60 protein-coding genes and 1 tRNA gene (2 of these 61 cut by a window edge) are annotated in these 57,077 nt (G+C 34.7%); 30 read left to right on the top strand and 31 right to left on the bottom strand.

The window, feature by feature from the left end; all coding sequences use genetic code 11:
- Positions 1-225, bottom strand: the beginning of a protein-coding gene (locus QZ136_RS07250) for a DUF4468 domain-containing protein (protein WP_291401932.1). Its footprint begins 315 nt before the window's first position; 225 of the gene's 540 nt are visible here — the first part of the coding sequence; the start codon lies at positions 223-225; the stop codon falls past the left edge of the window.
- A gap of 424 nt (positions 226-649) precedes the next feature.
- Here QZ136_RS07250 and QZ136_RS07245 point away from each other — a divergent pair, with 424 nt between their 5' ends.
- Positions 650-1,432 carry an SDR family NAD(P)-dependent oxidoreductase gene (locus QZ136_RS07245; RefSeq protein ID WP_291401930.1) on the top strand — a complete coding sequence of 261 codons (783 nt, stop codon included), beginning with the start codon at positions 650-652 and terminating at the stop codon, positions 1,430-1,432.
- A gap of 224 nt (positions 1,433-1,656) precedes the next feature.
- Here QZ136_RS07245 and QZ136_RS07240 read toward each other — a convergent pair whose 3' ends face one another.
- The 6 genes from QZ136_RS07240 to QZ136_RS13445 form a co-directional block, all read right to left on the bottom strand.
- Complete coding sequence (locus QZ136_RS07240; RefSeq protein ID WP_291401928.1) at positions 1,657-2,427, bottom strand: Abi-alpha family protein; 771 nt, start codon at positions 2,425-2,427, stop codon at positions 1,657-1,659.
- A 40-nt stretch (positions 2,428-2,467) separates the two neighbouring features.
- Entirely contained in the window at positions 2,468-3,256 is a 789-nt protein-coding gene (locus QZ136_RS07235) for a hypothetical protein (protein ID WP_291401926.1), read from the bottom strand.
- 545 nt (positions 3,257-3,801) lie between these two features.
- A complete protein-coding gene (locus QZ136_RS07230; RefSeq protein WP_291401924.1) occupies positions 3,802-4,257 on the bottom strand; it encodes a DUF3368 domain-containing protein in 456 nt (151 codons plus the stop codon).
- Entirely contained in the window at positions 4,250-4,477 is a 228-nt protein-coding gene (locus QZ136_RS07225) for a UPF0175 family protein (protein WP_291401922.1), read from the bottom strand. The genes QZ136_RS07230 and QZ136_RS07225 overlap by 8 nt, the downstream gene beginning before the upstream one ends.
- Positions 4,478-4,654: 177 nt before the next feature.
- Positions 4,655-4,903 carry a hypothetical protein gene (locus QZ136_RS07220; RefSeq protein WP_291401920.1) on the bottom strand — a complete coding sequence of 83 codons (249 nt, stop codon included), beginning with the start codon at positions 4,901-4,903 and terminating at the stop codon, positions 4,655-4,657.
- Between the two features lie 25 nt (positions 4,904-4,928).
- Complete coding sequence (locus QZ136_RS13445; protein ID WP_363244987.1) at positions 4,929-5,342, bottom strand: HNH endonuclease; 414 nt, start codon at positions 5,340-5,342, stop codon at positions 4,929-4,931.
- Positions 5,343-5,502: 160 nt separating this feature from the next.
- Here QZ136_RS13445 and QZ136_RS07210 point away from each other — a divergent pair, with 160 nt between their 5' ends.
- From QZ136_RS07210 to QZ136_RS07200, 3 genes are all read left to right on the top strand, one after another.
- On the top strand, positions 5,503-5,961 hold the full coding sequence (locus tag QZ136_RS07210) for a mobile mystery protein A (RefSeq protein WP_291401915.1): 459 nt from the start codon (positions 5,503-5,505) through the stop codon (positions 5,959-5,961).
- Between the two features lie 184 nt (positions 5,962-6,145).
- Complete coding sequence (locus QZ136_RS07205; RefSeq protein ID WP_291401913.1) at positions 6,146-7,495, top strand: amidohydrolase/deacetylase family metallohydrolase; 1,350 nt, start codon at positions 6,146-6,148, stop codon at positions 7,493-7,495.
- Between the two features lie 84 nt (positions 7,496-7,579).
- Complete coding sequence (locus QZ136_RS07200) at positions 7,580-8,422, top strand: endonuclease/exonuclease/phosphatase family protein (protein WP_291401912.1); 843 nt, start codon at positions 7,580-7,582, stop codon at positions 8,420-8,422.
- Positions 8,423-8,457: 35 nt separating this feature from the next.
- On the opposite strand, the gene tatA is transcribed toward QZ136_RS07200, so the two are convergent.
- The gene (gene tatA / locus QZ136_RS07195; RefSeq protein ID WP_291401911.1) at positions 8,458-8,640 is read right to left on the bottom strand and encodes a twin-arginine translocase TatA/TatE family subunit; all 183 of its coding nucleotides are present in this window, start codon (positions 8,638-8,640) and stop codon (positions 8,458-8,460) included.
- Between the two features lie 203 nt (positions 8,641-8,843).
- Between tatA and QZ136_RS07190 the strand changes: the two genes are divergently transcribed.
- The 3 genes from QZ136_RS07190 to glk are packed head-to-tail and all read left to right on the top strand — an operon-like array spanning position 8,844 to position 10,884.
- A complete protein-coding gene (locus QZ136_RS07190) occupies positions 8,844-9,206 on the top strand; it encodes a hypothetical protein (protein ID WP_291401910.1) in 363 nt (120 codons plus the stop codon).
- A 20-nt stretch (positions 9,207-9,226) separates the two neighbouring features.
- On the top strand, positions 9,227-9,820 hold the full coding sequence (locus tag QZ136_RS07185; RefSeq protein ID WP_291401909.1) for a hypothetical protein: 594 nt from the start codon (positions 9,227-9,229) through the stop codon (positions 9,818-9,820).
- A gap of 41 nt (positions 9,821-9,861) precedes the next feature.
- Entirely contained in the window at positions 9,862-10,884 is a 1,023-nt protein-coding gene (gene glk, locus QZ136_RS07180; protein ID WP_291401907.1) for a glucokinase, read from the top strand.
- A gap of 29 nt (positions 10,885-10,913) precedes the next feature.
- On the opposite strand, the gene QZ136_RS07175 is transcribed toward glk, so the two are convergent.
- The 4 genes from QZ136_RS07175 to QZ136_RS07160 all read right to left on the bottom strand — a co-directional run bounded on the left by QZ136_RS07175 (position 10,914) and on the right by QZ136_RS07160 (position 14,166).
- Positions 10,914-11,381, bottom strand: coding sequence for a pyridoxamine 5'-phosphate oxidase family protein (locus tag QZ136_RS07175; protein ID WP_291401905.1), 468 nt, complete (start codon positions 11,379-11,381; stop codon positions 10,914-10,916).
- 65 nt (positions 11,382-11,446) lie between these two features.
- Positions 11,447-11,878, bottom strand: a complete 432-nt coding sequence (locus QZ136_RS07170; protein ID WP_291401903.1) for a hypothetical protein — start codon at positions 11,876-11,878, stop codon at positions 11,447-11,449.
- Positions 11,879-12,030: 152 nt separating this feature from the next.
- Positions 12,031-13,323, bottom strand: a complete 1,293-nt coding sequence (locus tag QZ136_RS07165; protein WP_291401901.1) for a M20/M25/M40 family metallo-hydrolase — start codon at positions 13,321-13,323, stop codon at positions 12,031-12,033.
- A gap of 72 nt (positions 13,324-13,395) precedes the next feature.
- The gene (locus tag QZ136_RS07160; protein ID WP_291401899.1) at positions 13,396-14,166 is read right to left on the bottom strand and encodes a CDP-alcohol phosphatidyltransferase family protein; all 771 of its coding nucleotides are present in this window, start codon (positions 14,164-14,166) and stop codon (positions 13,396-13,398) included.
- Positions 14,167-14,428: 262 nt separating this feature from the next.
- On the opposite strand from QZ136_RS07160, the gene folE reads away from it, so the two are divergent.
- From folE to QZ136_RS07140, 4 genes are read left to right on the top strand one after another with little or no spacing between them, the layout of a single operon-like run.
- A complete protein-coding gene (gene folE, locus QZ136_RS07155) occupies positions 14,429-15,115 on the top strand; it encodes a GTP cyclohydrolase I FolE (RefSeq protein WP_291401897.1) in 687 nt (228 codons plus the stop codon).
- A complete protein-coding gene (locus QZ136_RS07150) occupies positions 15,115-15,831 on the top strand; it encodes an SDR family oxidoreductase (RefSeq protein ID WP_291401894.1) in 717 nt (238 codons plus the stop codon). Before folE ends, QZ136_RS07150 begins: the two co-directional genes overlap by 1 nt.
- 3 nt (positions 15,832-15,834) lie before the next feature.
- Positions 15,835-16,449 (top strand): flavin reductase, encoded by a 615-nt coding sequence (locus tag QZ136_RS07145; RefSeq protein ID WP_291401892.1) that lies wholly within the window; start codon positions 15,835-15,837, stop codon positions 16,447-16,449.
- A gap of 19 nt (positions 16,450-16,468) precedes the next feature.
- On the top strand, positions 16,469-17,716 hold the full coding sequence (locus QZ136_RS07140) for an FAD-dependent oxidoreductase (RefSeq protein ID WP_291401890.1): 1,248 nt from the start codon (positions 16,469-16,471) through the stop codon (positions 17,714-17,716).
- 83 nt (positions 17,717-17,799) lie between these two features.
- Here the strand turns inward: QZ136_RS07140 and QZ136_RS07135 are convergent, their stop codons facing one another.
- Positions 17,800-19,392, bottom strand: a complete 1,593-nt coding sequence (locus tag QZ136_RS07135; RefSeq protein WP_291401888.1) for a DUF1501 domain-containing protein — start codon at positions 19,390-19,392, stop codon at positions 17,800-17,802.
- Entirely contained in the window at positions 19,389-21,014 is a 1,626-nt protein-coding gene (locus QZ136_RS07130; protein ID WP_291401886.1) for a DUF1800 domain-containing protein, read from the bottom strand. The genes QZ136_RS07135 and QZ136_RS07130 overlap by 4 nt, the downstream gene beginning before the upstream one ends.
- Positions 21,015-21,239: 225 nt before the next feature.
- On the opposite strand from QZ136_RS07130, the gene QZ136_RS07125 reads away from it, so the two are divergent.
- Both QZ136_RS07125 and QZ136_RS07120 read left to right on the top strand, forming a co-directional pair.
- Positions 21,240-22,742, top strand: coding sequence for a PQQ-dependent sugar dehydrogenase (locus tag QZ136_RS07125; RefSeq protein ID WP_291401883.1), 1,503 nt, complete (start codon positions 21,240-21,242; stop codon positions 22,740-22,742).
- 148 nt (positions 22,743-22,890) lie between these two features.
- The gene (locus QZ136_RS07120) at positions 22,891-24,078 is read left to right on the top strand and encodes a thioredoxin family protein (protein ID WP_291401882.1); all 1,188 of its coding nucleotides are present in this window, start codon (positions 22,891-22,893) and stop codon (positions 24,076-24,078) included.
- A gap of 123 nt (positions 24,079-24,201) precedes the next feature.
- Here QZ136_RS07120 and QZ136_RS07115 read toward each other — a convergent pair whose 3' ends face one another.
- On the bottom strand, positions 24,202-24,999 hold the full coding sequence (locus QZ136_RS07115; RefSeq protein ID WP_291401880.1) for an endonuclease/exonuclease/phosphatase family protein: 798 nt from the start codon (positions 24,997-24,999) through the stop codon (positions 24,202-24,204).
- A gap of 77 nt (positions 25,000-25,076) precedes the next feature.
- On the opposite strand from QZ136_RS07115, the gene QZ136_RS07110 reads away from it, so the two are divergent.
- Entirely contained in the window at positions 25,077-26,426 is a 1,350-nt protein-coding gene (locus QZ136_RS07110) for a DUF1080 domain-containing protein (protein ID WP_291401878.1), read from the top strand.
- Positions 26,427-26,661: 235 nt separating this feature from the next.
- Positions 26,662-29,229, top strand: a complete 2,568-nt coding sequence (locus QZ136_RS07105) for a phosphoenolpyruvate carboxylase (RefSeq protein WP_291401876.1) — start codon at positions 26,662-26,664, stop codon at positions 29,227-29,229.
- 54 nt (positions 29,230-29,283) lie between these two features.
- Here the strand turns inward: QZ136_RS07105 and QZ136_RS07100 are convergent.
- From QZ136_RS07100 to QZ136_RS07085, 4 genes are all read right to left on the bottom strand, one after another.
- Positions 29,284-29,355 (bottom strand) — tRNA-Arg (locus QZ136_RS07100).
- A 40-nt stretch (positions 29,356-29,395) separates the two neighbouring features.
- On the bottom strand, positions 29,396-30,496 hold the full coding sequence (gene ychF, locus QZ136_RS07095; protein WP_291401873.1) for a redox-regulated ATPase YchF: 1,101 nt from the start codon (positions 30,494-30,496) through the stop codon (positions 29,396-29,398).
- Positions 30,497-30,749: 253 nt separating this feature from the next.
- Positions 30,750-31,079 carry a DUF3276 family protein gene (locus QZ136_RS07090; RefSeq protein ID WP_291401871.1) on the bottom strand — a complete coding sequence of 110 codons (330 nt, stop codon included), beginning with the start codon at positions 31,077-31,079 and terminating at the stop codon, positions 30,750-30,752.
- A 152-nt stretch (positions 31,080-31,231) separates the two neighbouring features.
- Positions 31,232-33,016: an ABC transporter ATP-binding protein gene (locus tag QZ136_RS07085; protein ID WP_291401869.1), complete on the bottom strand. Its 1,785-nt coding sequence runs from the start codon at positions 33,014-33,016 to the stop codon at positions 31,232-31,234.
- A 301-nt stretch (positions 33,017-33,317) separates the two neighbouring features.
- Here QZ136_RS07085 and QZ136_RS07080 point away from each other — a divergent pair, with 301 nt between their 5' ends.
- The 9 genes from QZ136_RS07080 to QZ136_RS07040 all read left to right on the top strand — a co-directional run bounded on the left by QZ136_RS07080 (position 33,318) and on the right by QZ136_RS07040 (position 39,405).
- The gene (locus QZ136_RS07080) at positions 33,318-34,406 is read left to right on the top strand and encodes a Glu/Leu/Phe/Val dehydrogenase (protein WP_291401867.1); all 1,089 of its coding nucleotides are present in this window, start codon (positions 33,318-33,320) and stop codon (positions 34,404-34,406) included.
- A 39-nt stretch (positions 34,407-34,445) separates the two neighbouring features.
- Complete coding sequence (gene nusB / locus QZ136_RS07075; protein WP_291401866.1) at positions 34,446-35,390, top strand: transcription antitermination factor NusB; 945 nt, start codon at positions 34,446-34,448, stop codon at positions 35,388-35,390.
- 12 nt (positions 35,391-35,402) lie between these two features.
- The gene (locus QZ136_RS07070) at positions 35,403-35,849 is read left to right on the top strand and encodes a DUF1573 domain-containing protein (RefSeq protein WP_291401863.1); all 447 of its coding nucleotides are present in this window, start codon (positions 35,403-35,405) and stop codon (positions 35,847-35,849) included.
- A gap of 21 nt (positions 35,850-35,870) precedes the next feature.
- Positions 35,871-36,161, top strand: coding sequence for a preprotein translocase subunit YajC (yajC, locus tag QZ136_RS07065; RefSeq protein WP_291401861.1), 291 nt, complete (start codon positions 35,871-35,873; stop codon positions 36,159-36,161).
- 80 nt (positions 36,162-36,241) lie between these two features.
- On the top strand, positions 36,242-37,195 hold the full coding sequence (locus QZ136_RS07060) for a YbbR-like domain-containing protein (RefSeq protein ID WP_291401859.1): 954 nt from the start codon (positions 36,242-36,244) through the stop codon (positions 37,193-37,195).
- The gene (coaE, locus tag QZ136_RS07055) at positions 37,188-37,793 is read left to right on the top strand and encodes a dephospho-CoA kinase (RefSeq protein ID WP_291401857.1); all 606 of its coding nucleotides are present in this window, start codon (positions 37,188-37,190) and stop codon (positions 37,791-37,793) included. The genes QZ136_RS07060 and coaE overlap by 8 nt, the downstream gene beginning before the upstream one ends.
- Positions 37,783-38,733, top strand: a complete 951-nt coding sequence (locus QZ136_RS07050; RefSeq protein WP_291401855.1) for an MBL fold metallo-hydrolase — start codon at positions 37,783-37,785, stop codon at positions 38,731-38,733. Before coaE ends, QZ136_RS07050 begins: the two co-directional genes overlap by 11 nt.
- Positions 38,723-38,881 (top strand): DUF5522 domain-containing protein, encoded by a 159-nt coding sequence (locus tag QZ136_RS07045; RefSeq protein ID WP_291401853.1) that lies wholly within the window; start codon positions 38,723-38,725, stop codon positions 38,879-38,881. Before QZ136_RS07050 ends, QZ136_RS07045 begins: the two co-directional genes overlap by 11 nt.
- A gap of 74 nt (positions 38,882-38,955) precedes the next feature.
- Entirely contained in the window at positions 38,956-39,405 is a 450-nt protein-coding gene (locus QZ136_RS07040; RefSeq protein WP_291401851.1) for a MarR family transcriptional regulator, read from the top strand.
- 32 nt (positions 39,406-39,437) lie between these two features.
- Here the strand turns inward: QZ136_RS07040 and QZ136_RS07035 are convergent, their stop codons facing one another.
- Genes QZ136_RS07035 through QZ136_RS07025 form a run of 3 tightly spaced genes read right to left on the bottom strand, consistent with a single transcriptional unit; the run spans position 39,438 to position 41,444 of the window.
- The gene (locus tag QZ136_RS07035; protein WP_291401849.1) at positions 39,438-40,151 is read right to left on the bottom strand and encodes a ZIP family metal transporter; all 714 of its coding nucleotides are present in this window, start codon (positions 40,149-40,151) and stop codon (positions 39,438-39,440) included.
- A complete protein-coding gene (locus QZ136_RS07030) occupies positions 40,133-40,714 on the bottom strand; it encodes a phosphatase PAP2 family protein (protein WP_291401847.1) in 582 nt (193 codons plus the stop codon). The genes QZ136_RS07035 and QZ136_RS07030 overlap by 19 nt, the downstream gene beginning before the upstream one ends.
- Entirely contained in the window at positions 40,707-41,444 is a 738-nt protein-coding gene (locus QZ136_RS07025) for a class I SAM-dependent methyltransferase (RefSeq protein WP_291401845.1), read from the bottom strand. The genes QZ136_RS07030 and QZ136_RS07025 overlap by 8 nt, the downstream gene beginning before the upstream one ends.
- A gap of 97 nt (positions 41,445-41,541) precedes the next feature.
- Between QZ136_RS07025 and glmM the strand changes: the two genes are divergently transcribed.
- The 3 genes from glmM (at position 41,542) to QZ136_RS07010 (ending at position 45,403) form a co-directional block, all read left to right on the top strand.
- Positions 41,542-42,933 carry a phosphoglucosamine mutase gene (gene glmM / locus QZ136_RS07020; RefSeq protein ID WP_291401843.1) on the top strand — a complete coding sequence of 464 codons (1,392 nt, stop codon included), beginning with the start codon at positions 41,542-41,544 and terminating at the stop codon, positions 42,931-42,933.
- Between the two features lie 103 nt (positions 42,934-43,036).
- Positions 43,037-44,170: a cysteine desulfurase family protein gene (locus QZ136_RS07015; RefSeq protein WP_291401841.1), complete on the top strand. Its 1,134-nt coding sequence runs from the start codon at positions 43,037-43,039 to the stop codon at positions 44,168-44,170.
- Positions 44,171-44,506: 336 nt separating this feature from the next.
- Entirely contained in the window at positions 44,507-45,403 is an 897-nt protein-coding gene (locus tag QZ136_RS07010; RefSeq protein ID WP_291401838.1) for an MBL fold metallo-hydrolase, read from the top strand.
- A 53-nt stretch (positions 45,404-45,456) separates the two neighbouring features.
- Here QZ136_RS07010 and accD read toward each other — a convergent pair whose 3' ends face one another.
- Complete coding sequence (accD, locus tag QZ136_RS07005; RefSeq protein ID WP_291401836.1) at positions 45,457-46,299, bottom strand: acetyl-CoA carboxylase, carboxyltransferase subunit beta; 843 nt, start codon at positions 46,297-46,299, stop codon at positions 45,457-45,459.
- A gap of 166 nt (positions 46,300-46,465) precedes the next feature.
- Between accD and fbaA the strand changes: the two genes are divergently transcribed.
- Both fbaA and QZ136_RS06995 read left to right on the top strand, forming a co-directional pair.
- Positions 46,466-47,545 carry a class II fructose-bisphosphate aldolase gene (gene fbaA / locus QZ136_RS07000; protein WP_291401834.1) on the top strand — a complete coding sequence of 360 codons (1,080 nt, stop codon included), beginning with the start codon at positions 46,466-46,468 and terminating at the stop codon, positions 47,543-47,545.
- A 91-nt stretch (positions 47,546-47,636) separates the two neighbouring features.
- On the top strand, positions 47,637-48,065 hold the full coding sequence (locus QZ136_RS06995; RefSeq protein ID WP_291401832.1) for a GNAT family N-acetyltransferase: 429 nt from the start codon (positions 47,637-47,639) through the stop codon (positions 48,063-48,065).
- Between the two features lie 65 nt (positions 48,066-48,130).
- Here QZ136_RS06995 and QZ136_RS06990 read toward each other — a convergent pair whose 3' ends face one another.
- The 8 genes from QZ136_RS06990 to QZ136_RS06955 all read right to left on the bottom strand — a co-directional run bounded on the left by QZ136_RS06990 (position 48,131) and on the right by QZ136_RS06955 (position 56,627).
- Complete coding sequence (locus tag QZ136_RS06990) at positions 48,131-48,979, bottom strand: hydroxymethylglutaryl-CoA lyase (RefSeq protein ID WP_291401830.1); 849 nt, start codon at positions 48,977-48,979, stop codon at positions 48,131-48,133.
- 72 nt (positions 48,980-49,051) lie between these two features.
- On the bottom strand, positions 49,052-50,353 hold the full coding sequence (locus QZ136_RS06985) for an NAD(P)/FAD-dependent oxidoreductase (RefSeq protein ID WP_291401829.1): 1,302 nt from the start codon (positions 50,351-50,353) through the stop codon (positions 49,052-49,054).
- A 34-nt stretch (positions 50,354-50,387) separates the two neighbouring features.
- A complete protein-coding gene (locus QZ136_RS06980) occupies positions 50,388-50,708 on the bottom strand; it encodes a 2Fe-2S iron-sulfur cluster-binding protein (protein ID WP_291401827.1) in 321 nt (106 codons plus the stop codon).
- Position 50,709: 1 nt separating this feature from the next.
- Entirely contained in the window at positions 50,710-51,714 is a 1,005-nt protein-coding gene (locus QZ136_RS06975; RefSeq protein WP_291401823.1) for an NAD(P)/FAD-dependent oxidoreductase, read from the bottom strand.
- A gap of 26 nt (positions 51,715-51,740) precedes the next feature.
- Positions 51,741-52,184, bottom strand: coding sequence for a MarR family transcriptional regulator (locus tag QZ136_RS06970; protein WP_291401821.1), 444 nt, complete (start codon positions 52,182-52,184; stop codon positions 51,741-51,743).
- 97 nt (positions 52,185-52,281) lie between these two features.
- Entirely contained in the window at positions 52,282-55,230 is a 2,949-nt protein-coding gene (gene secDF, locus QZ136_RS06965; RefSeq protein WP_291401819.1) for a protein translocase subunit SecDF, read from the bottom strand.
- Between the two features lie 113 nt (positions 55,231-55,343).
- Positions 55,344-55,829, bottom strand: coding sequence for a dihydrofolate reductase (locus tag QZ136_RS06960; protein ID WP_291401817.1), 486 nt, complete (start codon positions 55,827-55,829; stop codon positions 55,344-55,346).
- 3 nt (positions 55,830-55,832) lie between these two features.
- Positions 55,833-56,627, bottom strand: a complete 795-nt coding sequence (locus tag QZ136_RS06955; protein WP_291401816.1) for a thymidylate synthase — start codon at positions 56,625-56,627, stop codon at positions 55,833-55,835.
- 124 nt (positions 56,628-56,751) lie between these two features.
- Between QZ136_RS06955 and ispE the strand changes: the two genes are divergently transcribed.
- Positions 56,752-57,077, top strand: partial view of a 4-(cytidine 5'-diphospho)-2-C-methyl-D-erythritol kinase gene (gene ispE / locus QZ136_RS06950; protein ID WP_291401813.1) — the start only. Its footprint extends 478 nt past the window's final position; 326 of the gene's 804 nt are visible here — the first part of the coding sequence; the start codon lies at positions 56,752-56,754; its stop codon lies off the right edge, out of view.

Raw genomic sequence — 57,077 nt, 5'->3', positions numbered from 1 at the left:
TAATTTTTCATTTTCAATTTTGGCTTTAAGTACTTTTTCAGGATTTTTGTATGTTTCCTGAACCCAATTTAATGCTTTCTTGTATAAATCTGTCGCTTTTAAACTATCTGTATTTACAATGATTGGTTCAACACCATTTGGGGTTAATTTTAGTTTAGGAAAATCTTGTGCGTAAGAAATAGTAGAAAAAAGAATTGCAATCGAAAGTAAAATTTTGTTTTTCATTTTTTTATATATTAAGTGTCTATTTGTTTTCTGTCGCTCGAAAATATCAGGTAACTCATATGTACCCCTCATAAACTCATCCCAATCCACCCCAATAAGGGTAGATATGTTTCATAATCCATGATTTAATTATGTTTACCCAAAGTAAAAATAATTAACCATAAACATCCTAAAATTAACTCGAATAATTAAATGTTTTTCATTTCTAATAGTATGTTAAAATCAAAGAAACTTTTTCAAGGAAAAAATAATTACGGCAATGAAATAATTCAATTACTTATTTAACTTGTGCGCATTATTATATTTTTTCAAAATATTATTGAAACATACAATTAATCGGATTGAGCTCTTGTGAAAGCTAATATCTTTGAGTTAATACCATGGTAGATATATTATAAATCAAATACTATGAAATTTTAAATTTATGAAATTAAAATTCGGTGATAAAGTTGCCCTTGTAACAGGAGGGGAATCTGGAATAGGAGCGTCAATTGCCTTAGAATTTGCAAGTTTAGGCTGCAATATTATTTTGACCTATTTAAATGATAAACAAAAGGGTTTGGAAATCCTAAAAAGAATACATGACAAGGGAAGCAGGTGCTTACTTATTAAAACCGACGTAAGCAATGAAGAAGATGTAAAACATTTATTTAAGAAAGCCGCTGAAAATTTCTCGCAAGTAGATTTTTTAGTTAACAGCGCAGGCATCAGAAGTGCTGATAAGCCTCTATATGAGATGAGTTTCAGCGAATTTGAAAACACTATCAGAACAAATTTATTCAGCGTTTTTCTATGTTGTAAATATTTCATTGAACATAGAGCAACAAGCCCTGGTAGCGGGAGAATAATTAATATTACGTCAATTCACGAAGATATAGTTAGTGCTGGCAAAACTGACTACTGTTCTTCGAAATTTGCAATTAAAGGATTCAGCAGGGTGTTGGCACTTGAATTGGCTCCAAAACAAATCACTGTAAACTGTATTGCACCGGGGATGATTTTAACTCAAATGAATCAGCGTGCGTTGGATGATATAAACTATAGGGTTGAACAAGAGAAACGAATTCCTTTAAATTTCGCTGGTTTACCAGAAGATGTAGCAAAAACAGCAGTTTTTTTTGCCTCTGATGATGCTAGATATATTACAGGTAGCACACAAATTGTGGATGGCGGACTAATGTTAAATAGAGTTCAAGGTTCAAAATAACGTGTAATGTTATCCAATTTAATCCCATAATCAAAAAGCTCTATACATGACATTACCATAAACAATTTTTTGTTCATATTGTATTTTTTTTTAATCGCTTATAACGTTTTGCAGCTACCCGAAGGGCGGGACTTTTACCACAAAACTTGATATGAAAAACTAATGTTTGATTAACCACAAAACTGTCTTTGGAATACGAAACCCCGCCTTTTGGGTAGGTGCTGTTATGTGCTGGCTTTTTCATTGAGCTCACAAATTGCAATAAATTTTCTTCCAAGGTCAGTAATTCTATAACCATAATTGTCAGGGTCATATTCTGCGTCTATTTGATGCCATTTTTCCTCATATTCTGAGTCCCTACCGCCTGTTTGGAATTCTTCAATAAGAATTTTAGGCGGTAATTGTCTAATGAGACCAAGTCTTGCAATGTTAGCTACTTCAAATTCTTCTATTGATAACCAAAAACCATCTTGTTCAATTTTGTCAATTTCAGCTTTTAGTTTTTTTGTTTCAGGTTTGAAATAATATTTGTCGTCATTCAATACTCGCATGGTTGCAAGTTCCTCATACTTTATGGCAAGTTCTTTTTCTTTTTGAAAAACTTCTTGAAGTGCTTCATATTCTCCAAGAGACATTTGGCTAAGGATATGAGGGAAAATTTGATTTTGAAAATTAGTCTCTGAGTCAACCATATTTACTAGCATATTCGACCACTTGTCTTGCAGTTTTTCTTCATCTTCTAACGAGGCTTTCTCTAAAAGAGGGACTAAAATTTTGATAGGAATTTCTTTTAACGAAATGTTGTTTTTCTCGATATAGTTCTTGGCTTTAAGCAAGATTTTTACTTGGTTCTTAAATCTCAGAAACTTTATATTGTCTGAAATAAGAAGTCCAACTTCTTCAATTGTCGGAGAAATAAGTTTACCTAGAAAATCCTTAGCAAGCTCAAGTCCCTTTTCTATTGTCGATGATTTAATATTTAATTCTTTGCTCATTGTTTTGTCGTTAAAACTTGCTGCTGTTATGTGCAGGCTATCAATTTATTCTATGTTTTAAATCTTCAGGATGAGGGTTAAATATTAATCCATTAATTGGAATATTATCGCGTCTACCGTGATCAATCCTGTTTTTAATGTCTTTAATAGTATTCTTCACAGCTTCTTTAGTGCCTTCAGAAGTTGCGTACGTTGGAAAAGATATTGGGATTCCATTTGGGTCTTTAGCATATCTTTTTGATAACTCTTCCCTCTCTTCTTGAGGGATATTTCCCATATCACAAATTTCATCAAAACTACTAGATACACCGACTATATGCTCAATTTCACTTCCTTTTAAATTAGTTCTAAGTATTACCTCACTTTGATAATCTCTAAAATTTAATAAAGGATAAGCAATTTGGGGATCCTTTTTGTTCAGTTCATCTACCGATTTGATGAAGCTTTCATTTTTCCATAATTCGCAAATGTTTACAATAACATCTCCTTTCTTTGGTCTTTGCTTAAAGATCATTGCAAACTTTGTATTTTGCTTTAGTAATTTTTTGAATGTTTTGGCACAATCAATATTTAAAGTCCAACTGGCAATTCCTTCAAAAAAATCATCATTAATTATAATTGGGACAATTTCACCTCCAACAATAAATCTTTTTCTGAAGCATTCTTGTTTACATACTTTAAATTCTGCGGGTAGGTTTTCACAAGCTCCAACCAATTTGTCTGCAAGTTGTCTTCTAATATTTTGATCTTCCCCCCAACCTTTTTGCCAATCGGATAGAGTTGTTAGAAATTCTCGATTAAACAATTCCAAGTAATTTGTTTTGTCCATATTTCATTTTTTAAGCTTGCACATAACTAATATATACCCCTCATAAACTCATTCCAATCTACCCCATTAAAGGTAGATATGCCGGATAAATCACAATCAATTTTATTTATCCAAAGTAAAACTAATTAACCATAAATATCCAAATATTAACTCATACAGTTAAATATTTTTTGTTTTTAATATTGTTCTATTTTTACTGGGAAATAGGGTAGGGACATTACCAAATTGAATATTTAGGCATATCTTTGCCCAAAGAAATGAGAAAAATTTATCTGATCAGATTAGCTTTTTATTCTCAATATTGATTTTTTAATCAAAAGGAAATTTTTAAGAGTATTTGTACCAATTTTGTATCTCAAGCCTTGTAACTTATTGTAAATCAGTAATATTATACTTTCTGTATTGGAAAGTAATATTTAGCATTTTAAATACATTCTTTTTGAATTTCTTTGTTTTTTAAATCAAAATTGATTTTTTATTGAAAATATTCAAAACACACTCACAAGCAACAGAAATTAATTAAATCTATTACCCCGGATTGCAAATTATTCGCCATTTAATCTTAAAATTTCATTTACCACATCTTTTGATATGCGAAAATTAGTTAAAAGTAACTTATCAATTAAAGGCTTGACCTTCGGAATAAATGAAAGTTGCTTTGCTTTGTGAATTATCCCTAATGTACCAGTCGTTTTGAACATTAATTGGGCTGCTAATTTGTGAGCTTTCAAATCATCTAATAACAATAATACATCATCAAATTCTGCGGCCAATGCTAATGCACTTGCTTCACCAAGGTCGACTTGTGTTTCTAAAAATTTTTGATATTTTTTATCTTTTACTGATTGTAATACAATCCAGTCTGGTAATTTTTCTCCAAATTCGGAAGCAATTTCGGGGGTAGTAAAAATCTCTCCATAAACTTTTTGCAAAAGATCTAATTCGTTTATCTTATGAAGAAGAATTAATGTACTTGTATCGGAAATTACTATTCTAAGCATTAGCAATATCTAAATGCAGGTCTTCAACAGAACTACTAAATACTGAAACACCATATTTGCCTAATACTTCAAGGAATGCTCTTTTGGTAAGTCCAGCCATTTCTGCTGCTTGTCCTGCCGTTAATTTAGCATCTGCGTAAAGCTTTGAAGCAATAATCATTGAAAAATCAAAATCATTCAAATCGACGCTATCTGGTATATTTAATTGAACTATTTTCATTTTTATTAATTTTACTCAAAAATAATCATTTCAAATTAGAATCTCATCCTGTTAATTTTTTGTTTTTTATGGACAGCAGTTCACATCGTTGCGTTTACATCTCCACCACCAACTAATCATCAAAAAATGTAATAATAACCAGGGTTAATAACTTTAATCTTTTGTTATCCGCGTAATTTATTCTACATCCTCCTTATACTTAACATAAATCATCAAACAAACCTTATCCATTGCCTTAAAAATTTTAACATCTAAATCGGAAGCATTGCTAATGCTTGTTAAAGTTAAAACAGCATGGTATAGCATCTCATTATCTTGACTTGCAATACGTTCTATGAAATTGATTGTATTGCTTCCATTTGGAGATTCTGAAACGATTATTTCTTGTGTATCCTTATCTATTGCAAATAATATATTCTGACTCATAGCGATTTAAATTGCTTTTAAATTATTAATGTGATTGACATGTACCATCAGAACTTGTTGTCATTCTTTTGCATCTTGACCCTTTTTGTGTTGTTCCCGTGCATCGTGTTGAAGTACCTTTAGATTTTGTGCTGGTAGTTTTGCCATCACAACAATCTCTTCCCACTTTCCTGTCATGTACCTTACAATAACAGCTATTTGATTTACTCCGGTTGCACTTCTGACAAAGCAACTGAATATTTGATGCATTATTCTTACCACCACAAGAAAATGGAGTGATATGATCATATTCTAGGTTTAGTGAACTACCACAACATTGACACCTGCCACCATCTCGTGCAAAAACAATCTTTTTTGTTGTAGCTGATATATATCGACTCTGAGAAAAACTACAAAGACTAAATAAAAGAAGGGTTATGATGAGGGATAGTTTTTTCATTTTTTGAGGTTGGTTTACAAAAACAAATCTAATTAAATAATTATTTTCTTTTTGATTAAGTTCATAATTTTAGTCAGCTTATAACTTTACATTACGTTTATTTTTGTCAGTTTAAATACTTACATTTGTGTTTTATTTGTTAGTCTTTAAGCTTACATTTATGAAAAAGAAAACATTGCAAATTGAGCATCTCGATAGAAAAATGCATGAATTTGTTGAGATAAAGAAAATTATTCCTCCGCCAATAGGATGGATTAAAGCCATTCGTACGTCCTTAGGCATGTCATTGCAGCAATTGGGTAATAAAATCTCTATCACTAAGCAAAGTGTGATGGATATAGAACGTAGAGAGCAATTAGGTACCATTAGCCTAAAAACCTTGCGTGAATCTGCCAATGCTTTAGATATGGAACTTGTATATGCTTTTGTCCCGAAAGATGGCTCCTTGGATGCCTTAATTGAGCGTAAAGCTAAAGAGCTTGCTACCGAAATTGTTATGCGTACCTCCAATACGATGAAATTGGAAGATCAAGAAGTGTCTGTAAAGCGTATTCAAAAGGCAATTTTTGAAAGAACAATAATTATTAAAAATGAAATGCCTAAAATTTTATGGGACTAACCTTTAAATTAATTTATTAAGCCCCAAACCATATTATTGTTACAATTCCCAAACAAATATCATAAATACTTGACAATCAATTAATTATATGTTTTTAATTAATTGATTCATTCCTTTTTTTAGCTTTCTTATTGTTTCTACTCTAGTATTTTCTTATATTTCAGTTTAAAATTTAAAAAACACGATGAGAACAAAGCATTTTTTATTTTTTGCAATCTTATTCTTCGGAATGGCTGCAAATGCTCAGCAATCGGCCACAAGCTCGGGCAAACCTTATAGTTATATTATTAAAGGTGGCCATGTAATCGACGCTAAGAATAATATCAACGAAGTAATGGATATTGCCATTACCGCAGGATCTCGCGCTCAAGCAGCTCGACCAGCAAGTGCAAACAGTCCGGCGCTCCCAGCAGTACCCGCTACAGAAGGTAAAGTGGCAATGATTGCAAAAAATATTAACGCTGATCTTGCAGATCAAATTATTGATGCTAAGGGACTCTATGTAACTCCTGGTTTGATTGATATTCACGTTCATTTTTTCTGGGGACATGATGGTTCTTATTTAAAAAATGCTGCTACTGCATTACCTGCTGATGGTTTTACTTTCCGTAGTGGCGTAACCTCTGTAGTTGATGCGGGATGTACCGGATGGAGAGATTTTGAACTCTATAAAAAGCAAACCATTGATGCTTCTAAAACTCGTGTAATGGCCATGCTAAATATTGTGGGTACAGGTATGGATGGTGCTGGAGAAAACAATATCAATGAAATGGATTCTAAAAAAGCTGCTGAAATGGCTATGAAGTATCCAAAAGATGTGGTAGGTTTCAAGCTAGCACACTACAGCGGTCGTACTTGGGAGCCAACAGATCGTTTAATTGAGGCAGGTCGTTTAGCTAATCTACCAGTGATGGTTGATTTCGGTTCCGCAGATCCTTTCTTACCTCTAGATTCATTATTTAATGTGAAATTCCGCCCTGGCGATATCTATACCCATGCTTTCGGTGGAAATGGTACTAGCAGCCCTAATGGTAGAGAATCAATTGTAGATATGAATGGTAAAGTAAAGCCATTTGTTTATAAAGCTCGTGATAGAGGTATTGTATTTGATATTGGTTTTGGTGGTGCATCTTACCTATATAATCAAGGTGTTCCTGCTGTTAAAGCTGGCTTCTTCCCAACTACCATCAGCTCCGATCTTCACACAGGAAGTATGAACGGTCCGATGAAAAGTATGGAAAACCTAATGGGATTATTCATGGCTACAGGAATGCCGTTAAAAGATGTGGTTGCCGCAAGTACTTGGCATCCAGCAAAGGCAATTAAGCGTGAAGAATTGGGTAACCTTTCTGTAGGCTCTGTGGCTGATATTGCAATCTTTAAAATTAATGAGGGTCAGTTTGGCTGGCCAGTTAGAGGTGGTAAAATTGAAGGGACAAAAAGATTCCAAACAGAAATGACCATCAGAGATGGTAATATTGTTTATGACTTAAATGGTATTGCTCAAGCTGCGGGACCAACTGCAGTAAAATAATTTTCAATAAAAAATTTAAAGGTGCTTTTCATTCGGAAAGCACCTTTTTTATTATACCTTAATTAAATATTAATAACCTTAATTATGTTCTTCAAAAAGGCTTTTTTATGCTCATTCTTGTTAATTAGCATACTTAGAATTGAGGCTCAAACTCTTAAAATTGCCACCTATAATGTACGTCTTTATAATAATGGAGATACCGGCAATTTATGGGTAGATCGTGCCCCACGTGTTGCCAGTCTGATTCGTTTTCACGATTTTGATGTTTTTGGTGTTCAAGAAGCTTTTAAAAACCAATTGGACGATATGAGCAGCGCTTTGCCAGAATATGCACGCTATGGACTGGGTAGAGAGGATGGAAAGGAAGCTGGTGAACATTCTTCTATTTACTATAAAAAAGATCAATTTAAATTGCTTAAAAGTGGCGATTTCTGGCTTTCTGAGACTCCAAATGTGCCAGGAAAGGGTTGGGATGCCACTTGTTGTAATCGAATTTGTTCTTGGGTGTATTTGGAAGAGATTAAAACACGTAAAAAGTTTTATCTTTTTAATGTACATTTTGATCATCAAGGAGTAATAGCAAGAAGAGAAAGTGCCAAGCTAATGGTGCAAAAAATAAAGGAAATTGCTGGTAACCAGCCGGTTGTGCTAACTGGCGATTTTAATGGAAGTCGCTCAAGCGAATTATACCAAATTTTAACGAGCTCCCTAATTTTAAGTGATTCATATTCGGGAGTGAAATTCCCTTATGAAAATAATACATCCTTCAATGGGTTTAAAACTCCAAAAGGAATGGATGTTATTGATCATATATTTATCTCAAAGCATTTTACACCCACAAAATGGGGCATTTTAACAGATACTTATTTTGGGAAATTTCCTTCAGATCATTTCCCTATTGTAACTTACTTGAAATTCAATAAATGATTTTGAAAAGCTAAAGAGGGTAATTTTTACCCTTTTTAGCTCTCTTTTATTTCAGTTGCAGTTTTTTTGGGTTCTTCTGAAACGCCATCCTTAGCATCTTTAAACTCTTTCATGCCACGGCCCAAGCCACGCATAAGTTCTGGAAGCTTCTTGCCTCCAAACATCAATAATACCACTACCACAATTAAAATAATTTCAGGTCCGCCTAATCCAGCCATAATTTTCTATCTTATTTTTAAGCAAGGTGTGAATAAATTTTAGTTTTTAAAAATTATTAATTAATCTGTTACAAAACATTTTTTCTTCGCCTTAATTTACCTAAATCCTTTCCATGCGAGCTCAATTAAAATCAAGCATTTCAATGATTTTAATCAATAAAAGGCATCTTGATTTCTTACATTTTTGTATAAATTCTTTTGTTATGAAAAATCTCCAAGATATAAATACGGCTATTTTCGACCTTCGCAAAAGAGGGTATAGATTAGATTTTAATTTTTATTCTAAATACATTATTTGCGTGCCTTTGAGGCTAAAAATCGACTTGACAGATGTTGAGATTGATGAAACCTATAAATTCCCTTCGAAGGAGCACCCAGGTAAGCAAAATGTTTTATGTGCTTTAAAAACTCATGGCGGACAAAGAGGAATTCTTTATGAGATTTCGGATCGAGTTTATGAACTTTTTGAGGTTGTAAGACCCAAAAGAAAATTATCTAATACACAAGAAAAAAAGCAGAAAAGGAAGGATTCTTACTCAACCCAAACTTTGCTCACAACAGGATGATAAATATTAATCAATTACATATGAAAATTGAACCTAAAATATTGCCTGAGCAGATTTCAAATACTTTGTTTGAGCCTGCACATGAAAAAAAATATAAGCTCAAGCCTAAATCAGATAAAGTTAAAATGCCAATCATTGGTGTTTTAAATTTTGATGAATATGTGCTTAATGAGGATAAAGAGAAGCAAGCTAAAGTCCCAGTTTATAATCAAAGAATATTGAAGTTGTTGGATGATTTAGAATGTCCATTATTATTGCTTCCTCGGATACAAAGCGGCAACATTATTCAGAAAATAGGCTTTTTTACAGACATACGATTTACGGGTATTGCTACCATTGCTATGATTGTTAAAATAGCGAAATCTTTCCAAGCAGGATTAACCCTTTTTAATTTTGCAGAACCCTCAATTCCTGAAATGGATGATGATTATGCCCAAAGCTTTTTCATGAATAAGGGGATGTCGAAGGTCAACGGACTAGATCTTAAGCTTGTAAATATTGAGAAGGCAACAGCTTTCGATAATTTGGAAAGTATTTTAGATCAGCACGATATCGATTTGATTGCCGCCATGAATGGTAGAAAAGACCTGCTTTATAAATTGGATTTTGGATAATAGTGCTTCAAAATCGCTCTCCAAGCCATAATCATTTCTAGATGATATTAAACTTTAAACCATCTACCAAACAATTACAAGCAAAAAAGCAAGATATGCTCGTATTGGCAGGAGATATTGGCGGCACTAAAACCAACCTGGCTTTATTTAAGGCCTCAGGCGATGAGATTGTGCCCTTACATAATAATTCGTACCACACATCCGATTTCTCAAGCCTGATTGAGCTTTTGGCTTTATTTTTAAAAGATATTCCTGATCCCCATAAAATTTGCCTCGGTGTAGCTGGTCCTGTACTCAAAGGCCATGCTAAACTTTCCAATATTAAATGGGAAATTGATCAAAAAGAACTTAAAAAACATTTTAAAAAGGATTTTTCAATCATTAACGACTTAGAAGCAACAGCCTATGGCTTGGCGATGCTGAATGAGTTTGAAACTGTTGTAATTCATCAAGGGAAAGATCAAATTTCAGGAAATGCTGCAGTTATTGCTCCAGGTACGGGCTTAGGTGAAGCAGGTATTTACTGGGATGGTAGATTTTATCATCCCTTTGCTACCGAGGGTGGCCATGCTGATTTTGCTTCTCGAAATGCACAAGATTTTGATTTGTTTCTTTATTTACAAAAGCAATTTGGGCATGTGAGTTGGGAGCGGGTGCTTAGCGGACCAGGAATTATTCAGATTTATCAATTTCTTGTTCACGAAGTAAAAAGAGAGGAAAGTGCTTTTATAAAAGAGAAGTTTAAAAATGGCTATGATGCCTCTATAATTAGTCAGAATAATGAAAAATGCCCCCTTTGCAAGGAAACCATGCAGCTTTTTATACGATTTTTAGCTTTTGAATCTGCTAATTTGGTTTTAAAACATAATGCTACTGGCGGACTATTTATCGGTGGTGGAATAGCGCCATCTATTTTAAATCTTTTTAAAGAATATGATTTTAATAGATTTTTCTGCCAAAGTGGTCGTTTGAACGATTTAATTGAGAATGTTACGGTTAGGGTCATTCTCAATACAAAAGCTGCCTTGTTGGGGGCAGCTTGGTTTGGTTTTAATCATGATTAATTTAAAAGAATAATAATTTTATTCCCATCTTAAACCATAGGGTGCTCTCCGCTTTCAAAACGTCCTGTTTTATTACTTAAAACAATTTTAAATAAAATAAGCTCAATCTTGGTTTCAATATCATATTCATTTACACTTATGGCATGAAAAGGATGTTGAGCAGGATCACTTACCAAAGGCATAATCTTGTGAATTAGTCCCTGCATAGCCCTGCCACGCTCTTGTGGGTCTGTAATTTCTTCAAATCTTCCCCAAGCAATTACCGTCTGCCAGCGAAAAATGGATTGAATTTCTTCAACCTCGAAACAAACCTCCGGGTTTTTCCGCATCATCTCTATTTTTTTTCCTAATGCCGAATGGGAGATGATACTGGTGCCATCATAAATATAATTGGTCGGGACCAAATAGATAGCCCCGTCTGCATGGCATGCAATACGTCCAACAACTTGCCTTTTTAATAGGTTTTCAACTTCTTCTTCACTTAAATTTCCCAACATAATTCCGGATTTTATGGTTTACTCATTTTTGTTGTTTTTACACCCTCTATTTAGTTTAACAATTTTTAGAGTACCAATGTTTTATGAAAATCCGTTTCTTCTAAGGCACGTTCTAGGCGACTTAAAAAAACTAATTCTGATTTGTTTTTTGCAGAAAATGAGGAGCTTATCGCGGATGCAGTTTTCATAATCATTACCTTAACTTTTTCAGTAAATAGGTCCGGGTACTTTTCCTTGAAAACTTGTAGGCTATGTATTGCTTTTCCTGGATCTGGATGTTTATCTGTTAACCAATCGAACACAATTTCAATCTGATAGGCTGAATCTGTTTCGAATTCATCAAAAGTATCATCAAAAGCTAACCAATGTGCTTTTACTGATTCTCTTAATGCAGTCATTTCTTCTTTTCTTACGGTTTTATCCACTGCTGCAGCAGCGTAAAATATCTTACCTAAAAGCTGGTAAAATCTTAAAATAGTTTTGTTTGAATACTTCATTGACCTTGTTTTTTTCTTGGGTCAATTTGCATTTTTTAACTAAATGGCTAGATGATAATTACTAGCAAAATCTATGATATTTATCAAGCCTTGCTTTGAGGAATATGATCATGCTTGAAAATAATATTCTCAAGCATGATGAATAAAATGGCTTATTTGGATAAACCCGCTTCGGCAATAAGTAATAGTAAGCCGAATTTTATGGCTTCATCGCCTTTCTCATTAATCCACCACTCGTCTAGTGAATGTGCATTTCCGCTATTTCCACCTCTTCCAATCGTAATACTTGGAATGCCTAATGAAATGGGAATATTCGAATTTGTTGATCCAGCGCCAATTTTTGCTGTACGATTAAAGAATTCATTTGCTGCAGCTGCTCTTTGGATTATAGCTAAGCTTTCTTCTTGAAGGCCTGAAGGACGTTCACCAATTTTTTCGAAAACTAAACTAAGTTTCGGACCTTTTTGAACTTTAGAATTATAGTCGTTCAAGGCTTTATTCATCTGCTCTTTTAATATTTTTTCGATTCCTATTAATTTCTCGGGACTCAAAGAGCGCATATCAACTTCAATCCATGTTTCAAAAGGAATAGAATTGACTGATGTACCACCACCAATACGTCCCACATTGAAGGTGGTTTTTGGTCCCGTACTCACAAAATCACCTGCCACAGTACTGAAATAATCGATTGCTTTTCCCATGGCATGATGCGGATTTGCTAATCCAAAGGCACCAAAAGAATGTCCTCCGGGACCATTGAAAGTCACTTTATAACGTAATGATCCTAGTCCGCTACTAACCACCCGGTTTATGTCGCCACCATCAATAGCAATATGTGAATCTATTTTTTTAGCTCCTTGTTTAAAGATGTTTTTGATGCCTCTAAGATCTCCTAAACCCTCCTCACCAACAGTGCCAGCAAATAAAATATCAGATTCTGTTTTAATTGAAGCGCTATTCATGGCTTTTAAAATGGTAAGCATCATACTTAATCCGCGGGTATCATCACCAATTCCAGGTGCATAAAGTGTATCCCCCTTCATTTTTACTGTAACGTCTGTTTCGATAGGAAATACAGTGTCTAAATGTGCATCAATCAGGACAGTTTTGCCATTTCCGCTTCCTTTTCTTAGGGCCATAACATTACCCACTTCATCAATCCAAATGCTATCTATTCCTGCAGCTTCCAGCATTTTTTTGAAATGTTCCGCTCTTTTTTGCTCCTGAAATGGAGGGGCAGGTATTTCGGTAAGCTCAATGAGCTCTTTTATGCTGCTAGGTTCTAATTCCTGAATGATTGTAAAGGCTTTTTGAATCTTATCGTTTTTACTTAACTTCTCAATTTCCTTCTTAAAAGGGGTCTGAGCGCTGATATTTTTTTCATTTTGAGCGAAAAGAATTGCAGTAGCGAAGAAAAAGATGATAAAAAGTGATAATTTTTTCATGAATTAATTTTTCTTAAATATTTATTCAATAAATATAGTATTTCAGATTTTATCGGTTAATATTTCTTGTAATTAGCGTAGAAAAAACCTTCTTATCCCAATTAAAATGAAAATAAATACACTGAAAATGATAAAAAATGGCACAATGTATTCAATTAAATTTAATGGCAGCATGATGGCTATAATTAGTAATTGAAAGCCTAATCCGTAGATTGAAAGCAAAGACATGAACCATGATGGGAAGCTCTTAACTTTATAAGCCTCTGGGTCTAAAACATGAATAATCTTGTCGAAAAAGCCATAAACTAGGTAATAAATTGCGAATAGGATGTTCACAGAACTTTGTTTCTCACCCGGTAATGCTCGCGGTGCTTTATATTCAAATATTTTACTGGTTGTATCACCACCTTCCGACATATTTCTCAAAATAACATAGTAATAGTTATATAGAGTACCTTGCAATTGAACGGCAAAAAATGCTATGTATGCATAGTAAAAGCTCGTTTTTGTTACCATGGCGATGCTGGTAAATATTAAAAAATTTAAGATGATATCGAAAACACTATCTAAATATCTGCCAGTATAAGATGGCGTTTGATTAATTCTTGCCAATTCTCCATCTGCAGCATCAATAATCGATTTTAAGATGATAAAAAAGGATGCCCACCAATAAAAGCCTTGAATGATGCAATAAATAGCAATAAGTCCGGATACCCCAAAAAGTAATGTGACATGAATGGGAGTAATACGAGTATGGCTTATTGAGTTTGCGAATAATTTTCCTGCCGATCTGCCGTAATCTGACAGATCAAGAAATTTATCACGAGAATTTAATTTTGACATTAGAAATAGAGGGTAATGCTTGTGACAATATAGTCGAGAATACAAAGGTATAATTGTTTATTGTATTGCCATTAATAAATGCAATTTCTTATTAATTCTTCATGAGTGGTGTTTCTATGCAATTATTTGATTTTTGAATAAAATCTTTGCACTGTCAAATTGTTTTTACAATCCTACAATATGACACAATATCGACCTAAGCACAACTTGAAATCAAAACATTACCTTTATTATTGTGCTCATTTAACACCCAAATTTACTAATGGATAAAAACAATACGCTACGAGGTCTAATCGGTGCCGAAGATCAACTTTTGGATCTGATTTCTGATGAGCATATTTCTACCTCATTTGATACTCCACTGAAGCCTGATGCTTTCAAAATGGATGATGAAACTAAGATTCAACTTATAACCAAGCATTTCACTCAAATCATGGATATTTTAGGTCTTGATTTGACTGATGATAGCTTGAAGGATACTCCAAAAAGGGTAGCTAAAATGTATGTTAAAGAGATCTTTAGTGGTTTAAACCCAGATCTAAAACCTTTGCCAACTTTATTTGAAAACCAGTACAAATACAATCAAATGCTGGTTGAACGTAATATTTCAGTGTACAGTAATTGTGAGCATCATTTTGTGCCAATTACAGGTAAAGCGCATGTGGCATATATCAGCAATGGAAAGGTTATCGGACTTTCAAAGCTGAATAGAATTGTTCAATATTACTCCCAAAGACCTCAGGTTCAGGAAAGGTTGACCATTCAAATAGCGAATGAAATGAAGAAAGCATTAGGGACTGAAGATGTGGCAGTTATCATCGATGCTCATCATCACTGTGTTTCTTCTAGAGGTATTCGTGATGTAAATAGCTCAACAGTAACGGCTGAATATTGCGGTAAATTTTTATTGCCTGATACAAGGAATGAATTTTTAAAACACATTGGATAATGAATTTTCAAGGTAAAAATATATTGGTGGTGGGTGGTAGTTCGGGCGTGGGACTCGCTTTAGTGAAGTCGCTAGCCGCTCAAGGCGCCCAAGTTTACTCTGCCAGCAGAAATACTTCTTCGGAATGGCCAGCAGGGACAATTCATATTCCTTTTGATGTTTTAGCCGAAGGTGCATCTTTAGCTGATAGTCTGCCAGAACAATTACACGGTTTAGTTTACTCCGTTGGAAGCATTACGCTAAAGCCATTTAGTCGTTTAACGGAAGAAGATTTCATTACAGAATATCGTTTAAATGTGGTAGGTGCGGCAAAAACCATTCAACAGGCTTATCGTGCTTTGAGAGGCGCAAAACCTTCATCAATCGTATTAATTAGCTCGGTTGCAGCACGTACGGGTATGAGTTATCATGCAAGTATAGCTTCAGCAAAAAGTGGGGTAGAGGGATTAGCAATTTCATTGGCGGCAGAGTTTGCATCTCAAGAAATTCGCGTTAATGTGGTTGCTCCTTCATTAACAGACACGCCATTGGCTGCAAGTCTTTTAAGCACGCCTGATAAACGTGAAGCATCCGCTAAACGCCATCCTCTAGGTAGAATTGGAACGCCTGAAGATATATCTTCTGCAATTTCATTCTTACTGTCGGATGAAAGTTCTTGGATAAGCGGACAAGTACTCGGTGTTGATGGTGGAATGAGCTCTTTAAAAACGCTTTAAATCATGAATATCAATCGGGATCATATCTCTGTGATGGAGAAACGTTTTCGTACGACTTTTATCAATAGTCTGCCGGGTTATAAATGTCTTCAAATGCTCGGGACTATCAGTCCTGCGGGGATAACAAATCTAGCTTTATTTAACTCAGTTTTTCATTTAGGGGCTAATCCAGCCTTGTTAGGCATGATTTTTAGGCCAGATGGAGATGATCATGACTCCCTAGAAAACATTAAAAAAACAGGGCAGTACACCTTGAATAATGTCTTACCTGAGTGGTTTGAACAAGCTCATCAAACAAGCGCTAGGTTCCCCTCGGGATATTCCGAATTTGAGCCTTGCGGTTTTAAGGAGTTTTATATAGAAGGTTTTAAAGCACCTTTTGTAGCTCAGTCGAGCATTCAAATTGCTCTGGAAATGAGAGAATTGATAGATATTTCAATTAACAATACCAAAATGCTAATTGGGGAAATTGTTCATGTTTCGATGGATGATAGCATTTTAGAGAGCGATGGTTATGTAGATCATTTAAAAGCAGGTACGGTAACTGTTGCCGGATTGGATAGTTATTTTACCACTTCGCATTTAGCAAGGTTAGCTTACGCGAAGTTTTCTCAATAATCAGGATTCAAGATTCAAAATGGTGACAAACTCTAGGACAGATGTTTTAATAATTGGGGCGGGTTTGGCTGGACTTAGTGCTGCGCGTGTGCTTAAAAGTGCTGGCCGTAATTTTAAGATTCTTGAAGCTTCTGATGCAATAGGAGGTAGGCTTAAAACAGATCAAATAGATGGCTTTTTACTAGATCGAGGTTTCCAAGTGCTTTTAACAGCATATCCTGAAGCTAAACATTTCCTTGATTATAAAGCCCTTGATTTACAGTCGTTTAGTCCGGGTTCAATTATTCTAAATCATTCAGGTATTGATCAAATTGGTGATCCGCTACGTGAACCTTCTTCACTTTTAAAAACTTTAAATTCACCTGTCGGTAGTTTTTTTGATAAGATTAAACTCCTCGGACTAAGATTGAAGTTAGCAGGTTCGAGTATTGATGAGATATTCACCAATACTGAAATTACTACACTAAATTATTTGAAAAATGCGGGTTTTAGTGAGCGTATTATCGCCAATTTTTTTACCCCATTTTTAAGTGGAATTTTTTTAGAAAACAAGCTTGATACCTCCTCTCGGATGTTTGAGTTTGTGTTTAAAATGTTTAGTGAATCCGATACGGCGATTCCTGCAAAAGGGATGGGAATGATTCCGATGCAATTAGCTTCGGGAATAAATCCTGAAGATATTATTTTAAATGAATCCGTAAAGAGCATAAACGGGAATGATGTTTTAACGCTTTCAGGCAAGGCGTACCAAGCTAACACCATCTTGATCGCAACTAGTGCCGATAATATCCCAGAGCCCTTTATAACGCAAAACAAGGGCAAAAAATCAGTGACATGTCTATATTTCTCGGCTGATCAGGCACCATATCATCAAAAATTGATTGCTTTGAACGCAAATCCCAATAAACTTGTCAATAATATGGCAGTAATGACTAATGTTTCTAAGCATTATGCTCCAGAGGGTAAGTCATTGATTTCTATTTCTATAATTGAGGATTGTAGTGCTTATAATGATGCTGAATTGGAATTAAAGGTTAAAGAAGAGCTCAAATTCTGGTATCCAGATTGTGTAGATTGGAAGCATCTAAAAACATATGTCATTCCCTATGCGCTACCTGAAAATAAGCATGTTACGAATGATTTAAATTCCTCGACTATCCGCTTAAGCGATTCAACTTTTATCTGTGGCGATCATTTACTAAACGGCTCTATAAATGCCGCGCTTAAAAGTGGAAGGCTAGCAGCTGAGTCGATTTTATCTCTTTGATAAATAATAAATCCCCATCATTAAATACTAATATCTTTAAGCTTTTTAAGCTTTCATCGACTAATGATTGATTTGTTCTAAGTTTATTCAACAAGAAGCATGGTTCTAATCTGCTGTAGAGTTTTGTTTTGAAGTCGAGCATAATAAATACCAGGTGGATATCCCTCATTTTCAAAAGTTATTTTATGCATCCCCCCATTAATTTCACTATCTACCAGAGTTTTAATTAGTTTTCCTTCCGTATTAAATACCTGAATTAAGGTATGTCCTCCATTACTTTCGTAAGAGATAGTTGTGGATGTTTGGAATGGGTTCGGATAATTGGTAATTATATTTTTCCCTGAACTTTCTACAATTAAATCTGGTTTGCTCGACATACATGGAGCTGATTTCTTAATTAGTGGCAGATTTTGAAAATTTTTAAGCATTACATTTTCAAGGGTCCGCTCAGGAACACAAAACCATTGTTGGAGGATAGATGCATATATCGACCTAAAATCATATTGCATGGGTATATTATCTGCAGTTCCAGTGCTTAAATTAATTATGGGACTAGTTCCAGTGATATCATTTTGAGCATAATGCCCGAAAACGAGAAGGGGGGCTGCTGCTCCATGATCGGTACCGCCACTAGCATTGGATTTGATACGTCTTCCAAATTCAGAGAATGTCATACCAATTACTCTTTTACTTGAATTTAGAAATTCAAGATCATCCATAAAAGCCTTAATTCCTTCAGAAACTTTCTGCATCAGATTTGCATGGGCACCAGTTTCAGTTGCATTCGCATTAACTTGCTGTGCATGCGTATCGAAACCGCCCAGACTTACCATGTAAATTCTTGTTTTTAAGCCACCAGCAATTAATCGCGCTACTATTTTCAATTGATCTGCTAGCGTGTTTCCTGTAGGATAACCTGAAAATTGTTTTGTTACCCTTGCTGCCGCTGCTTTAATTACGGAACCATATTGCTGAGTTTGTTGTGCAATTTGGCGGATATAGGTTAATTCTTTTCCACCTCTAGTATTTGGCGCGGTTCCTTGTATCCCGTTTATTAGGTTATAGAAATTTACTGGGTCAGATATAGCCATACCCATATTTACGGCCGGGCCTTGCATAGCTGGTGATACAAATGATCCAATCTGAATAGCGAGGGGGTCAGGCATAACAGTATTTGGATATCCCGTTGGGAAACCACTGAATTCTTCATGAAGATAGCGGCCAGCCCATCCTGAATTAATTGTTTGGTTCGAATCAGATGCACTTAGCCAAATATCGGTAGCTCTGAAATGTGAAAAATTGGGTTGTGGATAGCCTACTGATTGAACGATATTAAGTTTATCTTCATTGAATAGAGTTTGCAGCCCTTTCATTGAAGGATGTAAACCTGTAAAGCTTGTACCATTCAACTTAAGTATCTTATTTTTAGGAATAATTATATTAGAACGAGCATTACTCAAATTATCATATTGGTCAAATGGGATAACCATATTCAAACCATCATTCCCTCCGTTCAGTTGAACTATAACAAGCACATGATCAGTCTCTGTTGGAGCCTGCGTAAGGGCCGAAACTAGTGGAGACTCTGCGAAAGCTTTAAAAGTAAAGCCATTGATAAGAGCAGGAAATAAAATTCCAGCAGGTGCTGTGTTTTTTAAAAAATCCCTTCTTTTCATGATAGCTGGTATTCCGGAAGGTTCATTAAATATTTATACATAGCCTGCAATCGGCTTAAAACTATTGTTCTATTGGCAGCAACAGTAACATTCGACTTATAAGCATTCCATGCACCGGTCCAGTAAGAATCAGTCAACTGTCCCGAAAGCAAAATACTCTTTAGAAAGACTTTTACCTCTGGGGAAACTTCTATAGCGTAAATAAGTGATAAGCTATCGTCTATTAAAGTATTTGGATCAGAAGGGTTTGGTAAGTTATCAACAAAAGAAATTATGTCAATATTTATTTTTTTACCATTTCTCGTATATCCGTTTGAAATCATTGTATCGCAAAACTGGTTGCGTCGTGGAAGTGTGTCTGCATTAATCCAGATTTCATGATATTGAGGTTCTTGATGATAGGCAGGCCAACCAGCAACGCTTGGAGGGTCTCCCACATTTTGCTGCATATTTGAAGCTTGAGTACGAATATAATCATGCATGAAATAATGATTTACTACATCAGAAGATTGCGGAAATATTATATTGAACTCCCTACTTAAGCCTATGCAAAAATCAATGGGGCTTTTTATTAAACAAGCTTTATTTACTGGATCAAAAAAATGTTCACTGCTAAATAGTGCTTTTAATACAGGCTTTATCTCATAATTGCTATTTCTGAAAATAGTAGCTAGTGGTGCAATTATATTGGCCTCTGTTGCATCATCTATTTCATAATAAATGAAAAATCGATATAGTTTTCTACAAATATAGAGTGCTGTTTCAGTTTGTTGAAAGATAATATTTATCAATTCGTCAAGTTCTGTCGCTCCACTCGCACCCGTTTTTCCTTTGATTATTGCGTTATTGTAGAACGCTGAAAATTGTTTATCTCCACTGTCATGCTTATTTGGGTCAAATGAAGAACTAATAGTTGTGGAGTTAACAGTATATCCTGTAAGAACCCTAGCGGCTTGTTTAACATCATTTTCGGTATAATTTGACTTAGGTCCTTTTCCTAGAGTGAATAATTCTTGCAATTCTCTCGCATAATTTTCATCAGGAGAGGTTTTATTATTTAGATAACCATTTAGGTACTTTAGCATTCCAGGATCTAGGGTTATTTCTTTTACCATAGTTTTGAAATTGCCAAGTGCTAATTTTCTAAGTAGCATGTGATGCTTATAAGAGTACCTTGGGTCATTAATGTCTAATATTTCAGTGGCAAAATGATTATGCCAAAACAAGACCATTTTTTCATGAATACAGGTGCTTTGATTTAGCATCAGGCCAGTCCACCATGATTTAAGTGAAGCATTTCTGCGGGAAGTATTATTTCCGTCAAGCGGAGCATTCACCCAACTTTGTCCTAATTGAACATTTGGATCGGTATATGATGTGTCATTGTAATTATTTACGGGCGCTTGCGGACTAGGTTCTTCGGTTAATAGCAAATCAAGAATTTCGTCTAAAGTCTTGCCTTTTAATTTGGCAAGGTCTGATTGCTTAACACCAAATAAAATTCGTTTCAATAAATGGCTAATCTCCGAATTTCCTAGGGGCGGAGAGTACGGAAATAAGCTAGCATTTGTTCGAAATACAGAGGTTCTAATTTTAGAACTCAGGAAACTTCTTCTATCCATTAAGGATGACTATATTTTTTAAGCAAAATTTAATTCTGACAAAACTATATCCTAAAATTAATATTTTTTTATTTGATTCTGGCTTCTGAATTTTTATTGATAAAACCTTTTCATAATATAATAAAAATAAATAACATTATCAAATGTTTCAAAACACCTTAAAATGTCTATTTTTAATTAATTTATTAATGATACAATAATTTTAATCGCTAAAATTCCATCCTAATGAAATATCTATTTTCCATCTTGCTTATCGCCATTGCCTTTTTTTCTCTTGGATTTTTGCCTTCAAAATTAACCAAAAGTCCTTTGGGTAATCAATTTTCAGATACAACACAAACGACTGTTGTTGCTACTAATTTAACTGTGCCATGGGAAATTGCTTGGGGGCCAGACAATAAAATTTGGATTGCCGAACAGGAAGGTTTAATCAGTAGGGTAGATCCAAATACAGGCAAAAAGGAGCTTTTGCTTAAATTGACTGATGTTTGGCAGTTAAGAACCTCTGGCTTACTTGGCATGGCTCTTCATTCAGACATGAAGAAATTCCCATACATTTTTTTGAATTATACCATCGAAAAAGACAATAAGAAACAAACAAGATTGGTTCGATATACCTGGAAAAACGACACCCTCATTCTACCTAAAGTTTTAATGGAAATTCCTGCAGCTTTAGGTCATAATGGCTCTAGAATTACTGTCCATAAAGGTCTTGTTTACTGGGCTACAGGCGATGCTTTAAGCATGGTAGATTCGCAAAATCCACTTACGCCGAATGGCAAGATCTTAAGAATGCATATAGATGGCACGGTTCCTAAGGACAATCCGATACAGGGCAATCCGGTTTGGGCATGGGGTTTTCGTAATATTCAGGGAATGGCCTTCTCTTCAAGTGGTCAACTTTACACCTCCGAGCATGGCGATACCAATGATGATGAAGTAAACTTAATCCTTAAAAATAGAAATTATGGATGGCCAACCGTTCAGGGTTTTGCCGAAAGTGATGCCGAATCTGCGTTTAAAAAATTGAATAATACGGTAGATCCATTATTGGCATGGACTCCAACAATTGGTCCGGCAGGTCTCGATTATTATTCATCAAGTAAAATTCCTGAACTTATTAATTCATTGCTTCTGGTTTCTTTAAAGGGTAAAAGTTTAAGATCCCTAAAACTTGATAGTGAGGGTAAAAGCATAATTGAACAGCAAGTTTATTTTGAAAATAAATTCGGTAGAATACGTGATTTATGTGTTTCTCCTGCTGGAGATATATATTTAGCTACTAGTAACCGCGATTGGAATCCTGTAGCGGGCTTCCCAAAACCTGAAGATGATAGAATTATTAAAATTTCTGGTTTAAGCAAATCCGATCCTCAAAATCTACTTTCTTCATTGCCTCCTGGTTCGAAGGGTGAGACTCTTTATCTTCAATATTGTGCTTCTTGTCACAAAGAAAATGGAATGGGACTGAAAGGTGTTTTTCCTTCTTTGCAAAATTCTCAAACTATTGTTTTGAATCCTAAGGACTTAATTAAAAAGGTATTAATGGGTTCCAAGGGACCAGCAATAATTGATGGTGTTAAATATGATGCGGCAATGCCAGCTTTTGGATTTATGAAAGATGAAGATTTGCTTGATATTTTAACCTATATACGCTCTTTAGGCTCAAGTCATGCTACACCAATAGACGCCAAAATGATTAGACAAGTTAGAGATGCTAATCAATAATTAGCTTCATATTTATTATTTTGCCTAAGATTTAATATTTTTGTAAAAATTTAAGGAAGATTTTTAGCTTATCGTTAAAAAATCAATTCCTTTTATACTCAAAAGCAATACTATTTATCTACCTATGGCTATCAAAACTAAATCTGAAATGAAATTTTATATAAAATCATTTCTATTTCTCTTGTTACTGTTTATTTCAAATATTTCTAATGCTCAATCTCAAATTGACTTTATAAGTGATGATTATCCAAAAGCTCTAAAAAAAGCAAAGGAAGTCAATATGCAAATGATGATTATGGTATATGCAGATTGGTGTCCGCATTGTAACGTTATGAAAACCACAGTATTAAACGATGCAAATGTGATAGAGACGCTGAATGCAAATTATGTTAATTTGCAGATAAATGCAGATAAGCCTGAATCTAAGGTTATTATGGATAAGTTTGGGGTAGTTTCATTCCCTGCTTTTATATTTGTTGATACAACTGAAACCATGCTGTATAATGCAGTAGGAGAGATAAATAAAACAGATTTCCTTGTTGAAGCTAAAAAATCTTTGAATCCAAGATTGCAATTACCCTTTTTAAAAGCTCAATTTGAAAGTGATCCACTAAACGGGACAAAATGTTTAGCTTATTTAAATGGTTTGCGCCGCGGTATCGAGAAGAATAAAACAGCTGAAATTGCTTCTCAATATTTAAGCTCCCTTAATGAGCAACAAATGGTAAGTCAGCTGAATTGGAGAATATTAGCCTATGCAGTAACTGATCTCAAATCAAAGGAATTGCCTATTGTTCTAAAATACAGAAAGGAATTCGCTCAGATTTTTACTGAAGCAAGGGTAGAGACTAAACTCCATAGTGCGGTTAATCTATCATTGAAAAACGATGTTGCAAAATTGGATTCTGCTAATTACTCAAAAAATAAAGATTTTGCTCGTAATGTAATGAAAGTGAATATTGATTCATTGGCCTTTAAATACGATATTCAATTATATGAGAATTTAAAAGATTGGCCTAAATATAATGCTGTAGCAAAGAAAATGCTTTCTAAAATGCTTTGGAACGATGCGGCTAAAATCAATGATATCGTTAAAAATTATGTGCGTCACATCAGTTCAACAAGTGATTTGAAAATTGCTAGTGGCTGGATGAATCGCTCTTTACAGTTGAATAATAATTATGAAGCTAATTTTATTCAAGCCAAATTATACCAAAAACTTAAGAATATACCTGAGGCAATTAAATATGCTCGTGTAGCTAAAAAATACGTAGTAGAAATGAAGATTGACACTAAAGATATTGATAAGCTTTACACTCAATTAGCAATTAAATAAGCTGCTTTTAATAAATAAGCTCATTTTAGTCATCCTAGAGAGTTTGTCTTTTTAGATGACTAAAATTTAAGATTGTATATAACATGATTTGATGCTTTTGCTAAAGTAATTTATACCCTTATATTACCATTTTAATATCGCTACCACAGGTAAATGATCAGATGCATAATGCTCTTGCACTACATAGTGTTTAACAGTTATAAATGCATTTCCCTTCTTAAACGCGATGAAATCAATGGTTTTATTTGGGCTTACTACCGGAAATGTAGGATCACAGTTTTGGCAAGTTCTAGTAAATTTTTGATCAAACTGTTTTATCTCAGCTGATTCTTCCTCCGCATTTAAATCGCCTGCAATGATAAATGGCAGTCCTTCTTCTTCTGCTATTTGATTAATCTCCTTAATTTGGATAGCCCTATTTTTAGGTTCTCTTTGTGCATCTAAATGGGTAGATCCAAATCGTATGAAATCTCCATTTTCTAAATGGATTTTGGCAGTCGCTAATACTCGAGGCTCACCTCCAGTTTCCTTGACTGTTGTTAATCGATGAATCTTGCTTTCACTGATTGGATATTTGGATAAAATGCATACTCCATAATCGCCACCATCATGATCAATGGCTTTGGCAAAGAAAAAGTTCATTCCGAGCTCCCTAGCAATGATTTCAGCTTGGTTTATTTTGCCTGAGCGACCTGTATTTACATCTACTTCTTGTAGTGCTACTAAATCGGGATTTTCAGCTTTTATTGCCTTTATAATTGAATTTAGATCAATTAATTTGGGTTTACTTGGCGGATTTCCAATGTGGATATTGTAGCTCATTATTTTAAGCTCTTTTTGTCCTGAATTGCTAGATTTTTGCTTGATTGTAGCACAAGAACTTCCTACAAGAATTAAGACTGCTAAAATTAATTTTTTCATTTTCTTTTTGAATGAATCTAAGATATTTTTATAAATTTCATTACATTGATTTTGTACATTTAATAAAAATAATAAATATGAAGTCTAAATTTCTGATCTACATCCTGATTTTAATATCATGTAATGTATTTGCTCAATCTAAAAATGCTGAATGGGAATATTTGTTTAATGGCAAGGATTTAAATAATTGGAAAATTTTAGGAGGAAAGGCTACTTATTCAATTCAAAATGGTGAAATAATCGGAACAACGGTCTCTAGCACGCCTAACACCTTCCTTTCTACCGAAAAAGAATATGATGATTTTATTTTGGAAGTCGAATTGCTCGTTAATCCACTGATGAATTCAGGCATTCAAATTAGAAGTTTGAGCAAAAAGGATTATCAAAATGGGAGAGTCCATGGTTATCAGGTAGAAGTTGATCCTTCATCGCGCGCCTGGAGTGGTGGTATTTACGATGAAGCGCGTAGGGGATGGCTTTATAATTTAGAATTACATCCTCAAGCAAAAACAGCTTTTAAGAATAACGAATGGAATAAATATCGAATTGAATGTATTGGAAATAGTATTAGAACTTGGTTAAATGGTATTCCTGTAGCGCATTTAATTGACGCCGAAACACAAAAGGGATTTATTGCTTTGCAAGTTCATTCTATTCCTAATTCTGAGCCTGCTGGGCGACAAATTAGATGGAAAAACGTCAGAATACAGACCAAAAACTTAAAGCCATCTCCACCAAGCTCAATTTTTGTGGTAAATACATTGCCTAATAATCTCTCTAAAGAGGAAAAAAATCTAGGCTATCGCTTATTATGGGATGGAAAAATGAATAAGGGCTGGACTCAAGCCAATAAGAATGTATTCCCAGAAAAGGGTTGGAATATCCAGGATGGTGTTTTAAGCGTTGAAAAGGATCAAGTCGGTCAGCCTGCTTTGGGTGGGGATATCACCACAAAAAAGAAATATACTTCTTTCGAATTGAAGTTTGATTTCAAATTAACTGAGGGGGCTAATAGCGGAATAAAATATTTCGTAAATGATTATAATGGCTCTTTGCTTGGCTTAGAGTATCAAATTTTGGATGATGAGAAACATACAGATGCTAAAATGGGAATTAAAGGTAATCGAACCTTGGCCTCATTATATGATATTATAGCAGCTCAAAAAATCCCTGCCTCGCTTAAAAAGAATGGAGAATGGAATCAGGCTATGATACGTGTTTATCCCAATAATAAAGTAGAACATTGGTTAAATGCTTATAAAGTTCTTGAATTTGATCGTTCCTCAAAGGAATTTAAAGAAATGCTATCCCAAAGTAAGTTTAAGGAGGTTAAAGGTTTTGGCTTTGCTCCCAATGGTAAAATATTGATTCAGGATCATGGTGATGAAGTGTCTTTTAGAAGTTTGAAAATTAGAGAATTACAATAAAAACGCATGGCTTTTATTGCTACTTCAATCTTCTTTTTCAATAATACTGACCGATTTTTTCTTCCTCATTATTTATGGTTCTGAAAATAAAATTCTCTATAATATACGATTATTTTTATTAATTATTCAATAAATAGTCAATTTTGGTATATTTTATCAATTAATATTTAATAATTGTTATAAATATTGCACTTTTGTATATGGGCTGCATGTTAGGCCATAGAATAGAATTTAAATGAAGCTAAGCGAAAAAGAATCAATTTTTACCAATGAAGTGGTAAACAGATTTGAACTTTATAATAGTTTATTTCTGACATTACCATTTTATCAGATTAAGCATACCGGGACTTTATTACCGTTTTTCACCTCCCATTGTGAGGAGGGGGTAAAATCTGAACTCGGTCCCACAGATATTATTGAAAGTTTCTTCGGTCAATATGAGCAATACGTTCATGCCGCCGATCGCTTTGATCTCTTATTTCGATTCATTCAATACATTGAACGTCAGGTGGTTCTATTTGATGCGGTTGAAGATGCTTCTTTTAATAAGACTGGCCGATTTGAAGATACAGGTTCTTTAAATTCACTCTTTCAGCAGGCTGCTTCAAACCCAGCAATCGACAAAAAAATTAAAGATAAGCTGAAAGATTTCTCACTTAGACTTGTTTTAACAGCACATCCAACACAGTTTTATCCTGGTCCGGTCTTAGCTATTATTACCGATTTGATTGAAGCCTTGAAGCAAAACGACATTAATTCAATCAATTTATTGTTAAAACAACTTGGGAAGACCCCATTCTTCAATAAAAACAAGCCAAGCCCTGTAGATGAAGCAGCTAGTCTTGCCTGGTTTCTTGAAAATGTATTTTATCAAACAACTTCAAGTATTCAATCGCAAATTGACAAGGAGTTTGATCTTTCGGATGCAGCCCAGTTTATAGAATTGGGTTTTTGGCCTGGTGGTGACCGTGATGGTAATCCTAATGTGACTACAGAAAGCACCAAAACTGTTTCAGCTTTATTAAGGACAATACTTTTCCGTTGTTACTACCGCGATTTTCGTAATTTAAAGAGGCGTGTTACATTCCGTGGAGTGGAAGGGTATATTTCAACATTGCAGGATCTGTTTTATGAAAACAGTTTTAACGTAGCCGAAAATCCTGAAAATCAACAAGCTGAGATTCTTACAAACCTCGAAGCAATCAAAAAAGTGCTTATTGAAGTCCATGATGGCTTATTTTTAGATAAAGTTGAAGATCTAATCAATAAAGTAAAGCTTTTTGGTTGCTATTTTGCCTCTTTAGACATTAGACAAGATAGCCGTATTTTAAGAAATGTACATCAATATGCTTTAAAGCAAAATGGCATTGAAAGAGGGACTGAAGAAATAACTGAAGAAGAGCGTATTGCCGGACTCACATTTAAAGAATTAGATTTTCATTGTCCCAATCAGCCAGACCTTCTAATTAAAGATACGCTGGATACTATTCGTTTGGTTAATAAGCTTCAATTTGCTGGTGGGGAGAAGGCATGTCATCGTTTTATAATTAGTAATTGCCAGCAAGCCTCAGATATTCTTCAATTAATGGAGTTATTCCTATTGAGTGGATGGAAAAAGGAAGCCCTAAATATAGATTTTGTTCCACTATTTGAAACTATTGATGATTTATCAAAGGCAAGCCAAATTATGGAGGTGCTTTATACTCATCCCTTCTATAGCGAGCATTTAAAGCGTCGGAATAATAAGCAAACCATTATGCTTGGTTTCTCAGATAGTACTAAGGATGGTGGTTATTTGATGGCTAACTGGTCGATTTTAAAGGCCAAGGTGGCATTAACTACTGCTGCGAGAAATAATGGGGTCAAACTTGTGTTTTTTGATGGTAGAGGCGGTCCCCCAGCTAGAGGTGGAGGTAAAACTCATTTATTTTATGCTTCTATGGGTAAAGATATGGCGAATGATCATATTCAGCTTACCATTCAGGGACAAACAATTAGTAGTCAATATGGTTCATTTGATAGTGCTCATTATAATATGGAGCAACTTATCAACGCGGGTATTGTTTCTTCTTTAGCATCTAATAATGAGCAAACATTAAATGCTGCCCAAACCGACTTAATTGCCAGTTTGGCAAATGATAGTTATGAGGTATTTGCTGCTCTTACAAAGCATCCTTTGTTTTTGAAGTATCTCGAAAAATATAGTCCGCTGAAACTACTTTCTCAAATTAACATTAGCAGTAGACCAGTAAAAAGGAATGTAGATTCAGAATTAAGGCTTGAAGACCTTCGTGCAATTAGTTTTGTTACCGCTTGGAGTCAGTTAAAACAAAATATTCCAGGTTATTATGGTGTGGGTACAGCCTTGAAAAAAGCAAAGGATAATGGTTTATTTAATGATATAAAAGCACTTTACAACGAATCAGGTCAATTTAAGACCATGATTGATAATTGTATGATGTCGATGTCTAAATCCGATTTTAGACTAACAGCATATCTTGAAAATGATGGTACTTTCGGACCATTTTGGAAGATGATTAGGGATGAATTTGAACTTACTCGTAATTTATTGCTAGAGGTATCTGACACTCATTCTTTAATGGAAAAATACCCCGTTGAGCGTAAATCAATCGCTCTACGCGAAAAAATTGTCTTGCCATTGGTTATTATTCAACATTATGCTCTTCAACAGCTTAATCAATTGAAAGCATCAAATTTAGATGATAGTCATAATGAAATTTATGATAAGCTGATTATTCGTACAGTTTATGGAATAGTAAACGCAGGAAGAAACTTAGTTTAAATTATTGTTTACAAAAGAAAAAGCCTGTTATTTTATAAATAACAGGCTTTTTTGTGTGCCCAGAGGGATTCGAACCCCCATCAGCAGAACCGGAATCTGCAATTCTATCCATTGAACTATGGGCACCTTTTCCTGAGGGAATTAATATTTCTTTTTTAATGGATATTTAAACATTAAACCTGAAGTGCATAATGTCGCCATCTTGCACAATGTAGGTTTTCCCTTCTACACCTAACTTTCCTGCTTCCTTACAAGCAGCTTCAGATCCAAGGGTGATAAAATCATCATATTTAATAACTTCTGCTCGGATAAAGCCCTTCTCAAAGTCGGAGTGGATTACTCCAGCAGCCTGCGGTGCAGTAAATCCTTGAGTGATAGTCCACGCTCTAACTTCTTGAACACCAGCAGTAAAATAGGTTGCTAAATTCAAAAGTTTGTAGGCTGCACGGATTAATTGTGTTACACCTGATTCTGAAAGTCCTAAATCCTCTAAAAACATTTGACGCTCTTCAAAGCTCTCTAAAGAGGCAATTTCAGCTTCTATCTGTGCTGAAATCACTAAAACTTCTGCGTTTTCTTCCTTAACTGCCGCCCTTACTAAATCAACATATTTATTTCCGTTTACAACAGATTTTTCATCCACGTTACAAACATACATCACTGGCTTTTCAGTCAATAAGTTTAAATCAGCTATAAACTCTTTATCTTCTTCACTAATTGGGGCGGTTCTTACAGATTTTCCGGTCTCTAAATGAGTTTTTACAATATTGCAAACTTCATAAGTCCTTTTGGCATCTTTATCATTACCAGTTTTAGCCATTTTTTCAACCTTTTGGATTCTTTTTATAATACCATCCAGGTCTTTCAACTGTAATTCAGTATCGATAATCTCCTTATCACGGATAGGGTCAACAGAACCATCTACGTGGATAACATTATCATCATCAAAACAACGTAAAACATGAATAATAGCATTGGTAGCTTTAATGTTTCCAAGAAATTGATTGCCTAGTCCTTCTCCTTTACTAGCTCCTTTCACTAAGCCTGCAATATCAACAATCTCAATTGTATTTGGTTGTACTTTTACTGGTTTTACAAGTTCTGCGAGTTTAGTTAAGCGCGGATCAGGTACGGTAATTACACCAATATTTGGCTCAATAGTACAAAATGGGAAATTTGCTGCCTGTGCTTTCGCATTCGATAAACAATTAAAAAGTGTTGATTTTCCAACATTGGGTAAGCCAACTATACCGCACTGTAATGCCATATGAATGAATCGTAATTTGAATAAATATATAAATCAATAGATCAGACAATATCTTATGGATTTTGCCTCTTTTCTCTATTTGGCGCAAAGATAGAAATTATGTTCTGAGTTTTTCTTTCAGATTATAAAGCATTTGATATTCCTCTTATTAAAGGCTTTGATATTCGTTATTGGGGATAGGATAAGCAAAAATAAACCCCCGAATCAAATGATTGAAGCGGGGGGCTATCGAAATTAGTGCTTAAATTGAGTATTAAATCTCAAATGAGAAATCATCATCAGCTTTTGATTGCTCATTATAATTCTCTGAATATTCGTATCGTTTTTCAACAACCTCCTGATTAGCCTTGATATAATCGATCGTTTCTTTTAAACCTTCAGCAAATTTTTCAAAATCTTCTTTGTAAAGAAAAATCTTGTGTTTTATAAAAACACCATCTTCCAAACGTTTTTTACTTTCAGTTACGGTTACATAATAATCGTTAGAACGTGTAGCTTTAACATCAAAAAAGTAGGTGCGCTTCCCGGCTCTTACCTTCTTCGAAAAAACCTCTTCTCTTTCTTTGTTGTCGAAATCTCCCATTGATTTATTTTTTTCTTGGGGTAAATATAATAGATATTCGGAAAGTTACAAATTGATTTTTTTTCTGCACTAAGAATATTTTATATTCAAAAATTTTTAATAGCTATTTGCAATTAAACTTTCCTTGTTTAATGATGCTATGTGCCTGTTTATTAGGGAATTTGCTCTTCTAATAATTGCTTTTCATATAAATCGAAATAGCTTCCTTTTAAGTCAATCAGAGCCTCATGTGTGCCTTGTTCAATTATTTTGCCTTCATCCATCACTAAAATATGGTCGGCATTTTTAATACTTGATACCCGATGTGCAATTAAAATACTGGTCTTATTCTTCATTATCCGACCTAAATTATTCAAAATTTGTTCTTCTGTGCTTGTGTCAATTGCAGATAAGCAATCATCAAAAATAAGTATCTGCGGTTCCTTGATAATAGCTCTAGCAATTGAAAGCCGTTGTTTTTGTCCGCCCGACAGACTAATCCCACGCTCCCCAATCATCGTCTGAAAGTCTTTTTCAAATCCTATAATATTGTCGTAAAGCGCTGCATCTTTTGCTGCTTGCTCAACCTGACTTTGCTCGGCAACTGATAAACCAAATGCAATATTATTGTAAATGCTATCTGAGAATAGAAAAACTTCCTGAGGTACAAATCCAATTTGATTCCGAAAATGTGTTAAATCTAAATCTCTAATCTCTTGATTATCAATTAATATTTCACCTTGATCAGCATCGTACATGCGCATCAATAAATTCGCAATAGTTGATTTCCCAGATCCTGTACGGCCTATTATGGCTAAAAACTGTCCCTTTTCTACCTTAAATGATATATTTTTAATCGCCTCAATGCCAGTATCTGGGTATTTAAAACTCACATCTTTAAACTCTATCTTTCCAGTTAATTTTATTTCTTTGTTATTAACAGAAGTGATTTCAGGTTCAGTTTTTAAAAATTCATTAATCCTTTTTTGAGATGCCGAAGCTCTTTGAATAAGTGATGTTACCCATCCCAAAGAGGTTACAGGAAAGGTTAACTGACTCACATAAACAATAAACTCTGCGATATTACCTGACGAGATGGTGCCCTTCATTACCTCAATTCCGCCAATATAAACAGTCGCAATAGTGCTTAATCCTACTAATAAAAGCATAATTGGATAAAATAATGCTTGTACTTGTACCAGACTCATCGAATGTGTTTTATAGTCCTCACTTTCTTGATTAAACTTTTCACGGATATCATCCTCTCGCACATACGATTTAACCACTCTAATGCCTGAAAAGCTTTCTTGAACAAAACTCGACATGGAAGAAAGTTGCTCTTGAATTTTTTCGCTTCTTTGATTTATGATGGTATGTACATAATAAATGGTCACCGCCAAGAGTGGTAAAGGCAATAATGAAAATAAAGTAAGTCGCGCATTAACATTAAACATTGCCACAATTATCAAAATAAATAATACAGCAGTGTTGATGGTGTACATAATTGCAGGGCCTATGTACATTCTAACTCTACTTACATCTTCGGTAACCCGATTCATTAAGTCGCCAGTATTATTCCGGCGATAAAATGCCATCGAAAGCTTTTGATAATGTTCATAAATCTCATTTTTGAGGTCGTATTCAATATGCCTCGACATAAGAATAATGGTTTGCCTCATAAAAAAGAGGAAAATTCCTCTGAGTAAAGCTAGTGCCAGTACTGTTAGACCGAAAAACAATAAACTCTGCCCAAAAATCACAGCGATCATTTCTTGTTTTTCAAAGCCATTATAGAGTTTATAAATGGCAATATTTTCGTTTACGAGATCAAAAGCAATGCGAATTACTTGTGCTGGTAGTACTGCAAAGAGATTAGAAATAATTACAAATAGAATCCCTGGTATAAATCGCCATCGATATTTATAGAAAAACTTATTGAGGTAGGCTAATTCTTTCATGCTGCAGCTATCCCACAAAAATATGAATTTATGTCTTAGCTATCAGATTAAATGCTTTGTCTTTCTTGTATTTTTCTTTCTTTATCAGTGATTTTTCCAATTATTGCGAAGGGTTTAGTGTAAATCCTTAAAAATGAATTTGTTAATTAGGATGTATTAGGCTTGTTTTCAATTATCAATCTTTCCGATTAATCTTTAGAAATAAACTTGATTTTATTTAAAATTTATTGAATTAGCCCATTGTTTTGGGTCATAGTTTGGAAATTTTACTACTTTTGTCGGGTAAAGAGCTCCAATTAACATGACATTATCCCAATTTGATGAACATTCAGTTTTTAGTCAGCTTGATGCTTTCAGCCATCAAAAATTAGTTTATTGTAGTGATCCTGGTACGGGATTGAAGGCAATTATTGCTATTCATGACACTACATTAGGCCCTGCCTTAGGTGGAACGCGTATGCAGCCATACAAATCTGAAACGGAGGCATTGCATGATGTTTTGCGTTTATCGCGAAGCATGACTTATAAAGCTGCCATCACTGGATTAAATTTAGGGGGAGGTAAGGCTGTAATTATTGGAGATAGTCGTTTACACAAGTCGGAAGCACTTATGCGCCGTTTCGGACGCTTTATTGAAAACTTAAATGGTTCATTTATTACCGCCGAAGATGTAGGTACTAATCCTCGTGACATGGAATATATTCGTATGGAAACGAAACATGTTACTGGAATTCCTGAGTCTATTGGTGGGAGCGGCGATCCATCTCCTGTGACTGCTAAAGGTGTTTTTATGGGTATAAAAGCCTGTTTGAAAGAACAATTTGGTAATGATAGTTTAGCAGGTAAATCAATTGCTGTTCAAGGGACTGGCCAGGTGGGTGAAAACCTGATTGCTTTACTTAGAAATGAAAATGCTAAAGTTTATATCAGTGACATTAATGAAGAGCGTTTAGCACAGGTAGCTCAAAAATATGGAGCAACTGCCGTCTCTAATAATAGTATTTTTGATCTTGATATCGATGTTTATTCTCCCTGTGCTCTTGGAGCAACAGTAAATACAGAGACCATCAATCGCTTGAAATGTTCAATTATTGCAGGTTCTGCTAATAATCAGCTAGCAGATGAGGTGATACACGGAAATATGTTATTGGAGAAGGGGATTATGTATGCGCCGGATTATTTGATAAATGCGGGCGGACTAATCAACTGTTATTCTGAAATTGCAGGGTTTAACAAGAAAAAAACCCTTCAAATTACAGAGAATATTTACGACGCAACAAGAAAAGTAATACAAAAATCAAAACTTGAAAATATTCCAACTTATGAAGCAGCAAATAAAATTGCTGAAAAAAGAATTGAGGATATTAGAAAAATAAAAGCTTCCTATTAATTTTAATAGGATTTATTAAACACAAAATCGTTCTTATACATGTTAAACAGAAGGCATCTGAGGGTTAAAGCGTTGCAGGTATTATATTCATATCAGCAATCGCAGGTTAAGGAAATATTACCCTATGAAAAGGCTTTACTACAAAGTGTTGATAAGGTTTATGAAATGTATATCTGGCTTCTATCTTTATTGATTGAAGTGGCTGATTACAGCATAATTGATGCTGAAGAGCGTGCAAATAAGTTTTTGCCTTCAGAAGAAGATTTGAATGCAAGTGTAAAGATTCAAAACAATTTATTTATTGCTTCTCTGAAGCAAAATCCTGAATACCTTGCCGCAGTAAAAAAGTATAAAATTTCTTGGGATTTTGATCCTGAAGTACGAAAATCAATCTTTATTACTTTAAAAGCTTCTGAAGAGTATAAAACATTCCTAGGACTTACAGATCATACCATTCAAAAGGATAAGGATATCATTAAGTTTATTTTTAAGAAATTGATTCTTAAATCTCCAGGGATTGAGCAAATTTTTGAAGAAAAATTTATAAACTGGTCGGTTGATAAAGATGTGCTTCAAGCTTTGGTAGCTAAAACTTTCAAGAATTTTTCGAGTGTAAACCCTGAGGAGAACAAACTCGCTGAAATATGCCCTAATTGGGATGAGGATAAATCTTTTTTAATTGAATTATTGAAAAAAGTAATTTCCTTTGAGACCGAATATCAGGAATTAATTGCACAGAAAACTAAAAACTGGGACTCAGAACGAATTGCTTTAATGGATACTCTGCTCATGCGAATGGCGATTACTGAGTTAATCCATTTTTCTACTATCCCTATCAAGGTAACTATGAACGAGTATATTGAGATTTCAAAAGAATTTAGTACTCCTAAAAGCAATTCATTTATAAACGGTATTTTAGATAAAATTTTAGCAGATTTGAAGTCGGCCGGCAAACTTAGAAAAACCGGTAAAGGCTTATTATAACAGTAATAATATATGAAAAAAATCTTATATTTCCTAGTTTTATCGTCTTTTTTGGCGGCATGTAACAATCAAACAGCAACAGATACAGAGTCTGTAAATCAAAATGAAACAAGCACTGTTGATACAGTAGCTAATACCAATGTACCTGCATTTCAATTTGAAAAAGAGGTTTATGATTTTGGTGAAATTAAAGAAGGGGAGAAGGTTAGCTACGATTTTAAATTTAAAAATATTGGTAATGCTCCGCTTATCATTAGTAGTGCAACGGCTACTTGTGGTTGTACCATACCAGAATATCCTAAAGAGCCATTAGCGCCAGGTGCTGAAGGTGTAATTAGAGTAATTTTCAATAGCACAGGTAAGCCAGGAATGCAAAATAAGGTAGTTAGTATTACTGCAAATACTAATCCTACACTTACAGAATTAAATATATTAGGTAATGTATTACCTAAGGAATGATAACCTAAAATAAAATAGAATATGAATATGGATCAAATCGGGCAGTTTTTACCTATGCTGCTAATTATCGTGGTGTTTTACTTTTTTATGATTCGCCCACAAATGAAGAAGGCAAAAGATCATAAAAAGTTTGTTGAAGAGTTAAAAAAGGGTGATAAAGTGATTACTTTATCAGGAATACATGGTAAAATTGTTGATTTGAATGATACTACTTTTTTAATTGAGGTAGAGAGTGGGACTAAAATTCGTTTTGATAAATCTGCGGTATCTTTAGAGGCATCTAAAGCTCTAAATCAGACAACAGTCAAGTAATCAAGAAATTAAATTAAATGATCGCCGCTTCTTTTGAAGCGGCGTTTTTATTTTAGCTAAATTTGAACAGGATTTAAGATATGCCATTTGTAAAATTTAGTCCAATTGAACGTCGCCGAATTTCTTTGTTCTTCGTCTGCTTAGCATTTGCGGTAGGGGCATGGATGTTCTTTGCACTCTCTAATAGCTATGTTTATCAAGTTCAAACATTAGTTCGTTTTGTAAATATTCCTGAAAATAAGGCATTTACCTCATTACAGTCTGATACTGTGAATCTTCAAGTTGAAGGTACTGGATGGCAGTTACTGTTTTCTAAATTGAGAATTAAGCCCCAATCGGTTGATGTAAATCTAGGAATACTAAAAAAACAATCTTTTATAGATCTTTCAGACCAATTATCAGGTATAAATCGGAAGTTTCAATCCAATCAAAAAGTTATCGGAATTTATCCCGATACGCTATATTTCGATTTTTCTTCTCGAGTCTTTAAAAAAATCCCAATACGGGTTAATACTGATATTCGTTTTCAAAGTCATTATGGCATTTCAGATAAAATTAAAGTATCGCCAGCCTTTGTAACAGTCTCGGGGCCGCAAAATGAGCTCGATAAGCTCGAATATTGGTCTACCGATACTCTTGAATTGAAAAATATCAACAGTAATATAAATACTAAAATCTTACTTCAGAATCCATTGAAAGCTAATATTAGTATTTATCCTCGAGTAGTTGATATTGAAATTTTTGTCGATGAATTTACTGAAAAGCTTGTTGAGGTACCGGTCAAGCTAATTAATAATAATGAATTTAGGAATGTGAAATTGCTTCCAGATAAAGTAAAAATTACTGTTTTGACCGCATTAGGCAATTATAATGAGGTTGAGCGAGGTAGTTTTGAAGTCACTGCCGACATAGATAAATGGAAGTTAAAGGGCTATAAACAATTGCCTGTGATAATTAGTAAATTCCCTGACTATTGTGAATTAGTGAAAATTGAACCGCAAAATTTAGATTTTATTATTCAAATTGATGATTAAAGTAGGAATTACAGGCGGAATTGGTAGTGGTAAAACAACCGTTTGCAGGGTTTTTGAATTATTGGGAATTCCAGTTTTTTATGCAGATAATGTTGCAAAAACAATTATGCAGACTGATTCTCAATTGAAAAATAAAATCCTTAATACATTCGGGCCAGAATCTTATTCGATTGATGGACAGCTAAATAGGCCATATATTTCATCCATCGTTTTTAAAGATCAATCGCAGCTAAATAAATTAAATGCTTTGGTTCATCCTGCTGTTTTTAGGGCTTTCGACAGATGGATTGCAGAACAAAAAGAAGTACCCTACATTCTTAAAGAGGCTGCTCTTTTGTATGAAAGTGAATCCTATAAAATGTGCGATCTATCAATTCTGGTAATTTCTCCGGAATCTACCCGAATTAGTCGCATTAAAGCAAGAGATCATATCAGTGAAGAGGAAATTATGTTGAGGATGAAACGCCAGTTTAGCGATGAGCAAAAGATGAAATTGGCAAATCATATTCTTATAAATGATGAAAATCGCTTGTTAATACCTCAAATTTTAGATCTTCATCAACAATTTCTTAAAATTAGTCGCAATTATGATTATTGAAGATTTTCTAATTCTTAATGAAATTGGCTTGTTTTGCCGAATTGGTAATTTTTACCTTGATCCGAAGATTCCTGTTAATCAGGCAATTATATCCCATGCTCATGGCGATCATGCCGTTAGAGCTAATGAAAATGTTTATTGTACAGCAGCCACTGCTGCGATCATGCAACATCGTTATCAAAAACAGGCAGCTAAAAATTTTTATATCCATACCTGGAATGAAACATTTGATTTAAATGGTGTAAAAATCAGTTTTATTCCTGCCGGTCATATTTTAGGTTCGGCACAAATATTAATGGAATATGACGGTGTAAGGTATTTATATACAGGCGATTATAAGTTGCAATATGATCTAACTTGTGAGCCAATTGAATTTGTTAAAGCAGATGTTTTAATTACTGAAACCACTTTTGCTGATCCTTCTATTCAGCATCCAGATGCTATTGAGGAGATTAAAAAGTTTAGTGAAATGAATCATAATATCTTGCTAGGTGCATACTCACTTGGTAAAGCTCAAAGGCTTACACGACTTATTACAGATCATTGTCCACAACGCAGTACATACGTTCACCACTCCATTTTTAGCATCAATAAAGTCTATGAATCTTTCGGATTTAATGTGGGAAAATATGAGCTATACAATAGGAAGTCAATGAAGCAGCCTGATCAAAATTTAGTATATATTGTACCTCCGCTAGCCTTTAATAGCTATATCAGAGCAAAAAATGTTGTTAGAGCTTTTGCCTCAGGCTGGATGCGCCTTCAAAGAAATAATGATCTACAAATCCTGATTTCCGACCATGTAGATTGGAACGATATTATAAATATGTTAAAGGAAGTTGAGCCCAAACAGGTTTGGACCCTCCATGGTGATGGATCTTTTTTAAAAGAGCATTTTAAAGATAAATTATTAGTAAAATTGTTAAACTATGCTCATTGAAAACATTGATTATTACCTAGATGAAGATGGGAATCTGGTGTTCACAGAAGCCTACCATTTAAAAAGAGGTTCCTGCTGCAAAAATAAATGTAAGCACTGTCCCTGGAAATATGGGCAAGCCATAAAACCTAATTTAAATATTAAATAAATTTCTTAGTAATTATAATTATATCTTTGTAAGAAAATTGTTCTTTATTAAATCGGTTTTAAAAACTAAATAATATGGAAATAGGTAAAGAAATTAACAGTAATAAGTTTGATAACAATCACCAAAAGTCGATTGTTAATTTGATTTATACCTATGGCTGGATAACAAATTTATTAAGACAACAACTTAATAGGTATGATATAACTCTTCAGCAATACAATGTGCTGCGTATTTTGCGTGGCCAGCGTCCTAATCCAGCTACCATTAATTTAATAAAAGAGCGCATGCTGGATAAAATGTCTGATGCTTCGAGAATTGTTGATCGTTTAGTTCAAAAAGAATTGGTTGACCGTACAATAAATAATAATGATCGGCGCGCTGTTGATATATTGATTACCACTAAGGGTCTTAATATACTTTCAAAATTAGACGGTGAATTATTATTTGATCAGATTCTAAATGAAGATTTTAATAATGCAGATGCTGGTATTTTGAGTGATTTATTAGATAAAATGAGGTATTAATTGATAAAAATTTAAAGATCTACTTATCCTATTTAGTGCAAGAAAAATCCCATTAATGCGATTCCAATTCCAAGCAGGACAGCAATTATTTTTTTCAAATTGAATTTATGATCTACACTAGATTCGAAGAGAATAGTAGTTGAAATATGTAGGAAAATACCGATTACCACAGCCATGATTTGATCAAAATAGACTTCAATATTCCCAATAGATCCTTGTCCTATTTCAAAGCTCAGCCAATAGCCCAAAGGGCTCATTAGCGCAAATAATATTAGTAATCCTGATATCTTTCCTTTGCTTAATTTATTTTCCAACAGAACGCTTCCTAATGCGAATGCTGCAGGTATATGGTGTAAAGCTATTCCATAAACAAGTTCTTGATGTTGCCCTTGTGCTAAAGGCATTCCCTCAAGAAATGCGTGTAAACATAAACTTATCATAATCCCAAATGGGAAAACTACATGTTGGTGACTATGTTTATGGATATGACCATGTTCAATCCCTTCCGAAAATTGTTCCATGAAAATTTGAAGGAGAAAACCTCCAAGTATAAATAAGCCAATTTGAGGATTATTTGAGGAATACACATCAGGCATTAAGTGCAATACTGTAATGGCAAATAGATATGCTCCACTAAATGATAAAACTAACTTTAATCTATTGGTATTGTCTTTTTTAAACAGAAATATTGCGAGTCCACCCAACGTAGAACTGCTAAAAAGTAAAATCAGTTCCCAGATTTCCATGTTTTAAACGATTTGTTTGATAATAAAATTTTACTCATCCCTAGTCCAATACTACTTCCAAGAAGTCTTCCTGTTAAGATGTCGATTGGGTAATGTACTCCTACATAAATTTGTGCGAAACTAATGGATGCTGCCCAAAGTATTCCGATAGGTAGAATAATCTTCCATTTATGATAAAACATCATGATTAAAAATACGGCTATAGCAAAATGATTTGTGGCATGCGAAGATGGAAAACTATATCCAGTACCGCAATCAACTAAATTATTCACCTTAATTTTAATTTCTGTTTCATTGCATGGTCTTAACCTCTGAACACTTGGTTTTATAACTGAAGAGGATAAAAAATCACTTATTCCGAAGGTCATTGCCAAAAACAAAATCATTATAAAACCTTGTTTACCATAATTTTTTATTGAAAATACGATGATAAAAAGGTAAAGTAGGACCCAAGTATAGCGGTCTCTTAGAATTGGCATTAACCAATCAAAAAAGCCATTGCTGAGGCCGTGATTTATGGCAAAGAATAAATCTCGGTCAAATTGAACTAGTTGATCAATCATTGTTTTTTTGGCAAATAAATATTAGTCGGTCAGATTTTACTTCATCGAATGGATTTAATGAATAATCGCCGAAATGATTTAAAATTTTAAATCCGCTTTGGTTAAACATTGACTCAAAATCTTTCTTGCTGAAGGCTTTTACCTCCTCTTTGAATGAAAATTCTTTGTTTTTATGCTCAAATGAGATGCTTTTTATAATTTTTTCGTTTTCAACCTTCTTGCTGATATGAAAATCAATTCCATCAACATGCTTAACTTCTTGATGCGTTAAATGGCGCATAATTTTTTCACTATTGAAATAATCGAGCACTAAAATGCCAGATTTTTTAAGCGATTTATTAAATGCACTAAGTGCCTTCAAGTGATCTTTTTCGGTTTCGAAATATCCAAAACTGGTAAAAAGGTTGTATGCGATATCGAAATAATTGATGTAAAAGGCATTTCTCATATCATGAACGAGAAACTGAAGGCTCTCATTTTCAAACTGTTGGGCAAATTTTATATTAGAATTTGATAAATCTATGCCTGTAACATCATAACCTTTTTTATTAAGATAGACAGAGTGCCTACCACGACCACAAGCTATATCGAGCAATTTGGCTTCCGGCTGAGGTTTTAAAAAAGCACATAGGTTATCTATAAAAAATTCAGCTTCTTCATCATTCCTTTGATGATATAGAATGTGGTAATAAGGTGAACTAAACCAGTTTTGAAACCATTTTTTGGGCATATGAAGCTTGCAGAATTAGAATGCAAATATATACATTTACCTTTTTACAATATTGTATTCAATGGATTTGTTATTTTTGAATCTTTAAATTGACAAAGTGGCTTTAATCAAATCAATCTCAGGAATCAGGGGTACAATAGGTGGTCAAGCAGGTAATGGCTTAACACCTCCCGATATTATTAAATTTACAGCAGCCTACGGTCAGTGGGTTATTGCTAATACGGGTAAGAAAAAAATTGTAGTTGGCAGAGATGCTAGAATTTCAGGCGAAATGGTCCGAAATTTAGTCGTAGGAACACTTCAAAGTATTGGGATAGATGTTGTTGATCTCGGACTTTCAACTACGCCAACAGTTGAGCTAGCTGTGCCTGATGAACATGCAGGTGGAGGTATTATTTTAACTGCCAGCCATAATCCTAAGCAGTGGAATGCCTTGAAGCTTCTCAATGAAAAGGGTGAGTTCATTTCTGATTCTGAGGGTCAATGGGTTCTAGCACAAGCAGAAAAGACTGATTTGGAGTATTCTGAGGTAAATGATTTAGGTTCAGTTGTTTATGATGATACTTATTTACAAAAGCATATTGATAAGGTATTGGCATTGCCTCTTGTTGATGTGGATGCTATCCGTAAAGCTAATTTTAAGGTAGTTATTGATTGTGTTAATTCTTCCGGTGGGATATTTATTCCGGCTCTTCTAAAAGCTTTAGGAGTAGATACGGTACATGAATTGTATTGTGAACCCAATGGCGAATTTCCGCATAATCCGGAGCCATTACCTGAAAACTTGGTTGATTTATCACGTGAAGTACTTGCCAAAAAGGCTGATATAGGTATTGCCGTTGATCCAGATGTAGATCGTTTATGTTTTGTATGTGAGGATGGATCTATGTTCGGTGAAGAGTACACGCTTGTTGCTGTTGCTGATTATGTGTTAAGCCATACTCCAGGAAACACGGTGTCTAACCTATCATCTACTCGCGCCTTAAGAGATGTAACCGAAGCAGCTTCTTGCACCTACACAGCATCAGCTGTAGGGGAGGTTAACGTTGTAAATGCCATGAAAGAAACCAATGCTATTATTGGTGGTGAAGGTAATGGTGGCGTTATTTATCCTGAATCGCATTATGGACGCGATGCCTTGGTTGGAATTGCCTTGTTTTTAACTCATTTAGCTAAAAAAGGGCAGACTGTTTCTGTATTAAGAGCCTCTTATCCAGCATATTTTATCTCAAAAAATAAAATAACATTAACCCCCGAAATGGATATCGATGCCTTATTGGCTGAAGTTGAAAAACGTTATCAAAATCAACCGCATAGCACTATTGATGGATTGAAAATTGAATTTGATAAGCAATGGGTTCATTTGAGAAGATCAAATACAGAGCCAATCATCAGAATTTATTCGGAAGCAAGCTCAGAGACAATGGCCGAAAATTTAGCTCAAAAAATTATATCAGATATTAAAGAAATATTGAGTCTGACGGAATAGTCATAAAAATAATATCACTAATTTTGCGATAAATATCCTTCATACCTGCATTCGTTTTAACCAATGGCATTTGCAGGTTATTATTCTACATTAAAAAATAAAAATGCGCGTATATCTAGATAATGCAGCAACAACACCGCTTGATAAAGAAGTTTTAAAATCAATGTATGAAGTGATGGAAAGCCAATATGGTAATCCATCTTCTATCCATGCACATGGTAGAGAGGTTCGGACTTTAATAGAAAAATCTCGTAAAACTGTTGCATCACTATTGCAAGCATCTCCATCAGAGTTTTTCTTTACTTCAGGTGGAACAGAAGCAGATAATATGGCTATTCGTTGTGGGATTATTGATCACGGCATAAAACATGCTATTACTTCTTCAATTGAACATCATGCAGTTCTTCATACCCTTCAGGCTCTTGAGAAAAGTGGTGAAATTAAGCTTAGTTATGTAAACATAGATTCAAAAGGCTGTGTTGATTATAAGCATTTGGAAGAATTATTGAGCACTAATGATCGAAGTTTTGTCTCTTTGATGCATGCCAATAATGAAATAGGAACTCTTACTGATTTAGAAGTGGTTGGCGATTTATGCGAACAATACAATGCTATTTTTCATTGCGATACGGTTCAAACCATGGGTCATTATCCGCATGATTTAAGTAAGTTAAAAGTTCATTTTCTGGTTTGTGCAGCACATAAACTTCACGGACCAAAAGGTGTTGGTTTTTTATATATTAACCATGCCGTAAAGATTAATCCTTTGATTTTTGGAGGCTCACAAGAAAGAAATATGAGGGGTGGGACTGAAAATGTGTATGGTATTATTGGTTTAGCTAAGGCATTAGAAATGGCTTATAATGAAATGGCAGCTCACCAAGCACATATCCAAAACTTGAAAACTTATATGAAGGAACAGTTAATTCAATATGTTCCTGGAATAGAATTTAATGGAGAAACTGAACCTGAAAAAAGTCTTTATACGGTATTGAATGTTTCATTCCCAGAAATGGAAATGGCAGAGATGTTACTTTTTAGCCTTGATATTGCCGGAATATCGGCATCTGGGGGGAGTGCATGTAGCTCCGGGACAAATATTGGTTCTCATGTTTTAAATGGAATACAAGCAATTCCTAATAGGCCTGCAGTACGATTCTCATTCAGTAAATTTAATACTAAGGAAGAAATTGACTATGTTATCGAAAAGGTGAAAGAATTATGTCATGTTTCTTAAAAACGATAATAATTAGATAATCTCTATCGATTCTTCTTGTTAATGTCCTAGCTTTTTTGTAAATTGTTATTGTAATTGAGAAGGAGGATTTATGAAAAAAAGCATGTTTTCAAGCTCAGAGAAGAAAGATGCAAGCAAGGATAAATTAAAGGAAATAACAACAAGTAAACATCATTATGGTGGCTTACGTTCCGGATATAGCTTCAAACATCATTCTCACGGTCGAGTGAATCTTCATTCGATAGGGTTCAACCATGAACCAGGTACTTTGTAATTCTAAAATCCCGTATAAACGGGATTTTTTATGTTATATTTATTAGAAAATCATATTATTTTATGGAACGTAGAAAATTCATCCAATATGCAGGTCTTTCTTTAGGAATGATTGCATTAGCTCAAAATAAATCTTTAGCGGATATCTTAATTCAACCAAAATATCAATTTAAGCTTTTAAGAAATAATGTAGGCATATTTACAGAGCAGGGTGGCACAATTGCCTGGTTATCAAATAGCGGAGGCATGGCTGTTGTTGATACGCAATTTCAAAATCCTGCGATGAACCTTATTGCTGAATTGAAAAAAGCATCCGAAAAGCCGCTTCAATATTTAATAAATACCCATCATCATGGAGATCATACTGGTGGTAATATTGCATTCAAGGGCTTTGCAGAAAAAGTTGTAGGACATGTTAATTGCCTTGTTAATCACCAAAAGACTGCTGCTGCACAAAAATCGGAGGATAAGCAATTGTTTGCCGATACTGTATTTCAGGATCAATGGCAAGCGAAAGTAGGTTCTGAAAAAATTCAGGCTACCTACTTTGGAGCAGCACATACCAATGGCGATATTATTGTTCATTTTGAGAATGCAAATATTGCCCACATGGGCGATTTGATGTTTAATAGGCGTTATCCTTTTATTGATAAGAGTGCTGGGGCGAATATCCAAAGCTGGACCGAGGTATTGGAAAAGGCCATTGCAAAATACGATAATGATACTTTATTTATTTTCGGTCATTCATTAGATCCTGAAAAGGTAACAGGTACAAAGGCAGATTTAAGGGCAATGCAAAATTATCTTGAAAAGCTTCTGACATTTGTTAAAGCTGAGCTGAAGTCAGGAAAATCAAAAGAAGAAATTATGAAAGCTGATCGAATTCCGGGAGCGGAGGAGTATCAGGGACAAGGGATTGAGCGGAGTTTGACTGCAGCTTTACAAGAATTGTCTAGCTAGTTATTTTGAAATTTTAAGGAGTGATAATCTAATTTATCACTCCTTAAAATTATTTAGGATATCATTTTAAGGAATGATCCTAGTTTTTCTTTCATCTGACGTCTGTCTACGATGAAATCTAAGAATCCATGTTCCAAAACAAATTCTGAGGTTTGGAAACCTTTAGGTAAATCTCTTTTGATAGTTTCTTTAATTACTCTCGGACCAGCAAAGCCGATTAGAGCGCCAGGTTCTGAAATATTTATATCTCCTAGCATCGCATAGGAAGCTGTTACACCACCTGTTGTTGGGTCAGTAAGTAATGAGATGTAGGGGATTTTTGCCTTGCTTAAAAGGGCTAATTTAGCGGATGTCTTAGCCATTTGCATCAATGAGAATGCTGCTTCCATCATTCTGGCGCCTCCCGATTTAGAAATCATCATAAATGGTATCTTATGCTTGATGCTATAATCTATAGAGCGTGCAATTTTTTCGCCAACCACGGATCCCATAGACCCTCCAATAAAATTAAAATCCATACAAGCTACAACTAAGTCTTGTCCGGCTAATTTTCCGGTTGCCGCACGTATAGCATCATTAAGCCCTGTTTTTGCATAACTTTCCTCTAATCGTTCAGTGTATTTTTTAGAGTCAGTGAAGTTTAACGGATCTCCTGAGCGGATATTTGCAAAAAGTTCGGTAAACTCATTATTGTCGAAAAGGATTTCAAAATATTCTTTTGATCCAATTCTTAAATGAAAAGCACAATATTGACAAACATATTTGTTTTCTACTTGCTCTGCATAGTGCAAGGGTTTTTTACAGGATGGACATTTATTCCACATCCCATCAGGTGTTTCTTTTTTCTCCTCAGTGGAGGTGATAATCCCCTTATTTTCTCTCTTAAACCAGGCCATTTTGGATATTTGTATAACGTACAAAGAAACAAAAAATTTAAGAAAGGAATGCTTTCGGGTGGATATTGAATAAAAAAAAGCTATTTAGATGTATTTGTAGGCTATTTTAATTGAAAATAAGCCATTTTTTCGTAAATTAGAGGCTGTTAAACAAATTGAAAATAAAATGAATTTAAAAGGATTTAAAGGTGTTTTGCATGGTGATGCAGTTCAAGAATTATTTGAAATAGCCAAAAAACATCAGTTTGCATTGCCTGCAGTCAATGTAATTGGAACAAACTCAATCAATGCAGTGATGGAAACAGCTAAGTCTGTAAACTCTCCTGTAATTATTCAGCTATCTAATGGTGGAGCCCAGTTTTATGCCGGTAAATCCTTAAATAATGATAATTTAAATGCATGCATTTTAGGTGCTGTATCGGCGGCTCAACATGTTCATCTTCTAGCTGAACATTATGGAGTGGCGGTTATTTTACACACAGATCATGCGGCAAAAAAGCTTTTACCTTGGATTGATGGTTTACTTGATCATGGTGAAAAATTCTTCGCTCTTCATGGAAAACCTCTTTTTTCTTCACACATGATTGATCTTTCTGAAGAATCTATTGAAGAAAATATTGAGATCAGCAAAAAGTATCTTGAGCGCATGAAAAAGATGGGCATGACTCTAGAAATTGAGTTGGGTGTTACCGGTGGGGAAGAGGATGGTGTTGATAATACAGATGTTGACAGCTCAAAATTATATACTCAGCCTTCTGAAGTTGCTTATGCCTATAAAGAATTAAGCACGGTGAGTGATAAATTTACCGTTGCAGCTGCATTTGGAAATGTTCATGGGGTTTATAAGCCTGGCAACGTTAAATTACAGCCAGTGATTCTCAAAAATTCACAAGATTATATTCGTAAAGAATTTAATCTTAGTCCTGAAAAACCAATCAATTTTGTGTTCCATGGTGGTTCAGGTTCATCTAAAGAAGAGATTAGAGAGGCTATATCTTACGGTGCAATTAAAATGAATATCGATACAGATATGCAATGGGCTTATTGGGAGGGTATTAAGGATTATTATAAATCTAAAGAAGCTTATCTTCAAAGCCAAATCGGAAGTCCTGATGGCGACGATTCGCCAAATAAAAAATACTATGATCCTCGTGTTTGGTTACGTAAAGGAGAAGAAACTTTCGTTAAGCGCTTAGCGCATGCATTTGATGATCTCAATTGTATGAATGCAAACGATAAGCTTTAATGCTTTAAATAAATAAAAAAGGGCCTTTTGAGGCCCTTTTTTGATAGTAATAAGAATCCGAAAATCAGGATTCTACAATAAATTTAAAAATATGAATCATTCCATTGAAGTTAAAAAAGTTAGTACCAATGAAGAATTGGAGCAGGTTTTTGCAATCCGGAAAATAGTTTTTGTAGAAGAGCAAAATTGTCCCCCAGAACTTGAATGGGAATTTGAAGATGAATCTGTACACTTTATAGGATTAGTTGATGGAACACCGGCTGGTGCCTCTCGGTGGCGCAAGACTGATAAGGGTTATAAATTGGAGCGCTTCGCAGTTTTAAAAGAATACAGAGGAATTGGTTTAGGGCAAGCCCTTGTTGGCTCTGTTATTAAAGATCTTCCAGAAGATGCCTCTTATGTATATCTGCATGCTCAATTAACTGCAATGCCTTTATATGCCAAATTTGGATTTGAAAAATCAGGCAATCAATTCGAAGAGGCAGGAATACAACATTTTAAAATGGTGTTGGCGAAATAATCTGTAGGGACAGGTCGCGATCTGTCCTTGGATTTGAGAGGACAGGTCGCGACCTGTCCCTACGATTAACCAAATACCTTATTCGAATACTTCATTGCCTCATTCCATGCTTCCATGTTTAAGGAAAGATGTTCTCCTTTTGCTTCTAGGAATGAAATAAGGCTCTCTGTTGCGATATTTCCTGTGAGTTCATCATTCGCCATAGGGCATCCTCCAAATCCCCTGAGGGCGCTATCAAAGCGTCTGCAGCCACTAAGCCAACTAGCTTCTATTTTTTCAAGCCAATTAAGAGGATTACTATGTAAATGAACTCCGAATTCTATCTCTGGGAAGCTATTTACGAGCTGTGGGAATAGATAATTAATTTTTTCGGGATTTGATACACCGGTTGTGTCGGCTAGGGATAAAATTTTAGCACCTCGCTTAGCAAGCTCGCTAGTCCAATGTTCTACAATCTCATAGCTCCATTCATCACCATAAGGATTTCCGAATCCCATGGATAAATAGATTACTGCTTCTTTGTTTGATTTGTCACATTTGTTCAATAGGTATTCAACACTTATTAATGATTCATCAATGCTTGAATTGGTGTTTTTTTGTTGAAATGTTTCAGAAACTGAAAAAGGAAAGCCTAAATAGTTTATTTCTTGATGTTTTATAGCCTCCTCGATACCTTGTTTATTTGCTACAATAGCTAATAATTTTGTACCATTTTCTTTCAAATTAAGCTTCTCCAATACTGCATTTGTATCTTTTAGCTGCGGAATAGCTTTAGGAGATACAAAACTTCCAAAATCAATAGTATCGAAGCCTACCTTGATTAAGAGATTGATATATTCTGCTTTTATTTCTGTAGGGATAAATTCATGGAGCCCCTGCATAGCATCTCTTGGGCATTCAATTAGTTTTGTCATAAATGTTGAATCATCCTTGCCTTTACAAATCTATATTTTTAAAGATATGTGATTTTAAATTTTAGGATGAAATTATAATTCATTATTTGGCTTCGTGTCACGAGTATATTTCCTAATAATTAGCCTTGTCCCGCGATCAAAACTTATATAACTCCAAACCCAATTTACAAAGGTGATGACTTTATTCCGAAATCCAACCAAAGACATTAAATGAATAAACATCCACACAAACCAAGCAAATGTGCCTTGAAAATGAAGTTTTCCTAGATCTACTACAGCTAAGTTTCTTCCTATTGTAGCCATTGAACCTTGATTTTTGTATTTAAATGGAAGCAGACTCTCTTTTTTTAGTATTCTGATGAGATTTTTAGCTAATGTTTTTCCTTGTTGTATGGCCACTGGAGCAACTCCAGGCAATCCATTGGGGTAATCTTGGCTAACTTGTACTGCAACGTCGCCTATCGCAAAAATATCTGAATGCCCTTCTACTTGATTAAACTCATTCACTTTTATCCTCGAAGATTTAGTAATTGCCACCTTATCTAAGCCCGAAGGAATAGTTCCTTTGACACCAGCAGCCCATAAAACGTTCTTTGTAAGTAGCTCTCTTTCATTGGATAATTTAATTAATAAACCATCATAACTGGTTACGGTAATATTTGTTAATACTTGTACCCCAATTTCTTCTAAAAAGTGTTTGGCTTTAACGGAGGCCTTTTCAGACATATTGGCTAAAAGTTTTGATCCACCCTCAATTAGGTAAACATTGATATCGTTTATATTTAATTCGGGATAATCATTTGGGACTACGTGTTTTTTTAGTTCAGCTAAAGCACCAGCTAGTTCAACACCCGTTGGACCACCGCCAACAATTATATAGTTTAAAAGTGAGTTTTTTATGATTGGATTGCTTGTAATTAATGCCTCTTCTAAATTTTGAAGTATCAAACTTCTTATATTCAATGCTTCTGGAATTGATTTCATGGGCATCGCAAACTGTTCGATTTCTTTATTACTGAAATAATTAGTATCTGATCCAGTTGCAATAACTAAATAGTCGTAATCAATTTCGCCAATGTTTGAATAAATCTTTTTAATGGAGGGGTCAATATGCTTCACCTCGGCCATTCTAAAGGTGAATCTCTCTTGATTATTTAATATTTTGCGTAGCGGGTAAGCAATTGAATCTGCTTCTAGCCCCCCTGTTGCTACTTGATAAAGGAGGGGCTGAAAAGTGTGGTAATTATGTTTGTCGAGCATGATAACGTTTATATTTTTATCTTTTAAACGTTTTGCTAGCTCAATTCCTCCAAAACCTCCTCCTATGATAATAATTTTGGGAAACCCATTTGAATTTAATGTTGGCCGATTCATTTTGTTTGATTTTTAAGATCATGAAGGAAAATTATTATTGTTCATCTCCTTTAATCTTAAAAATCATGCCATTTAGCCTTTCAGTCATACGGATTTGGCAAGCCAATCTACTATCGAAATTTGCATCGGGTAGGGTATCTAGCATATCCATTTCGTCATTTCCAGCTTCAGGTAGCTTTTCTAAACCTTTTAACACTTGTACATGGCAAGTTGCGCATAATGCCATTCCGCCACAGGTTGCCAAAATATTGTATCCTGAGGCTCTTAAAACCTCCATCAGACTTAAGCTTATCTCTTCAGGAATTTCAACATCTTGCTGCTCTCCATTTCTATCTTCAATTGTTATATTGATCATTTTAAAATGAGTTTACGCCGTAAACGGTAGTGTATTTAAAACTTAGTTTTTGATCAGGGTACACGTATTTAAAAGCACTCTGAACCATCAAAGCAGACTCATGAAAACCGCATAAAATGAGTTTTAGCTTACCTGGATAGGTATTGATATCACCAATAGCATAAATTCGCTCTATATTGCTTGAGTAATCAAAAGTATTTACTTCAATAGCAGATTTTTCAATATTTAATCCCCATTCGGCTATAGGACCTAATTTGGGACTTAAGCCAAAAAGCGGAATTAAATAATCGGCTTCAATTGTTTTTTCGACTTGGTCTCTACCAATAAAACGGACTTCTTGAAGATGCTTATCTCCTGAAACACTCAAGAGGTTAGATTGTAATATTAAATCGATTTTGCCGGTACTTGCCAATTCATGGACTTTCTCGGCTGAGTCGGGTGCTCCACGAAATGTATCACCACGATGGATTAAACTTACTTTAGCAGCAATATCTGCTAGGAAAATAGTCCAATCGAGTGCTGAATCACCTCCTCCAGCTAAAACCACTCGTTTATTCCGAAAATGTTCAGGATTTTTAACCATATATTCTACTCCTTTACCCTCAAAATCAAGAAGCCCCTTTATTTCTGGTTTGCGTGGCTCAAAGCATCCTAATCCGCCAGCAATTACAACAACTTGACAATGCACCTTAGTGCCATCATTAGTTTCTACAATAATTGAACCATCAGCTTGTTTCTCTAACTTTTCAACTCGTTCTCCTAAAGTAAATCCAGGATTAAATGGTGCAATTTGCTCCTTCAATCTTTCAACAAGCTCTTGAGCCTTAATTTCAGGATATCCCGGTATGTCGTAAATGGGTTTTTGAGGGTATATTTCTGATAATTGGCCACCAACTTGCGGTAATGTATCTATCAGGTGGCATCTCATCTTGAGTAAACCTGCTTCAAATACAGCGAAAAGTCCGACTGGGCCAGCTCCAATTATGCAAAGGTCTGTTGATATCATTTTATTTATTTCTTGGTTTAGATAAATTATTCACTTTCATTATCCAGATTAGCATAAATGGTGTTCAGAATTCTTTTTAGATTTAAATAATCATCCTCGGAAAGGTTTTCCCATGCTTTCATACGTATTTCAGACATTTTAGGACTCCATTCAACAACGCGATTCCTTCCTAACTCGGTAAGATGAATATGAAATGATCGTCTGTCTAATGGATGTATTTTTCGCTCTGTAAGTCCCTTTCGGCATAAAAGATCAATGATTCTCGTTAATGTAGGGTGGTCCTTGCCAGTTATTTCTGCTAACTGACTCTGATTTAGGTCGTTTTCGTTGTTCAGGTTCTTTAAAATTAACCATTGATCAACTGTGATATCGTAATTTTCCGCATTAAAACGACGCTGAGCATATTGCTTAACCTTTCTTGCCGTACGATCCAGCAAATAAGAATAGGTGCTAAATTTTTCTGTTGCCATACTTATTGTTAGTACAACAAATATCTATATAAAATTGTTATAAAACAAAAAAGCATCCGTTTTTGCGGATGCTTTTTTGTTTTGATGAAATTGGTAATTAAACTTTTTCTTTTTCTTTAATGAATTCAACAACAAATGGTGTTGCTACGAATAAAGATGAATAAGTTCCGAAGATAACACCGATTAGCATCGCAAAAGAGAAACCTCTTAATATCTCACCACCAAAGATGAAGATGATAAGAAGTACCGCAATGGTACAGATACCGGTGATCACTGTTCTACTTAAAGTGCTGTTTAGTGCATTATTAATAACAGATGGTAGATCTTCGTTTTTAGAGTGGTGCTGACCAATATATTCACGAACACGGTCAAATACAACTACTGTATCGTTGATTGAGTAACCCATTACTGTTAGAATCGCTGCAACAAAGGCTTGGTCGATATCTAAAGAGAACGGTAACCAACCATTGAATATGGTGAATATTGCAAGTAAAACAAGCACATCATGAACAAGTGCAAGAATTGCTGCAAAACCAAATGCCATTCTTCTAAATCGTACCAAAATGTATAAGAAGATTACTAAGATTGAGAAAATTACTGCCCAAATAGCTGAAGTTTTAATGTCATCAGCTATGGTAGGAGTTACTTTTTGTGAATCTTTAATCTCATAATTAGGACTAATTTTTTTCAAACCAGCAGCTAATTTCTCATTAACCTGATCATTAGCCTGATCAGAATTATCGTTGATAAGATAAGCAGTAGTGATTTTAACTTGATTTGATGAACCAAATGTTTTTACTTCTACGGCTGTACCAAATTCATCAACTAAGATTGAACGTACATTTTCAACTTCTACAGGTTTTTCAAAAGCAACAAAATAAGCTCTACCACCTTGGAAATCTACACCTAGGCTGAATCCTTGGGTGAATGCAGAAATAATACCAGCAACAATGATGGCAGCTGATAAGAAATAGAAACGCTTACGGCCAGTGATGAAGTCGAATTTAGAATCTTTAAATAGATTTTGAGTCGCTTTGATTGAGAAACCAATAGATTTCTTTCCATCAAGTAACCATTCGAATACTAAGCGTGAGATAAAAATAGCTGCGAAAAGTGAGGTTACGATACCGATCATTAAGGTGGTTGCGAAACCTACTATCGGACCTTGACCGAAAATATACAAAATCACACCAGTTAAGAATGTGGTGATGTTTGAGTCAAGAATCGATGGCATAGCTTTTCTGAAACCTTCAGTGATGGCTAATCTAATGGATTTGCCTTCAGCTATTTCTTCTCGAATCCGTTCATAAATTAGGACGTTTGCATCAACCGACATACCTAATGAAAGCACGATACCTGCGATACCTGGTAAAGTTAAAACAGCACCTAAAGATGCTAGAACACCCATTAGGAAGAATAAGTTAACGATTAATGCAATATTTGCTACCCATCCTGCAGTGCTGTAATACATTCCCATGAAAATGAGGATGAAGATAATACCTGCTATCGTTGATAATAAACCTGCAGAGATTGAAGCTGCTCCTAATGATGGACCAACTACATAATCACTTACAATTTTAGCTGGAGCTGGTAATCTACCTGCTTTTAATACATTGGCAAGATCCTGAGTATCTTCAATTTTGAAACTTCCGCTAATTGATGAAATACCATTTGGAATTTCGCCCTGAACGGTAGGAGCAGAGTAAACAAGATTATCTAAAACAATAGCTATACTTCTTTTATTACTTGCATTGGCAGATGCTGCTGCAGTAATTGTACGCCATGAACGTGCTCCATCAGCGTTCATTACCATCACAACTTCTGGATTCCCACGCTGATCATAATCAGAACGAGCATCAGAAATTACATCGCCTTCTAATGCAGGACCGCCAGCTAAATTGCTAGTTTTTAATGCATAAAGTTCAAATACTTTACTTTCTTCAGAAATTGCTTTTACTCCCCAATATAATTTTATGTTCTGTGGGATAACGGCTCTAACAGCTGTAGATGAAAAATATGAATTGATTTTTGCAGTATCTTTTAAGGCAGCATATCCAACTACAGGTCCAGGCTGTAAGTTTGTCTGACCATCTTGTCCTTGGAAAGTTGCAGGATTTAACAAGGCAAACAAAGGATTTTGTTTTGCTTGTTCAGCTTGTAATTTACTTTTTATTGCTGCGCTATCTGTAGCATTACTATCTTTTTTACCTAATGCAGCAAGTTTACTCTTTGAAGTATCTTGAGCCGCAGTAGTTTTTGTTGTATCAGTAGATTTTACTGAACTCGCTAAAATGCTGTTTACATTTTGAAGTAAACCGAATATTTCTGAATTGTCGTAAGTCTCCCAAAACTCAAGTTTTGCAGAACCTTGTAATAATTTACGAACACGGTCAGGATCAGTAACCCCAGGTAATTCGATTAAAATTCGGTTAGTACCTTGTTGTTTCTGGATATTAGGTGAAGTTACACCAAATTTATCGATACGAGTACGTAGGATATTGAATGAAAGATCAATTGCTCCATCAGCAGCTTTTCTTAAGAAATCTAAAACCGCTTTATTATCAGCATCAATCTTTAAATTAGCTGAATTCTCTTTAGTTGCAAAAATAGTTGCAAGTCTTGAATTGGGACTAAGCTTTTCATATTCTCTACCAAAAGCAGAGATAAAATCTTTATCACCTTCAGCTGTTGCTTTTTCAGCGTTTTTAATTGCTGCATTGAAATTTGCATCTGTGCTGTTGTTGGCTAGGTTACGTACCATTTCACTTAATGAAATTTCCATGGTAACATTCATACCGCCTTTTAAGTCGAGCCCTAGAGGAATTTCACGTTCTTTAGCGTATTGGTATGTGATGTAATCTAAGCTACCAAACACCGGTACAGAGGCTACAGAATCAAGATAACTCTTTTCTTTTGTAACATCTCCTTTTGAAAACTCCTTGGCTTCTTTTTCAACTTTATTCGCTATCCATGTGAACGAAAGTGAATACAAACACGCGATTGTGAGCGCTATTGCTGCGAATTTTATTAATCCTTTACCTTGCATTTTATTTTAATTGTCTGTTAATGTTGATTTAAGCCTATTTTGGTTAAGACGCCAAAGCTAATTAAATTTTTGTTTTTTGGAATAGTTCTTTAGTAGAGAAATGAAAAGATATGCTAAATCTTATCATATTTTTTAAAATTATAGTAATAAATGTTCTTTTCGTCGGGTTCATGAGGCTCATTTGAGCTTTCCTTCCATAGTTTTTTGTCTATTTCGGGGAAGAAGGTATCCGCAAAAAAATTATTTTGAATAACTGTTAAATAAAGTGTGTTAGCTATATCTAATGATTGTTCAAATATTTGAGCACCACCAATAATAAATATTTCTTGTTCATCTTTACACAATGAAATTGCGCTTTTAAGTGAATCGCAGACCTCAACACCATTAATTTCAAGGTCTTTTTGGCGGCTAATCACAATATTTCTTCTGTTGGGGAGTGCTTTTCCAATAGAATCGAAAGTTTTTCTTCCCATTACTATAGGAAAGCCTGTAGTTATCTTCTTAAAATGCTGTAAATCGGCAGGTAGGTGCCAAGGCAATTGATTGTTCTTTCCAATTCCATTCTTTTCATCTACAGCTACTATTAGGCTTATTTTCATGTTTTATATGGCTACAGCGCCTTTAATGTGTGGATGAGGATCATAATTTTCAAGAATGAAATCTTCAAATTTAAAATCGAAAATATTTTTTACATCTGGATTTAATTTCATTTGTGGCATTGGACGGCAATCACGGCTTAATTGAAGTTTTGTTTGATCGAGGTGATTATTGTATAGATGCGCATCCCCCAATGTATGAATGAAATCGCCTAGTTGGAGATTACAAACTTGGGCAACCATCATGGTTAGTAGGGCGTAGGAAGCAATATTAAATGGAACTCCTAAAAAGATATCTGCACTTCTTTGATAAAGTTGACAGCTTAATTTCCCCTCTGCAACATAAAACTGAAAAAAACTATGACATGGGGGAAGTGCCATATTTTCAATCTCCGCCACATTCCATGCGGATACAATTAATCTTCTAGAGTCAGGATTCGATTTTATTTGATTAATAACCTGACTAATCTGATCAATATGACCTCCATTTGGTGTTGGCCATGATCTCCATTGCGAACCATAAACCGGTCCGAGTTCTCCTTTTTCATCTGCCCATTCATCCCAAATACTTACTCCATTCTCTTTGAGATAGGCAATATTAGTTTCTCCCTTTAAAAACCAGATTAATTCATGTATAATGGATCTTAGGTGGACTTTCTTAGTTGTTACTAATGGGAAGCCTTCTTGTAAATTAAAGCGCATCTGATAACCAAAAACACTAATGGTGCCCGTGCCGGTACGATCATGTTTTTGAGTTCCATTTTGCAGAACATGCTGCATCAGATCAAGGTATTGTTTCATGTATGATGATAGGTGTTAGATTCTTTTGTTTAGTTTTTATTGCTAAAAATCAAATATCAGCAAATAAAATATTAATGTACTTTTGCAAGTCTAATTTTTTTATAAAAGTAGCGATCTTTAGAATATGATTACCTTCCCAAATGCAAAAATAAACATTGGATTAAATATTCTCAGTAAAAGGGAAGATGGTTACCATAATTTAGAAACTATTTTCTATCCTATTGGCCTTAGGGATGCTCTAGAGGTTGTTGAGTCAGATAGTCTTGCTTTTTCTTCATCGGGTATAGAAATTCCCGGTAACGAAATGGATAATCTTTGCGTCAAGGCTTATCATCTTTTAGCTAATGATTATAAACTTCCACCTGTTCATATTCATTTGCATAAGCATATTCCAATTGGTGCAGGATTAGGAGGAGGTTCTTCAGATGCTTCATTTTTTATCAAATTAAT

Origin of the sequence: Daejeonella sp., assembly GCF_017495225.1 — a bacterium.
GTDB lineage: Bacteria > Bacteroidota > Bacteroidia > Sphingobacteriales > Sphingobacteriaceae > Daejeonella.
Note: the sequence above shows the minus strand (reverse complement) of the source record. Positions and strands in the feature narration are given on the sequence as shown.

Bases quoted from the DNA above. Each gene is read 5' to 3' on its own strand.
- QZ136_RS07245 (WP_291401930.1), top strand. From the start codon at position 650: ATGAAATTAAAATTCGGTGATAAAGTTGCCCTTGTAACAGGAGGGGAA.
- QZ136_RS07240 (WP_291401928.1), bottom strand. From the start codon at position 2,427: ATGAGCAAAGAATTAAATATTAAATCATCGACAATAGAAAAGGGACTT.
- QZ136_RS07235 (WP_291401926.1), bottom strand. From the start codon at position 3,256: ATGGACAAAACAAATTACTTGGAATTGTTTAATCGAGAATTTCTAACA.
- QZ136_RS07230 (WP_291401924.1), bottom strand. From the start codon at position 4,257: ATGCTTAGAATAGTAATTTCCGATACAAGTACATTAATTCTTCTTCAT.
- QZ136_RS07225 (WP_291401922.1), bottom strand. From the start codon at position 4,477: ATGAAAATAGTTCAATTAAATATACCAGATAGCGTCGATTTGAATGAT.
- QZ136_RS07220 (WP_291401920.1), bottom strand. From the start codon at position 4,903: ATGAGTCAGAATATATTATTTGCAATAGATAAGGATACACAAGAAATA.
- QZ136_RS13445 (WP_363244987.1), bottom strand. From the start codon at position 5,342: ATGAAAAAACTATCCCTCATCATAACCCTTCTTTTATTTAGTCTTTGT.
- QZ136_RS07210 (WP_291401915.1), top strand. From the start codon at position 5,503: ATGAAAAAGAAAACATTGCAAATTGAGCATCTCGATAGAAAAATGCAT.
- QZ136_RS07205 (WP_291401913.1), top strand. From the start codon at position 6,146: ATGAGAACAAAGCATTTTTTATTTTTTGCAATCTTATTCTTCGGAATG.
- QZ136_RS07200 (WP_291401912.1), top strand. From the start codon at position 7,580: ATGTTCTTCAAAAAGGCTTTTTTATGCTCATTCTTGTTAATTAGCATA.
- tatA (WP_291401911.1), bottom strand. From the start codon at position 8,640: ATGGCTGGATTAGGCGGACCTGAAATTATTTTAATTGTGGTAGTGGTA.
- QZ136_RS07190 (WP_291401910.1), top strand. From the start codon at position 8,844: ATGAAAAATCTCCAAGATATAAATACGGCTATTTTCGACCTTCGCAAA.
- QZ136_RS07185 (WP_291401909.1), top strand. From the start codon at position 9,227: ATGAAAATTGAACCTAAAATATTGCCTGAGCAGATTTCAAATACTTTG.
- glk (WP_291401907.1), top strand. From the start codon at position 9,862: ATGATATTAAACTTTAAACCATCTACCAAACAATTACAAGCAAAAAAG.
- QZ136_RS07175 (WP_291401905.1), bottom strand. From the start codon at position 11,381: ATGTTGGGAAATTTAAGTGAAGAAGAAGTTGAAAACCTATTAAAAAGG.
- QZ136_RS07170 (WP_291401903.1), bottom strand. From the start codon at position 11,878: ATGAAGTATTCAAACAAAACTATTTTAAGATTTTACCAGCTTTTAGGT.
- QZ136_RS07165 (WP_291401901.1), bottom strand. From the start codon at position 13,323: ATGAAAAAATTATCACTTTTTATCATCTTTTTCTTCGCTACTGCAATT.
- QZ136_RS07160 (WP_291401899.1), bottom strand. From the start codon at position 14,166: ATGTCAAAATTAAATTCTCGTGATAAATTTCTTGATCTGTCAGATTAC.
- folE (WP_291401897.1), top strand. From the start codon at position 14,429: ATGGATAAAAACAATACGCTACGAGGTCTAATCGGTGCCGAAGATCAA.
- QZ136_RS07150 (WP_291401894.1), top strand. From the start codon at position 15,115: ATGAATTTTCAAGGTAAAAATATATTGGTGGTGGGTGGTAGTTCGGGC.
- QZ136_RS07145 (WP_291401892.1), top strand. From the start codon at position 15,835: ATGAATATCAATCGGGATCATATCTCTGTGATGGAGAAACGTTTTCGT.
- QZ136_RS07140 (WP_291401890.1), top strand. From the start codon at position 16,469: ATGGTGACAAACTCTAGGACAGATGTTTTAATAATTGGGGCGGGTTTG.
- QZ136_RS07135 (WP_291401888.1), bottom strand. From the start codon at position 19,392: ATGAAAAGAAGGGATTTTTTAAAAAACACAGCACCTGCTGGAATTTTA.
- QZ136_RS07130 (WP_291401886.1), bottom strand. From the start codon at position 21,014: ATGGATAGAAGAAGTTTCCTGAGTTCTAAAATTAGAACCTCTGTATTT.
- QZ136_RS07125 (WP_291401883.1), top strand. From the start codon at position 21,240: ATGAAATATCTATTTTCCATCTTGCTTATCGCCATTGCCTTTTTTTCT.
- QZ136_RS07120 (WP_291401882.1), top strand. From the start codon at position 22,891: ATGAAATTTTATATAAAATCATTTCTATTTCTCTTGTTACTGTTTATT.
- QZ136_RS07115 (WP_291401880.1), bottom strand. From the start codon at position 24,999: ATGAAAAAATTAATTTTAGCAGTCTTAATTCTTGTAGGAAGTTCTTGT.
- QZ136_RS07110 (WP_291401878.1), top strand. From the start codon at position 25,077: ATGAAGTCTAAATTTCTGATCTACATCCTGATTTTAATATCATGTAAT.
- QZ136_RS07105 (WP_291401876.1), top strand. From the start codon at position 26,662: ATGAAGCTAAGCGAAAAAGAATCAATTTTTACCAATGAAGTGGTAAAC.
- ychF (WP_291401873.1), bottom strand. From the start codon at position 30,496: ATGGCATTACAGTGCGGTATAGTTGGCTTACCCAATGTTGGAAAATCA.
- QZ136_RS07090 (WP_291401871.1), bottom strand. From the start codon at position 31,079: ATGGGAGATTTCGACAACAAAGAAAGAGAAGAGGTTTTTTCGAAGAAG.
- QZ136_RS07085 (WP_291401869.1), bottom strand. From the start codon at position 33,016: ATGAAAGAATTAGCCTACCTCAATAAGTTTTTCTATAAATATCGATGG.
- QZ136_RS07080 (WP_291401867.1), top strand. From the start codon at position 33,318: ATGACATTATCCCAATTTGATGAACATTCAGTTTTTAGTCAGCTTGAT.
- nusB (WP_291401866.1), top strand. From the start codon at position 34,446: ATGTTAAACAGAAGGCATCTGAGGGTTAAAGCGTTGCAGGTATTATAT.
- QZ136_RS07070 (WP_291401863.1), top strand. From the start codon at position 35,403: ATGAAAAAAATCTTATATTTCCTAGTTTTATCGTCTTTTTTGGCGGCA.
- yajC (WP_291401861.1), top strand. From the start codon at position 35,871: ATGAATATGGATCAAATCGGGCAGTTTTTACCTATGCTGCTAATTATC.
- QZ136_RS07060 (WP_291401859.1), top strand. From the start codon at position 36,242: ATGCCATTTGTAAAATTTAGTCCAATTGAACGTCGCCGAATTTCTTTG.
- coaE (WP_291401857.1), top strand. From the start codon at position 37,188: ATGATTAAAGTAGGAATTACAGGCGGAATTGGTAGTGGTAAAACAACC.
- QZ136_RS07050 (WP_291401855.1), top strand. From the start codon at position 37,783: ATGATTATTGAAGATTTTCTAATTCTTAATGAAATTGGCTTGTTTTGC.
- QZ136_RS07045 (WP_291401853.1), top strand. From the start codon at position 38,723: ATGCTCATTGAAAACATTGATTATTACCTAGATGAAGATGGGAATCTG.
- QZ136_RS07040 (WP_291401851.1), top strand. From the start codon at position 38,956: ATGGAAATAGGTAAAGAAATTAACAGTAATAAGTTTGATAACAATCAC.
- QZ136_RS07035 (WP_291401849.1), bottom strand. From the start codon at position 40,151: ATGGAAATCTGGGAACTGATTTTACTTTTTAGCAGTTCTACGTTGGGT.
- QZ136_RS07030 (WP_291401847.1), bottom strand. From the start codon at position 40,714: ATGATTGATCAACTAGTTCAATTTGACCGAGATTTATTCTTTGCCATA.
- QZ136_RS07025 (WP_291401845.1), bottom strand. From the start codon at position 41,444: ATGCCCAAAAAATGGTTTCAAAACTGGTTTAGTTCACCTTATTACCAC.
- QZ136_RS07015 (WP_291401841.1), top strand. From the start codon at position 43,037: ATGCGCGTATATCTAGATAATGCAGCAACAACACCGCTTGATAAAGAA.
- QZ136_RS07010 (WP_291401838.1), top strand. From the start codon at position 44,507: ATGGAACGTAGAAAATTCATCCAATATGCAGGTCTTTCTTTAGGAATG.
- accD (WP_291401836.1), bottom strand. From the start codon at position 46,299: ATGGCCTGGTTTAAGAGAGAAAATAAGGGGATTATCACCTCCACTGAG.
- fbaA (WP_291401834.1), top strand. From the start codon at position 46,466: ATGAATTTAAAAGGATTTAAAGGTGTTTTGCATGGTGATGCAGTTCAA.
- QZ136_RS06995 (WP_291401832.1), top strand. From the start codon at position 47,637: ATGAATCATTCCATTGAAGTTAAAAAAGTTAGTACCAATGAAGAATTG.
- QZ136_RS06990 (WP_291401830.1), bottom strand. From the start codon at position 48,979: ATGACAAAACTAATTGAATGCCCAAGAGATGCTATGCAGGGGCTCCAT.
- QZ136_RS06985 (WP_291401829.1), bottom strand. From the start codon at position 50,353: ATGAATCGGCCAACATTAAATTCAAATGGGTTTCCCAAAATTATTATC.
- QZ136_RS06980 (WP_291401827.1), bottom strand. From the start codon at position 50,708: ATGATCAATATAACAATTGAAGATAGAAATGGAGAGCAGCAAGATGTT.
- QZ136_RS06975 (WP_291401823.1), bottom strand. From the start codon at position 51,714: ATGATATCAACAGACCTTTGCATAATTGGAGCTGGCCCAGTCGGACTT.
- QZ136_RS06970 (WP_291401821.1), bottom strand. From the start codon at position 52,184: ATGGCAACAGAAAAATTTAGCACCTATTCTTATTTGCTGGATCGTACG.
- secDF (WP_291401819.1), bottom strand. From the start codon at position 55,230: ATGCAAGGTAAAGGATTAATAAAATTCGCAGCAATAGCGCTCACAATC.
- QZ136_RS06960 (WP_291401817.1), bottom strand. From the start codon at position 55,829: ATGAAAATAAGCCTAATAGTAGCTGTAGATGAAAAGAATGGAATTGGA.
- QZ136_RS06955 (WP_291401816.1), bottom strand. From the start codon at position 56,627: ATGAAACAATACCTTGATCTGATGCAGCATGTTCTGCAAAATGGAACT.